This window comes from Variovorax sp. 350MFTsu5.1 (assembly GCF_048302515.1).
In the GTDB taxonomy this organism is placed as follows: domain Bacteria; phylum Pseudomonadota; class Gammaproteobacteria; order Burkholderiales; family Burkholderiaceae_C; genus Variovorax; species Variovorax guangxiensis.
The window spans coordinates 6314532-6368152 of record NZ_CP157620.1; the positions used below are offsets into that span (position 1 = coordinate 6314532).

The following is a 53621-nucleotide window of genomic DNA, read 5'->3' on the forward strand; positions in this document are numbered from 1 at the left end:
GCTGCCGGCGGCCTCGGGCCAGCGGCTCACGGCAACGATCACCGCGCGCAGCAAGCTGCGCACCGCCGCGCAGTTCCGCGAGGTGATCGTCAAGTCCGACTCCAGCGGCGCCATCGTGCGGCTGGGCGACGTGGCGCGCGTCGAGCTCGGCAGCGAGAGCTACACCATCGCCAGCCGCTTCGACGGCAAGCCCTCTGCCGCCATGGGCGTGAAGCTGGCCACCGGCGCCAACGCGCTCACGGTGTCGAACGCGGTGAAGGCCAAGCTCGCGGAGCTGGGGCCCTTCTTCCCCAACCAGATGAAGGCCGTGGTGGGCTACGACACCACGCCCTTCGTGCGCATCTCCATCGAGGAGGTGGCCAAGACGCTGGTGGAGGCGATGGTGCTGGTCGTGCTGATCATGTACCTCTTCCTGCAGAACCTGCGCGCCACGCTGGTGCCCGCCATCGCGGTGCCGGTGGTGCTGCTGGGCACCTTCGGCGTGCTGGCGCTGATGGGCTACTCGATCAACACGCTCACCATGTTCGGCATGGTGCTGGCCATCGGCCTCTTGGTGGACGACGCCATCGTGGTGGTGGAGAACGTCGAGCGGCTGATGACCGAGGAAGGCCTCTCGCCGAAGGAGGCCACGCGCAAGTCGATGCGCGAGATCACCGGCGCGCTGGTGGGCATCGCGCTGGTGCTGTCGGCGGTGTTCATCCCGATGGCCTTCTTCGGCGGCTCGACGGGCGTGATCTACCGGCAGTTCTCGGTGACCATCGTGGCGTCGATGCTGCTGTCGGTGCTGGTGGCGCTCACGCTGTCGCCGGCGCTGTGCGCCACGCTGCTCAAGCCGGTGGAGGCCGGCCATCACCAGGAAAAGCGCGGCTTCTTCGGCTGGTTCAACCGCAACTTCGAGCGCAATGCCGACCGCTACCGCTCGGGCGTGGGCGGCCTGCTGCATCGCGGCAAGCGCAGCCTGCTGGTGTATGCGCTGCTGGTGGCCGTGCTGGGCGTGGTCTTCATGCGCCTGCCCACATCCTTCCTGCCTGATGAAGACCAGGGCACGCTGATGGCGCAGGTGAAGCTGCCCGCCAGCGCCACCGATGAGCAGCTGCAGCAGACCATGAAGAGCTTCGAGGCCTACCTGGGCTCGCAGAAGGAAGTGGCCCACTTCATCACGCTCACCGGCCTGAGCGGCGACCAAGCCACGGGCAACGCCTTCATCACGCTGAAGGACTGGAGCGAGCGCGGCGGCAAGGCGCAGGACGCCGCATCGCTGGCGCGCCGCTTCACCATGGACATGGCCGCTCGCACCAGCAACGCCAACGTGTTCGTGATGCTGCCGCCGGCCGTGCGCGGCCTGGGCTCCAATGCCGGCTTCGACGTGCAGCTGCAGGACCTGGGCGGCATCGGCCACGAGGCGCTGGTGCAGGCGCGCGAGCAGTTCCTCTCGCTGGCGCGCAAGAGCCCGGCGCTGAGCCAAGTGCGCAGCAACAACCTGGACGACACGCCGCAGTTCGCCATCGACATCGACGACCGCAAGGCCGCGGCGCTGAGCCTGTCGACCTCGGACATCAACGACACGCTTTCCAGCGCGATGGGCGGCAGCTACGTGAACGACTTCATCAACAACGGCCGTGTGAAGAAGGTCTACGTGCAGGCCGACGCGCCCTTCCGCATGCAGCCCGACAGCATCGACAGCTGGTACGTGCGCAACGGCAACAGCGAGATGGTGCCCTTCTCGGCCTTCGCCAGCAGCCGCTGGACCTATGGCTCGCCGCAGCTGTCGCGCTACAACGGCATGTCGTCCTTCGAACTCATCGGCGACCCGGCCGCGGGCGTGAGCTCGGGCACTGCGATGAACGCGGTGGAAGGGATCATGAAGCAGCTGCCACAGGGCATCGGCTACGAGTGGGCGGGCAGCTCCTACCAGGAGCGCCTGTCGGGCTCGCAGGCGCCGCTGCTTTATGCGGTGTCGATCCTGTTCGTGTTCCTGTGCCTGGCTGCCCTCTACGAGAGCTGGTCGGTGCCGTTCTCGGTGATGCTGGTGGTGCCGCTGGGCGTGCTGGGCGCGGTGCTGGCGACCAGGCTGGCGGGGCTGTCGAACGACGTGTACTTCCAGGTGGGGCTGCTAACCACCGTGGGGCTGGCGGCGAAGAACGCGATCCTGATCGTGGAATTCGCCAAGCAGCTGCAGGACGAGGGCATGGCGCTGGTCGAGGCCACGCTGCAGGCGGTGCGCCTGCGGCTGCGGCCCATTCTGATGACCTCGCTGGCCTTCATGTTCGGCGTGCTGCCGCTGGCGCTGAGCACAGGCGCCGGCTCGGGCAGCCGCCGCGCCATCGGCGTGGGCGTGCTCGGCGGCGTGGCGACGGCCACCGCGCTGGGCATCTTCTTCGTGCCGCTGTTCTTCGTCGTGATCAGGCGCTTCTTCGCGCCCAAGAAAAAACCCGGGGCGGCACCCACGCTGACCGCGCAGCCCGAGGCATGAAAGCCATGAACTCCCTTCGTTCCAGACTCTCCTCGCTCGCCCTCGCCGCGCTGCTGGCCGGCTGCGTCAATCTCGCGCCCACCTACTCGCGGCCCGAGGCGCCCATTCCCTCGGAGTGGCCGGCCGCCGGAGCGAAGGCGGACGACGCATCCGTTTCCGCCGGCACCGGCCGGCAGGGCTTCATCACCGACGAGCGCCTGCGCCGCACTATCGAGCTCGCGCTGGCCAACAACCGCGACCTGCGCGTGGCGCTGCAGAACATCGAGAAGGCGCGCGCGCAGTACGGCGTGCAGCGAGCAGAGCTGTTCCCCAGCGTCGCGGCCACCGCGGGCGGCACACGCCAGCGCACCTCGGCGTCCACGAGCAGCAGCGGTGAATCGTCCGTCGGCAGCACCTACACCTCCGCGCTGGGCTTCAGCAGCTACGAGCTCGACCTGTTCGGCCGCGTGCGCAACCTCAACGAGGCCGCGCTGCAGAGTTACCTGTCGACCGAGGCCACGACCCGCAGCACGCGCATCAGCCTCGTGGCCGAGGTCGCCTCGGCCTGGCTCACGCTGGCCGCCGACAACGAGCGGCTGAAGCTCGCGCAGAGCACGCTCGCGAGCCAGCAGCGCTCCTACGAGCTCACCAGCCGCATGAAGGCGCTGGGCGCCAGCACCGCGCTGGCGCTGGCCCAGTCGCAGACCACGGTGGATTCGGCGCGCGTGGACGTGGCCAGCTACACCGCGCAGGTGGCACAGGACCGCAACGCGCTCGACCTGCTGGCCGGCGCCACCGTGCCCGACGAACTGCTGCCGCCTGAAGGCATGGCCACGGCCAGCGCGCTGGTCGACGTGCCCGCCGGCCTGCCATCGACGCTGCTGCAGCAGCGCCCCGACGTGCTGGCCGCCGAGCACACGCTGCAGGGCTCGAACGCCGACATCGGCGCGGCGCGCGCGGCCTTCTTCCCGACGATTTCGCTCACGGCAAGCGCGGGCTCGTCGAGCACGGCGCTATCGGGCCTCTTCAAGGGCGGCAACAGCACCTGGAGCTTCGCGCCCTCGATCAGCCTGCCGATCTTCAACGCCGGCAGCAACCGTGCCAGCCTAGATTCGGCCAAGGCGCAGCGCGAGATCGACCTCGCGACCTACGAGAAGACCGTGCAGACCGCGTTCAAGGAAGTGGCCGACGCGCTGGCCGTGCGCGGTTCGCTGGGCGAGCAACTGGCGGCACAACAGTCGCTGGTGGACGCGACGCAGAAGAGCCTCACGCTGTCGCAGGCGCTCTATCGCAACGGCAGCTACAGCTACCTGGAGGTGCTGGACGCGCAGCGCTCGCTGTACACCGCGCAGCAGACGCTCATCACGCTGCGCCTGTCGGAGCAGAGCAACCGCATCACGCTCTACAAGGTGATGGGCGGCGGAGATAACGCTTCCGCGGGCTGATCAGCCGCGCGTGGCGTTCTCCTTCATCTTCGCCAGCGCTATGGCGATGGCTGCGCCGCCCAGCGTCTTGATGAGCCCGGAGTGCTGCGCGTAGAACCTGCTTACCTCGTCGATCACGCCGGCGTGCTGCTGCTCGGCATGCGCGGCGATCTCGGTCACCTGCGCGGGCGAGAGCTGCGAGGCCTGGTCGGGCGTGATCTGCGTCTGGCCGGGCTGCAGCATGCGTCCGAGCACGCCGCCGGCCAGCGCCGAGGCGGCTGCCGGCCCGAGCGTGGCCAGTATCTGGTTGAGCACGCCGGCCTGCTGCGAGGGAGACGACTGTCCGAAGAGCTGGCCCACGGTGTCGCCGAAAGGTGGCGTCTGGTCCGAGCGCATCGCGGCCGCGAGCCCCGCGCCCAGTTCGCCGGCGGAGGCGTGCTGCGCGACCTGGTCGAGTTGGGCTTCGGCATCGTTGTTGCCGATGGCCTGCTGGAGGATGTCGAGTAAGCCCATGGAAAACTCCTTGATGAAGGGATCCGGCTGCCTCAGCGGCTCACGAGGTGCCAGGCCCCGAGCAGCACCGCCGCACCCACCACCGAGGCGATGAAGCCTGCGCCCGCGCCCGCCGCATACCAACCCATGGCCTGCCCGGCATAGGTGGCGACCAGCGAGCCGGCGATGCCGAGCACCGCCGTGAGGATGAACCCCATCGAGTTGTTGCCCGGCAGCACCGCGCGGGCCAGGAGCCCGGCGATGAAGCCGATCAGAATCGTCCAGATGATGTGCACGGAAACCCCCTGTCGTTGGTGACAACAAGCGCCGCCGCCGCTTGGCGTGCAGCGCCCGGGGATCGTGTTCCCGTCTTCCTGAGCGCCAACTGACGGCGCGCCGTCCTGCGACCGCCCGGTCGCCAAGGCGCTGGCAGGAAGCGGGAGCATTTCGCTATCCTGCCGTTTGGCCAAGAGTCCGGCCAAGAAGAAGGAAGACGACTTTGCAAACTCACCCCGCCGTCCAAGCCGCCATGGAACGCAGTTTCGGCGCCATTGCCGATCTGGTCCGCCTCCACGCGCAACACACGCCCGACCATGCCGCCCTGTCGGACGCAATCCGCACGCTGGACTACCGCGCCCTCGACGCGCTGATGGACCGCGTCGCGGCCAGCCTGCAGCGCGACGGGCTCAAGGCCGGCGACGCCATCGCCATCTGCGCCTCGTCGTCTGTGAACTATGCTGCCGTGTTCCTGGGCGCGCTGCGCGCGGGCGTCGCGGTGGCACCCCTGGCGCCCGGCTCCACGCCCGCCAGCCTGGCGCGCATGATCGAGGACGCCGACGCGCGCATCCTGTTCAGCGACGCATCGGCCGCCGAGGTCATCGGCCCCGCGAAGGAAGGGGGCATTCCGCGCGTGGCGCTCGACGGCTCGCAGATCGGGCGCGGCATCGAGGAATGGCTGGCGCCTGACGGCGCGCGGCCCGAGGCGGTCGAGGTGCAGCCGGGCTGGGCCTTCAACATCATCTATTCGTCGGGCACCACGGGCGAGCCCAAGGGCATCGTGCAGGGCCACGGCATGCGCTGGGCCCATGTGCAGCGCGGCGCCAAGTACGAGTACGGGCCCGACACGGTCACGCTGCTTTCGACGCCGCTCTACTCCAACACCACGCTGGTGGTGTTCTTCCCCACGCTGGCCTTCGGCGGCTGCGTGGTGCTGATGCCCAAGTTCGACGCGCTGGGCTACCTGCAGCTCGCGCAGCAGCGCCGCGTGACGCACACCATGCTCGTGCCGGTGCAGTACCAGCGGCTGATGGCGCATCCGCGCTTCGACGAGCACGACCTGTCTTCCTACCGGCACAAGTTCAGCACCAGCGCACCCTTCGGCGCCGCGCTGAAGGCCGACGTGCTCAAGCGCTGGCCCGGCGGGCTGGTCGAGTTCTACGGCATGACCGAGGGCGGCGGCACCTGCATCCTGGAAGCGCACCTGAATCCGACCAAGCTGCACACGGTGGGCCGGCCCGCCGAGGGCAGCGACATCCGCCTGATCGACGAGGACGGCAACGAGCTTCCGAGCGGCAACACCGAGGTGGCCGGCGAGGTGGTAGGCCACTCGGCCGGCATGATGACCGGCTACCACCGCCAGCCCGCGAAGACACGCGAGGCCGAGTGGTTCGACGCCACCGGCAAGCGCTTCATCCGCACCGGCGACGTGGGCCGCTTCGACGCCGACGGCTTCCTCACGCTGTTCGACCGCAAGAAGGACATGATCATCAGCGGCGGCTTCAACATCTACCCGAGCGACCTGGAGGCCGTGCTGCGCGGCCATGCAGCGGTGGCCGACGTGGCGGTGGTGGGCGTGCCCTCCGAGCAATGGGGCGAGACGCCCGCCGCCTTCGTGGTTCGCCGCGAGGGCGACGCCACCAGCGAGGACGAACTGCTGCAGTGGACCAACGCCCAGCTCGGCAAGACACAGCGCCTGGCGCGCCTGGCCTTCATCGACGAGCTGCCGCGCAGCGCGATCGGCAAGGTGCTCAAGCGCGAGCTGCGTGAGCTCGCCGGCCGTTGACAGCGCCGGGACAGGCGCGCCGTGACACGAAGACAGGGCAAGATCGCGGCGCATGAAATCCCTGCGTGGTCAACTGATCTTTTTCTGGATGCTGCTGTTCGCCATGTGCGCCGCGCTGGCGGTGGTGATGCTCACGCTCTACCGCAGCAGCGCGGGCGTGCAGGTGTCGGCGGCGCGCGCCGCCACCGAGCAGTCCTGCCGGGCGATCGCGGCGCGCTATGCCAAGTCGGCCACGCCGTCGTCGTCCTCGCTTACCCCTGCGCGGCCGCAGGTCGACCTGCTGCAGGTGCTGCTGCAGCTGGTGCTGATCGAGGCGCCGCATGTCGAGGGCGGCGTGTGGCAGGCCGGCGGCGGCCACCTGGCTTATGCCTACCCCACCTATGAAGGCGGCGGCGTCAAGCGCGACGTGCCCGCGGCCGAGCAGCCGCTGATCGCCGAGGTGGCGCAGCTGGCCGCCCGCACGCAGCAGCTGCAGACCGATGTGGTGCGCGGCAGCCGCGAGGCGCTGATCGTCGCGGCCTGCCCGCTGGCGGCGCCGGGCGACGACCTCGCAGCCTGGACCATGACCCGCACCACCGGCGGCGCGCTGGCCGCGCAGGACAGCCTGCGCACCGGCCTTGGTGTGCTGCTGTTGCTGGTGCTGGCTTCGGGCCTGTGGCTGGGCTTCATCCTGCTGCGCGGGTTGCGCCACGTGCAGCGGCTGGAAGACCGGCTGGCCCGCAGCGATGCCGACGGCGGCGCCATGCCCGAGCTGCCCCGCACCGGCGTGCGCGAGCTCGACCGCATCGTCGACGGCTTCAATCACTACCGTGTGCGTTTCGAGGAAGCACGCGCGCGCCTTCGCGAAGCGGCCCAGCAGCGCAGCCGCGACCAGCGCCTGGCCGCGCTGGGCCGCATGACCGGGGGCATCGCGCATGAGATCCGCAACCCCATCGCCACCATGCGGCTGAAGGCCGAGAACGCGCTGGCCGCCACGCCCGGGAAGCAGGGCGACGCGCTGCGCGTGATCGTCGGGCAGATCGACCGGCTCGACGGCCTGGTGCAGAGCCTGCTGGCACTGGTGCAGCCGGTGACGCTGGCGCCGGTGCAGGTCGACCTGCATCGCTGGCTCGAGGAGCGCATCGTGGCCGTGAGCGGCAGGGCCGGCGCGGCGGAGGTACGCCTGGTGCTGCAGCACGACGAGCCGCCGCAGGCCGTGTTCGACCCCGTACATCTGGCGCGCGCTGTCGACAACCTGCTCGACAACGCGGTGCGCCATGCGCCGCGCGGCGGGCTCGTCACGCTCTCGGCCTCGGCGAACGAGGCGCGCACGCTCTTCATCCGGGTGGACGACGACGGCGGCGGCGTGCCCGAAGCCTTGCAGGCCAGCCTCTTCGAGCCCTTCGCCACGGGCCGCGCCGATGGCACCGGCCTGGGCCTCGCCCTGGCGCGCGAAGTGGCGCTGGCACACGGCGGCGACCTGCGCCATGCGGCGCTCGAACCCGGCACGCGATTCGAACTGGAGCTTCCATGGCGCGCTTCCTGATCGTCGACGACGACGACGCTTTCCGCGACACGCTGGCCGAGACGCTGCAGGGCCTGGGCCACGAGGCGCAGAACGTCGCGAGCGGCACCGAGGCGCTCGATGCGATGGCGCGCACGCGCTTCGACGCCGTGTTCCTCGACCACCGCATGCCCGGCATGGACGGCCTGCAGACGCTGGAGGCGATGCACGCCCGGCTCGCGCGCGTGCCGCCGGTGATCGTGCTCACCGCCTTCGCGAGCGCGGGCAACACCATCGAGGCGATGCGGCTCGGCGCCTTCGACCACATCACCAAGCCGATCAGCCGCGAGGCCGTGCGCGAGGTGCTCGGGCGGGTGCTGCAACAGCAGCAACAAGGCGTGGCGGCGGCGACCGCCGTGGCGGAAGACGACGACGGCGACCTCGTCGGCCTGAGCCAGGCGATGCGCGAGGTGCAGAAGCGCATCGGCCTCGCGTCGGCCAGCCAGGCGCCCGTGCTCGTGCTGGGCGAGACGGGCACCGGCAAGGAAATGGTGGCGCGCGCGCTGCACCGGTATTCGTCGCGCGCGGACAAGCCCTTCGTGGCGGTCAACTGCGCGGCCATTCCGAAGGAGCTGCTCGAAAGCGAGCTCTTCGGCCATGTGCGCGGCGCGTTCACGGGTGCGACCGGCGAGCGCGCGGGATGCTTTCGCGCGGCCGACGGCGGCGTGCTGCTGCTCGACGAGATCGGCGACATGGCGCTTTCGGTGCAGGCGAAGATCCTGCGCGTGCTGCAGGAAGGCGAGGTCACGCCGCTGGGCAGCCACAAGCCGGTGAAGGTCGACGTGCGCATCGTCGCAGCCACCCACCGCGACCTGGCTGCGGCGGTCGGCGAGGGACGCTTTCGCGAAGACCTGATGTACCGGCTCGACGTGCTGTCGATACGCCTGCCGCCGCTGCGCGAGAGGCTGGCCGACGTGATCCCGCTGGCCGAGCACTTCCTGCGGCGCGCGGCACTGCCCGATGCGCCCAAGGCGCTCTCCGCGGAGGCCGCGCAGTTGCTGCTGAGCCGGCCCTGGCCCGGCAACGTGCGGGAGCTGCGCAACGTGATGGAGCGCTGCCAGGCGCTGGTGCGGCATCGCGTGATCGGCAGCGCCGACCTGGGGCTGGCGATGGGCGAGGCGCGGCCCGCGCAATCGGCACCGTCCGTCGGGATGCTGCCGGCCGAGTGGCTGGAGGGAGACCTGCCCGGCGCGGTGGAACGGCTCGAACGGCTGCTCATCGAGCACGCGCTCGCGCAGGCGCAGGGCAACCGCACCGAGGCCGCGCGGCGGCTGGGCATTCACCGCCAGCTGCTGTACCGGAAGCTGGCGCAGTACGGCATCGAGCAGTAGACAAGGCGATTAAGGCGATGAAGCGACAAGGCGTCCGGGGGTGTCCGCAAAGCGGACGCCTCCTGTCCCCGTACCGGACGACTGCCGCCGTTCGGCACGCGCAAGTCGTTGATTTCAAAGGAAATGCGGGTTGGCACGTTGTGTGAGATGTCCATGGGGCATTCATCCACAAGGAGTCACCATGACACACCGCATCGCGTCCATCGCCACCGCCGTCTGCCTGCTCGCGGGCAGCACCGCTTTCACTCCGGCCTTCGCCCATCTTCCGCCGCCGCCGCCCGTTGCCGTCGCACCGGAGGCGGACACCGTCGCCTCCGGCCGCGTGCAGCAATGGCTGCTCAACCCGAACGGCGAGGCCGACGGCCTGCTGCTGGCTGACGGAACGCAGGTCGCGTTCCCGCCGCACCTTTCGGCCGCGGTGATGCAGGCGCTCAGGCCCGGCGACACCGTGCAGGTCCGCGGCTGGCGCGCGCCGCAGGTGCCGGTGGTGCGCATGCAGTCGCTCAGCGCCAACGGCCGCAGCGTGATCGACGAGCCGCCTGTTCCCGGCATGTTCCCGCCGCGGCGCGCCCACGATCCGGCCGCGCTGAGCGCCATGACGGCGGACGGGCGCATCGAGCGCCTTCTGTACAACGACCTCGGCGACGTGCACGGCGCGCTGCTGGCCGACAGGACCATCGTGCGCTTCCCGCCGCACATCGGCGCCATGTACGGCGCGCAGCTGCAGCCCGGCGCGCAGCTTTACGCGCGCGGCTGGGGCACGCGCGGTGCGCTGGGCACGGCGCTGGAGGCCACGAGCATGGGCTCGACCGCGTCCACGGCGCGCGAAGTGTTCGAGGGCCCGCACCGGGGGCCCGGACGTGGCCCGGTGGCGCCGCGTCCGCCGGTGCCGGCGTTCTGATCGGCGAGCCCCTGCGATGACCGCCCCGTCCTCCGCGCCCTCCCACCGCAGCCTGCGCTCGCTGGACGCGCTGGCTTTCCTTGCGCCAGACATCCAGGGCGGCGTCGGCCCGTTCCTGATCGTCTTCATGGCCGGCACGCTGGCCTGGGACCCGCAGCGCATCGGCACCGTGATGTTCGTCTCGGCGCTGGTGGGGCTGGCGGTGCAGGCGCCGGCCGGCGCGCTGATCGACAGCGTGCGGCACAAGCCGCGCTGGATCGCGGGGGCCATCGCGCTCATCGCGGTGTGCCTCGTGGTCATGGCGAACTGGCCGGGCTACGGTGTGATCCTGGCGGGCCAGTCGCTCATCGGCGCGGCGGGCACGCTGGTGGCGCCCGCCATCGCGGCCATCAGCCTCGGCATGGTCGGCCGCGCCGGGCTGGATGCCCGCATCGGCCGCAACGCCGCGATCACCGCGGGCGGCACGGTGCTGTGGGCGCTGGGCACGGGCTGGGTGGGCCACGCGTTCGGCCCGCACGCCATGTTCTTCTACGCGGTGGCGATGGCGCTGCCGACCATGGCGGCGGCCATGCTGATCCGCCAGCGCGACGTCGATCCGCTCCTGGCGCGCGGCGCCGACACCGGCCACGAGCCCGATGCCGCGCCGTCCGCGCGCTGGTACGACCGCCGCCTGCTTGTGCTGCTGGCCTGCGCCTTCCTGTTCCACCTGGCCAATGCCGCCATGCTCACGCTCGTGGCGCAGAAGGTCGGCACGCAGGCCGGCACCTCGGCAACGCTGTGGCTGTCGGGCGGCGTGATCGTCACGCAGCTGGTCACCGTTCCGATCGCCCTGGCGGTCGGCCGCTGGGCACCGCGGCTGGCGCGCAAGCCCATCTTCCTGGTCGGCTTCGCGGTGCTGCCGGTGCGAGGGCTGCTCTACCTGCTGGCCGACAGCCCCGCCGCGCTGCTGTCGCTTCAGGTGCTGGACGGCATCGGCGCGGGCATCTTCGGCGTGATGCTGACCTTGATGATCGGCGACATCACGCGCGGCAGCGGCCATTTCAACTTCGCACTGGGCATCGGCGCGGCCTGCGTGGGGCTGGGCGCGGCGCTGAGCAATCTGGCAGCCGGTGCGGTCGCGCACCTGGCCGGCTACGACGCGGCCTTCGTGATGCTGGCCGCCGTCGCGCTGGCCGGGCTCGCTCTCTTTGCCTTCGCGATGCCCGAAACCCGCTATCGTCCGCGTTCGATGCCGGACGCGCTTGCCGCCCGCGCACCGACCACTTCCGCTCCATGACCAAAGATTCCGTGTCCGCGCCTTCTTCCGCGACTTCCGATTCCGACGCTTCCTCGCCGCACGAAGGCGGCGGCAACGGCCTGCTGTGGGTGCTGGTCGCCGTCGCAGTGCTGTTCGCTTTCCTGCGCCCGCGTGCGCCGATGGACTGGCTGCGGCTGGTCGACTGGCAGACCGTGGGCGCGCTCGCCGGGCTGCTGGCCATCACGCAGGGCGTGGAGCGCAGCGGCATGCTGCAGGCCGCCGCGCAGCGCCTGCTGGCGCGCACGCACGACCAGCGCAGCCTGGCGATGCTGCTGACGGCCAGCGCGGCCTTTCTCTCGGCGCTGGTCACCAACGACGTGAGCCTGTTCCTGCTGGTGCCGCTGACGCGCGTGCTCGCCACGCAGGCGCACCTGCCGCTGGCTCGGCTGGTGGTGCTGCAGGCGCTGGCGGTGAACGCGGGCTCTGCCCTCACGCCGATCGGCAATCCGCAGAACCTTTATCTGTGGCATCGCTCGGGCGAGGGCTTCGTCGCCTTCATGGGAATGATGGGGCCGACGGTGGCGGTGATGCTGTTCTGGCTCTTCGTCGCGGTGTGGCTGCTGGTGCCGCGCACACCCATCGAGCTCAAGCCCGAGGCCGAGGCCGCGCCGGTGCAGCCGCGCATGCTGGCGCTGTCGGGGGTGTTGTTCGTCGGCTTCGTGGTCGCGCTGGACAGGCACTGGCTGCTGGCCGGGCTGGGCGTGGTGTTCGGCGTGTTCCTGGTGGCGTATCCGCGCGTGCTGCGCGGCATCGACTGGGCGCTGCTGGCGATCATCGCGCTGATGTTCGTGGACCTGCGGCAGCTCGCGGAGCTGCCCGCGGTGGTGGCGCTGCTGGGCCACTGGCCGATCACCGAGGGCTGGCGCGCCTACCTCGCGGCCATCGTGACCTCGCAGTTCATCAGCAACGTGCCGGCGGCCATCCTGCTGGATGGCCACGTGCGCGACCTGCCCGCGCTCGCGGCGGGGGTGAGCGTGGGCGGCTTCGGCTGCGTGCTGGGCTCGCTGGCCAACCTGATCGCGCTGCGGCTGGCGAAGCTGCCGAAGGGGCTGCGCGAGTTCCACCGCATCAGCATTCCCTTCCTGCTGGTGTGCGCGACCTCGGCGCTGCTGCTGCGGCTCGGCTGATCGCCCTTTCAACAACCGATCTCGAAAGGACATTCCATGCCAAGTCATCATGAATCCCACGGCACCCTCGACGTCTGGTCCGTCGAAGGCCGCTTCCAGCAACTGATCTACAGCCCCAGGGGCAGCATCGAGGGCGTGCTGATCGACACCGACGGCGTGCCCACGCAGTTCGTGTTCGACCGCCACGACGAAGACGCCGCGCGCGCCTTCGAGAGCCTGAAGGTGGGCCAGGCGCTGGTGATCGAGGGCATCGAAGCGGGCCCCTCGCCCAAGGCGGAGAGCGAACACACGGTTTACCGCTTCGAGCGGCTGGCCTCGGTCGACGGCGAACCGCCCCGGCATGCGCGGGCCGATGAACGCATCGAAGGCATCGTGGTGCGCTTCAACTATGCGCGCCACGGAGAGGCCAACGGCGTGGTGCTGGACACCGGCGACTTCATCCACACGAAGCCCGACGGCCATGCGCGGCTGGCGCTGAAGGTCGGAGACAGGGTGTGGGCCGAGGGCCGCACGCAGCCGCTGGCGACAGGCCAGGGGCGTGTGGTCGAGGCCGTGCGGGTCAACGCTCAGGCGCTGCGGGACGCCGACGGAAGCTGATGCCGCTTGTGGCATTGCGGGAGCTGCGCGGACAATCCTCGACTGCCCATGCCTGTTTTCGGTTCATCCCTGCCGCCTCGCCATGAACTCGCCCTGCGCGACTACGGCCACTCGCACGGCAGCCATGCGCACGACCATTTCCAGGTGCTGATCGGTCTCGACGGCGTGCTCGATATCGAGGTGGAAGGCCGGGGCGCCGGCATCGCCGCGGGCGAAGCGCAGGTGGTCGCACCGGGCGACCGGCACGATTTCAGCGCGCGCAGGCATGGCGCGGTGTGCCTGGTGCTCGACACCACGCAGCCGGCATGGGCCCGCTGCGCCGAACGCGCGCCGCCCGATTCGGCACAACTGCACGCGTTGGCGCGTTACCTGGCGCAATGCATGAAGCAGCCGCGAACCTCGGCCCTGGCCTTGCAGCACGGGCCGGCGCTGCTCCTGGAGGCCTGGAGCCCCGCACCGGCATCGTCGTCGGCGTCGCGCCGCCGCATCGACTGGTCCTTGCTCGCCGACTGGGCCCGTGCCCGCTGGCACGAGCCCTTGAGCGTGGCCGACCTGGCCCAGGTCGCCTGCCTGAGCCCCAGCCAGTTCGCGCAGCGCTGCCGCGACGAGCAGGGCATGGGCGCGATGCAATGGCTGCGCTCGCTGCGGTTGGCGCATGCGCGCGAGCTGAGGCTGGGCGGCATGAGCGTGGCGGAGACAGCGCGGCGCACGGGCTACCGCTCGCCTTCCGCCCTTACGGCCGCCTTGCGGCGCTGAGTCCCTTTTCCTGATCGAAAGACCGTCGTTTCTCGACGACGGACCGTCATTGCGCGACGACCGCATCGCGTAGCCTCGCCATCCATGCCATCGACCGCCTACGCACTGATCGCCATCGCCCTGTGGACCACGCTCGCCTCGCTGGGCACGGCCCTGTCGCACCTGCCGCCTTTTCTGCTCACGGGCCTCGCGCTCATCATCGGCAGCGTACCGAGCTGGCCGCTGGTGCTGCGCGACCGCACTGCCTGGAAAGTGCCGCCGCGCACGCTGGCGCTGGGCATCTACGGGCTCTTCGGCTATCACTTCCTGCTGTTCATCGCGCTGCGCTACGCGCCGCCGGTCGAGGCCAACCTGGTCAATTACCTCTGGCCGCTGCTGATGGTGGTGCTGGCGCCGGTGCTGCTGCCGGGCGTGTCGCTGCGGCCGCTGCACCTGGTGGCGGGGCTGCTGGGTTTTGGCGGCGCGGCGGCGGCGATCCTGGGCGCGGGCGGTGGCGGCGCCGCTTCCGCCGCGGGGTACTGGGGCTTCGTGCCGGCGCTGGCCTCGGCCTTCGTCTGGGCGAGCTATTCGCTGTGGACGAAGCGCGTGCCGGCCTTCCCGACCTCGGCGATCGGCCTCTTCGGGCTGGTTTCGGGGGCGCTCGCGCTGGCCTGCCATGCGGTGCTGGAGCCCTCGGTGTCGCTGACGGCCCGTGACTGGCTGCTGCTCGCGCTGTGCGGCCTCGGCCCGCTGGGCGCGGCCTTCTTCGTGTGGGACATGGCGCTCAAGCGCGGCGACGCGCGACAGATCGGCATCCTGAGCTACATCACCCCGCTGGGCTCGACGGCGCTGCTGCTGCTGGTGACGGGCCGGCCGCTGACCTGGACCATCGCGCTGGCGGCCTGGCTGATCATCTCGGCGGCGATCATGGGCACGCGCGCACGCTGATCGCGGTGATCACGGTGATGCCTGCGTGCTGAATCAGGCTGTATCCGACGGCGCGCCTTCATCTTTTCTGGCTAGAGTGGAGGCTCAGGAAAAAGGAGCCAACCCACATGGACGACAAGAACAGGGATTTCGAGATCACGCCAAAGCTGGTGTTCGACCTGAACCTGGCGCTGTACCTCGACCTGGTGGCCGCGCTGGAGGGCGCGGGCGCCGTCACCTACCGCCAGATGGCGGCCCGGGTGCTCAACATCAGCATGGATGCGCGCAGCGACGGCGAAGCCGGCCTGTCGACGGTGCTCGAGGGCATCGCCCGGGGCTTCGCGGGCCATGGCGACGGCCTGTCGATCGAGTTGCTGAAGGCCGCGCGCGGCCTGCGCGAGGACGACGCGCTGGGCGACATCCCGATGCGTCCCGACCTGGGCTGAGCCGCGGCGGCCCTCCGGCGGCCCGCCCCGCGCCTAGTCTTCGGCGACCTGCAGCACCAGCTTGCCGAAGTTCTCGCCCGCGAAGAGCTTGTTGAGCGACTCGGGGAAGGTATCGAGGCCCTTCACGACGTCTTCCTTGCTCTTCATGCGCCCATCTTTCAGGTAACCGGCCATCTCGGCGATGGCGATGTGGTACCTGTCGGCGTAGTCGAATACCACGATGCCTTCCATGCGGGCACGATTCACCAGCAGGCTCAGGTAGTTCTTCGGGCCAGCCGAGGGCATGCTGTTGGCGTTGTTGTACTGGCTGATGGCGCCACAGATGATGATGCGGGCCTTGCGCGCGAGCCGCGCCAGCACCATGTCGAGGATCTCGCCGCCGACGTTGTCGAAGTAGATGTCCACGCCCTTCGGGCAGTGCGTCTTCAGGCCCTCGCGCACCGCGGCGGCGCCGGCCTTGTAGTCGATGCAGGCGTCGAAGCCGAGCTCCTTCACAACCCAGTCGCACTTGGCCTGGCCGCCGGCGATGCCGACCACGCGGCAGCCCTTGATCTTGGCCAGCTGGCCCACCGTCTGGCCGACGGCGCCGGCCGCGCCGGAAACCACCACCGTCTCGCCTGGCTTGGGCATGCCCACGTCCATCAGGCCGAAGTAGCCGGTCATGCCGGGCATGCCCAGCACGTTGAGCCACTGGGTGATGGTGCCCACGCGCAGGTCGATCTTCACCAAGCCGTTGCGCTTGATCTGGTCTTCGGGGATGAGGATGTATTCCTGCACGCCCAGCGTACCGTAGACGGTGTCGCCCACGGCGAACTGCGGGTTCTTCGAGGCGATGACGCGGCCGACGCCGCCGGCGCGCATCACTTCGTCGATGCCCACGGGCGGGATGTAGCTCTTGGCGTCGTTGAGCCAGCCGCGCATGGCGGGGTCGAGCGACAGCGACAGCGTCTTGACGAGCACGCCGCCCTCGGCCGGTTCGCCGACGGGCTCGGTGGTGAACTTCCAGTTCTCGCGGGTGGCCGTGCCCTCGGGGCGCTTGGCGAGGCGGACCTGATGGTTGGTGAGTGGGGTGCTCATGGCGTCTGTCTCCTTGACCTTGAATGAGGGGGCGCTGGCGCGCAGGCGCATCGTAGCGGCGCCCCCGGGGCGGGCAGGTAGCGCAGGCGACAGCGCGCCTTTCGCCCCCGGCTAGGGCCTGTTCACACTATTTCCGGGGTCGCGAAGGGCAGCCAGGGCGGGCCAATCAAGGCGCGTGACGACGCGTGTGCATGCGCACACGCTAGGAGCGCAACGCCGAGTGGCCCGCCCTGGCTGCCCTTCCCGCAGGGTTGGCGCTCCAAGGGGCCGTCTGCGGCGTTGCCCGCGCTTGCGAGGCGAAAGCCTTGCTGCGCACGGGCGCCTTGCAGCCAGCCCCTTGGAGCGCCAACGCGACCCCGGAAATAGTGTGAACAGGCCCTAGGCCAGCCTGACGACGATCCGCAACCCCGGCTGCGCGTTGCGCACCGTGAGCTTGCCGCCGTGCGCCTCGGCGATCAGCCGGCACAGGTACATGCCCAGGCCCACGCCGCCGGTGGCGCGCGCCCGGGCGCCGTCGGTGCGGTAGAAGGGCTCTGTCAGGCGCTCGAGCTGCTCGTCGTCCACGCCGGGGCCGTGGTCGCGCACCTCGATCTCGGCGCCCTGGCTGCTGCCGTCGAGCACCGCGCGCAGCGACACGCAGGGCGGCCGGGGCGCGTCGGCGCTGTAGCGCAGCGCGTTGTCCAGCAGGTTGCGCACCAGCAGCCGGATGCGCATGCGGTCCACCGCGTGCGGCGGCAGGCCCTCGGCCAGGTCGAGATGCACATGCTCCGCTCCTGGCATCTCGGCCACGATCTCGCGGATCAGCGCCGCCAGGTCGACCGGTTCGCGCTGCAGCGCCACGTGCGGGCTGGCGAGGCGCTCGCTTTCGAGCAGGTCGCTGATGAGGTCGCGCATCTCGTTAAGGTCGCGCAGCAGCGCGTCGCGCTCGGCCTGCCCCTCGGGCGTGGTCGGCAGCAGCTCGGCGTTCAGGCGCGCGCGCGTGAGCGGCGAGCGCAGTTCGTGGCTCAGCGCCAGCAGCAGCCCGCGCTTGGCGTCGAGCATGGCCTGGATGTCCTCGGCCATGGTGTTGATGCGCTCGGCAAGGTCGCCGAGGTCGTCGTTGCGGCGGATCGGAATGGGCTGCGTGAACTCGCCGCGGCCGAAGCGCTGCGCGCCCTCGCGGATGTCGATCAGCGGGCGCAGCAGACGGCTCACGTAGGCGTAGCCCAGCAGCACGCAAGACAGCAGCAGGCCCAGCGTGGCCCAGCCGATGACGCGCGGCGCGAGCTGCCAGAGCTTGGGCGACCAGCCGAAGATCACGCGGTGGCCGTCGGCCGTGGGGCGGATGAACCACTTGTCGCCGCCGAAGACGTCTTCGCGGTCGTGCATCCAGCCGCCGGGGCTGCTGGCGCCGCCGGGGTTGGAGTCCCAGTTGACCTTGGGGCCCACGATGCGGATGGTGATCGGCAGCCGCGCCACCAGCGCCTGCGCGCGCGCCACGTCGGGCGGCGTGCCGATCTCGGCGACCAGGCGGTCGGCGTAGTCGGTCAGCATCGGCTTGGCGGCCTCGGCCCAGCCGGTGGAGAACGACTTCTTCATGCCGCCCATGAAGACGGCCGCCATCACCAGCGCGAGCAGCACGAACATCAGCACCAGCCGCACGCGCAGCGAACGCCGCCAGCGGCGCTTGCCCTGCACCTTCTCGTTCCAGCGCGCGTGCCACTTGGCGTGCCAGTCGCCGCGCGTCATCTCGTCGCGGCATTCCTCGCCGCGCCACCGCATCCTGCGGGACTCCCTGCTTCGGCCGAAATTCATGCAGGTTCGCTGCGGGCGACGGCCAGCGCGTAGCCCGCGTTGCGCAGCGTCTTGATGCAATCCAGCGGCTCGAGCTTCTTGCGCAGGCGGCTCACCACGATGTCGACCGCGCGCGTGTAGAGCTCGGCCTCGTGCCCGCGCAGGCGGTTGAGGATGTCGTCTCGGCTGAACACCTTGCCCGGCTCGGCCGCCAGCAGCGCGAGCAGCTCGAACTCGGTGCCGGTGAGCTCCACGCGCTCGCCGTGGCGCAGCACCTGGCGCCGGTCGAGGTCGATCGACAGGCCGTCGAACACGCGGTACTGCGTGCCGCTGGCTGACGCCTGCGGCGTGCTGCGCTGGCGGCGCAGGATGGTCTGCACGCGCGCCACCAGTTCGCGCGGCTCGAAGGGCTTGGGCACGTAGTCGTCGGCGCCGAGCTCCAGCCCGACCACGCGGTCCATCACTTCGCCGCGGGCGGTGAGCATCACGATGGGAATGTCGCTTTCCTTGCGGATCTCGCGGCACAGCGCGAAGCCGTCCATCTCGGGCAGCATCACGTCGAGGATGGCCGCGTCGTAGGTGCCCGCGCGCAGCCTGGCCAGCCCTTCGCTCGGGCGCACGGCGCTTTCGAGCGTGCAGCCGAAGCGTGCGAAGTAGGTGGTCAGCGGCGCGGCGAGATGCTCGTCGTCGTCGATCAGCAGGATGCGCGGCATGGCGGGATTGTGCCTCCGGACGAGAAAGTGGCGAATGACCTCGCTGACCATCAGACCCGCCGGCATCGCACCGCCCAGGTCAGGCCCGTCACGAGGATGGAAAGCAGCAGCGCGTGGTAGACCACGTCGGGCACCGTGCGCGGGCCGATGCCCGCGATGATGGTGCCGAGGCCGACCAACGTGCCCAGCAGCGCGAAGCCCTGACCGAAGATGGCCGCGCGGCGCGCATGGTGCGGGCGCAGCCAGGTCTCCACCGAAGCCAGCACCAGCACGGTGGCGATCACCGCCTCTGCCGTGCGCGCCGCCGGGTGCGCATAGCCGGGCACGAGCAGCCCGGCGTGCACCATCGATGCGAGGCCCAGCGTGAGCGCCTCGGTCAGCATCCATGCGCGCGCGGCCGGCGCGTGCACGGCATGCGAAGCCGTGGGATCGCCGCTCACCATGGGTCGGCCTTGCCGATGCGGCCCAGGTGCGTGGCGGCGAAGCCGCTCGCGTACTTGAGCCCGTAGCCCAGCGCGTGGTCCATGCCGATGTGGGCCAGCCAGATCAGGCTGCCGGCCACCGCCCACGGCATGCCCGCAAGCACGCCGAGCGCCAGCAGCAGCACCGGGCCGACGTACGAGTGCGCCGCGTTGTAGAGCGCCGCACCCGTGCGCGGGCCCGCGAGGTAGCCCAGCAGCGAGAGATCGGGCGCGAGCAGCCAGAGCGCGAACACGCCCCAGCCTGCGCCGAACTGCGCGTAGGCGGCGAGCGCCACGCCGAGCACCACGGCGCCTTCGAGGCGCAGCAGGGTGCGCACGCCGCCTGCCGCCGCTACGCCCCCTTCGGGAGACGCCGTGGAACCGGCTTCGCCGGGCCACTGGTGTCGCCCCCGGAGAGGGGGGAGGCGTAACGACACGAAGTGCGCGAAGCCTGGGGGTGAGCCCGGTTCAGCCACGGTGGCTCCAGCGGTGGCCGCCTCGTTCCATGAAATCGCGCACCTTCTGCTGCTGCGCGGCGTTCAGGCTGTCGAAGAAGTCCGCTGCGGCGGCGATGATCTCGGGGCTGCCGTTGCGCACGGCCGTGGTCTTCTCGTCGATCAGTCGGGCAGCACCGGCCTGGTCGAGCTTGTTGCCCGCGAACAGCGCCTTGAACTGCGAGCGCGGCTCGCCAGAGCCGCCCGCGCCGCGCATGGCTTCACGCTGCGCCTGCAGCTTCTCGGCCAGCACGGTGAGCTTCTGCTTCTGGCTCGCGTCGAGTTCGAGCTTGCTGCCCACGCGCTCGACCATCTTCGTGCGGAACTCGGCGCTGTCGCCGCCCCAGCCGTGGCGGTAGCTGCTGCAGCCGGCAATGCTCCCCGCGACCATGGCGGCGCCGGCGAAGCCAAAAAGAGTGCGTTTGATCCAGTGTTTCATGGCGATTCCTTGTGTTCCTGGTGTTGTGTTGAGGAGGAAGCTCCATGGTGCGGATTGCACCGGGCCAAGTCCTCTCGCTGCGGTTGCGGCGTGTTTCGTTTTATGGCGACAGGCGTGGCGACAAGCTGGCCTGCTTAGAGGCGGCTGCTCTTGGCGTTGGCAGCCGAGGCGCGTGCGTCGACGGGGTTGGGCATGGTCGAGATGACCTGACTGTTCACGCGCGAGCTCGCCGACACGTTCTGGTCAGGCGCGGCGGCAGCGCGCACGGCTTCGGCGACGATGCGCCCGCGTTCGGTCGAGACGGCCATGGTCTCGGCACCGCGCGAGCCGCGCACCACGTTCTGGTCGGGCGCCGATGCGGTGCGCATGGCTTCGGCGTTGACCTCGGCACGGCTCTTGGCCGACACGGCGGGCTGCACGCCCTCGTAGCTTTCGGCCTTCGCGCCGGCTGCGGCGAGCATGGCGAAGGATGCGACGGCGACGATCTGGGTAAAGGAGATGGAGTTCATTTCAGGCCTTTCTTTCAGTGGTTGAAGAGAAGGCCTGATCGTGCTTGCGGGCCCCCCGCAAGTCCTTTCGCCGCAGTTTCGGCGTGTTTCGTTTCTTTTCACTCACCCGCGGGGTGAGTGAAAAGTACGCTCGTGGCGTCAGCCGGTCAGCCAGCCATTGCGGCGGCGGGGTCGTCGGAGTCGAGCACGCTCTTTGCCCATGCCTCGAGCTTGCCGGTGTCGGCGCGCAGCACCTCCTGCTTGACCGCGAGGATGCGCGAGGGATGCATCGAGAAGCTGCGCAGGCCCAGGCCCAGCAGCAGGCGCGTGAAGGCCACGTCGCCCGCCATTTCGCCGCACACGGCCACGCCCTTGCCTTGTCGGCGGCACTCGGCGATGGTGTCGGCCACCAGGCGCAGCACGGCCGGATGCGCCGGGTCGTAGAGGTGCGCCACCGATTCGTCGGCGCGGTCGATGGCCAGCGTGTACTGGATCAGGTCGTTGGTGCCGATCGACAGGAAGTCGAAGTGCTTGAGGAAGATGCGCAGCGTGAGCGCGGCCGCCGGGATCTCGATCATGGCGCCGAGCTTCACGTGGCCGTACACCGCGCCGCGGTTGTCGAGTTCGGCGCGCGCGAAGTCGATCAGCGAGAGCGTCTGCCTGATTTCGCTCGCGTGCGCGAGCATCGGGATGAGCAGATGGATTTCGCCATGCGCCGCCGCGCGCAGGATGGCGCGCAGCTGCGTGAGGAACATCGCCGGATCGGCCAGGCTCCAGCGGATGGCGCGCAGGCCCAGCGCCGGGTTCAGGTGCTCCTGCTTGTTGGCCGACTTGCTGTCCAGCGGCTTGTCGGCGCCCACGTCGATGGTGCGGATGGTGACCGGCATGCCCTGCATGCCCTCGACCGCGCGCCTGTAGGCCTGGTACTGCTCCTCCTCGTCGGGCAGCCGGGTCTGGGGCGAGCCCGTGTCGCGGCCCATGAAGAGGAATTCGCTGCGAAAGAGGCCCACACCCACCGCGCCGGCCTTGACCGCGCCCACGGTGTCTTCCGGCATCTCGATGTTGGCCAGCAGCTCCACGCGCTGGCCGTCGAGCGTGACGGCGGGCTTGTGGCGCAGCCGCGCGAGCCGGCCGCGTTCGAGGTCGCCCTGGCGCTGCTTGAAGCCGTACTCGGCCAGGATGATCGGCGACGGATCGACGATCACCACGCCGGCGTCGCCGTCGATGATGACCCAGTCGTCCTGCCGCACCAGCTGGCTCGCAGTGCGCGCGCCGACCACGGCCGGGATGTCCATGCTGCGCGCCACGATGGCGGTGTGCGAGGTGCGCCCGCCCACGTCGGTGACGAAGCCGGCGAACACGCTCTTCTTGAACTGCAGCATGTCGGCCGGCGAAAGATCGTGCGCGATCAGCACCAGCGGCACGTCGATGCCGTCGCCTGCGGTGGGGTCGTCGTTGTCATCGTCAGCGGAGGCCGCGCGCTTGCGGCGCGGCGGGCTCGGCGCCAGCACGGCGGCCGTGCCTTTCATTCGATGCAGCAGGCGCTCGACCACCTGCTCGAGGTCGGCCTTGCGCTCGCGCAGGTACGGGTCCTCCATCTCGTCGAACTGGCGCGCGATGATCTCCAGCTGCGTGGTCAGCGCCCACTCGGCGTTGTAGAGCCGCTCGCTGATCCAGTGCTTGACGCCACCGCTCAGGGCTTCGTCCTGCAGCAGCATCTGGTGCACCTCCAGCAGCGCCGCAAGCTCGTGCGGCGCGTCGTTCGGGCCCATCTGCGCGACGTTGGCCTGCAGCTTGGCCAGCTCGTCGGCCACCGCGTTGCGCGCGGTGCGCACGCGGTCGATCTCGGTCTCGATCTCTTCGGGCTTGATGAAGTAGTGGGCGACGTCGATGCGGCTCGACACCACCAGCACGGCGCGCCCGATGGCAATGCCACGGGCAACGGGGAGGCCGTGGACTGCGAAGGTCATGGGACGGTCCTTATTCGCCTTCGCCGAACTTGTCGTCCATGAGCTGGACGATGGCGTTCATCGCTTCGTCTTCCTGCGGCCCGTTGGTTTCGAGCTCGACGGTGGAGCCCAGGCCGGCAGCCAGCATCATCACGCCCATGATGCTCTTCGCGTTGATGCGGCGGTCGCCGCGGGAGAGCCACACCTCGCAGGGAAAGCTGCCTGCGAGCTTGGTCAGCTTGGCCGATGCGCGTGCATGCAGGCCCAGCTTATTGCTGATGGTCACGGATTTCTTGATCACTGTGCTTTCTTTTCGCCTGGTTCTGGGGAGCCGCCACCGCCACCTGCATCACGCCCGCGGTGCCGCCCGCGAGGGCGCGCTGCACCAGCGTCTCCAGGGGTTCGTGCCGGTAGGTGACGGCACGCAGCAGCATCGGAAGATTGACCCCCGCCACCAGCCGCGACCGGACGCCGTCCACCAGCTTCTGCGCCACGTTGCAGGGCGTGGCGCCGAACACGTCGGCCAGCACCAGCACCTGCGAGCGCGGCGCGTGCAGCTGCTGCGCGAGGGTGATGCGCGCAGCCGCCAGCGTTTCTTCGGGCGACACGTTGGGCAGCACGTCGAGCGCGGCGATGGCCTGTTCGCAGTCGGGAAACACATGCAGCGCGCACTGCCGCATCGCATGGGCGAACGGAGCGTGGGCGATGATGAGGATGCTGTTCATGCAAAAGGGAGGACGACGCGTCGATTATGCGGGGGCGCCCAGGGGAAGTAGATATGCGACATAACGCGGCAGCCCCGGAAAACGGACAGGACCGTGCGGACGGTCTGGCCACAGCAGCTATCGGAACCATAGCGGGCGAGCCCGCCGCTCATGGAAGCCTGAGGCCCTCGAAGAAGGTCTTCGACGCCTCGGCCGAGGAAGGCTGGCCGAGCACCGTGGCCTGGTAGAGCGCCACCGAACCGTCTTTCTGCGACTGGGCGAACCAGAGCACCTGCAGGGGCGTGGCCGTACCTTTTTGCGGCGGCTGTGTTTCCAGGCGCAGCGGCGCAGGTACTGCCGTTGCGCGCAGCACGCTGGCGGCGGATTCCGTCACCTGCGCCTCGCCAAGTTGCCCGCGCGTGGCGGTGTGCCAGGCGCGCAGCCAGGCTTCGGCCTGCTCGGGGCCGTTCGCGGAGGCATGCGCGATGGCGAATGTCGCGCCGCCGGCTTCGCAGCCCGTCATGTCGACCTGCACCGATTCGGTGCCCAGCGGCAGCGCGCGGGTCGCGCGGTCGGCCTTGCAGGGCAGCATCGCGACCAGGCCAGCCCCGGCGATCGGCACCTCGCGCCAGTTGAAGGCGGGGCTGCAGGCTGCGAGCAGGACTGCCGCGGCCAGCACTGTGAGCCTGGAGCGGGGAATGGCGGGGGACGGCGACGGCATGGGGCAGCGATTATCGAACCGCGCACGCCGGTCGGGATGTCGCCAGCACGATCGGGCACGCGGAACTAAAATCGCGCCGCCCTTCTCTTGCACCAAGCCATGAAAAAATACCTCGCCGCAGCAGCTGTCGTCGTCGCATTGGCCACCGGCGTGGGCGTGTACCTCGGCTCCGGCGCCACTGCCGCTCCCGCCTCCACCTTCGTGCTGCTGGACGGCTCGCAGAAGAGCACGGCGGACCTGAAGGGCAAGGTCACCCTGGTCAACTTCTGGGCCACCAGCTGCGTGACCTGCGTGGGCGAGATGCCCAAGGTCATCGCCACCTACGACAAGTACAAGGCCCAGGGCTACGACACGCTGGCGGTGGCCATGAGCTACGACCCGCCGAGCTACGTCGTCAATTTCGCCCAGACACGCAAGCTGCCGTTCAAGGTGGCGATCGACAACACCGGCAGCGTGGCGCAGGCCTGGGGCGACGTGAAGCTCACGCCGACCACCTATCTGGTCAACAAGCGCGGCGAGATCGTGAAGCGCTATGTGGGCGAGCCGGACTTCGCCGAGCTGCACAAGCTCATCGAAAAACTCCTGGCCGAAGCCTGAGCTCTCGCCAGCCCTAACGAAAAAGGCGCCCCGAAAGGGCGCCTTTTGCTTTTGTCCTGTCGCGATCCGCTGCTTACTGCGCGCGGAAGCTGTCGTGGCAGGCCTTGCAGCTCGCGGCGGTCGGGCCGAACTGGGCCTTGAGGGCATCGAGATTGCCGGCCTTGGCGGCGGTCACCAGCTTGCCGGTTTCCTCGACCAGCTTCTGCTGGCGTTCCTTGAACTTGGCGTCTTCCTTCCAGATGTCGGGCTTGGCCTTGCCGCCCTCGGCACCGGCGGAGAAGCCTGCCCAGGGCAGCTTCGCCATGTCGGCGACCACTTCGGCATTGGCCGCGGCGGCGGCTGCGTCGTAAGGCGCGCGGCCGTTGGCCATGGCGCCGAGGCGGCCGAAGTGCTGGCTCATCACGAACAGCGAGCTCTGGCGGTACTTGATGGCGTCTTCGGGCTTGGCGAACTGGGCGGCCGCGGGAAGGGACATGGCCGCGCAGGCGGCTGCGACGGCCAGGGAGGCGAATCGTTTCATGGGTGATCCTCGTGTGGGGAAAAAACGCCATCGTGCGCGGCGCTGCGGGCGAGTGTAGGGGCGGGCCGTACCGGCCGCATAGCAACAACCCGAAGCGGCCTGGGGCCCGGACTTTGCTAATCTGCGCCTTCCGCAGCACCGCGCCCCCCAGCGCCTTCCTCGATGACCGACACCTCCGTGGCCGCCTTTCGCGCGGCCTCCGGCCCCGGCGCCCGCACCCGGGTCTGGGACCTGCCGACGCGCCTTTTCCACTGGGCGCTGGCCATCGCCGTCGTCGGCATGATCGGCACCGGCCTGAACGGGGCCATGGAGTGGCACTTCCGCATCGGCTACACGGTCCTGGCGCTGCTGCTTTTCAGGCTGCTCTGGGGCTTCATGGGTGGACGCTGGTCGCGCTTCGGGGCTTTCGTCTACGGGCCGGGCTCGCTGGCGGCCTACCTGCGCGGCCGGGCGCATCCGGACCACCTGATCGGGCACACGCCGCTGGGCGCGCTGTCGGTGTTCGCGGTGCTGGCCATCCTGGTGCTGCAAGTCGCTACCGGGCTGATGGCGGACGACGAGATCTCGGCCTCGGGGCCGCTCACCCGCTTCGTCTCCGGCGAAATCGTTGGCATGGCCACCGGCTGGCACAAGGCGCAGGGCAAGTGGATCGTGATCGCCCTTGCGAGCCTGCATGTGCTGGCCGTGCTGTTCTACGTGCTCATCAAGCGGCACCGCCTGGTGCGGCCGATGGTATCGGGCGACAAGCTGGTCCCTTCCGAAAGCGGCCAGGTGGCGCCCAGCCGCGACGATGCGGCCTCGCGCTGGCTGGCGCTGGGGCTGTTCGCGCTGTGCGCGGGCGTGGCCTGGTGGATTTCCTCGTTGCGCGTATGAGCTTCTCTGTTTCACGCCCCCTGCCGCTGTCGGCCATGCCGGCGGTGGTGCTGCTCACCCCCGAAGAGGCCCACGAGATCGAGGCGACACGCACGATCTTCCGTGACTACGCGGCTTCGCTGGGCATCGACCTGGATTTCCAGGATTTCGACGGCGAACTGGCGCAGTTGCCCGGCGAATACGCCGAGCCGCGAGGCACGCTGCTGCTTGCGCTGGTCGATCCGGCGAACGTCAAGGAAGACGCCGGACGCCGGGCTCCGACGCTGCAGCGCGCCGACGGCACGCTGGCCCATGTGGCGGGGTGCTGCGCGCTGCGTCCGCTGGACAACGCGGACTACGCGAACGCGGCGGAAATGAAGCGCCTGTACGTGCGCCCCGGCTTCCGCGGCCTCGGGCTGGGCCGCCAGCTGGCCGAGGCGATCCTCGATGCCGCACGCAGCGCGGGTTACGGCTGCGTGCTGCTGGACACCCTCGACGACATGGAATCGGCCCGGGCGCTCTACGAAGACCTGGGTTTCGTGGAGGTACCGCCCTACTATCACAACCCCGTCGCCGGGGCTCACTACTTGAAAGTAGATCTCTGACCCGCCGGCCTCAGCCGCGGGCCTGGGCCAGCAGCGTGCCGGCGTCGCTCACTTCGAACTTGCCCGGTGCCTCGACGTTCAGCGTCGCGACCTTGCCGTCCTTCACCAGCATCGAGTAGCGGTTGCTGCGCAGGCCCATGCCGCGCCCGGTCAGGTCGAGCGTGAGGCCGGTGGCCTTCGCGAAGTCGGCGCTGCCGTCGGCCAGCATGCGAACCTTGGCGCCGGTCTTCTGGTCGCGCGCCCAGGCGCCCATCACGAAGGCGTCGTTCACGCTGACGCACCAGATCTCGTCCACGCCAGCGGCCTTGAAGTCGTCGAAGTGCTGAACATAGCCCGGCACGTGCTTGGCCGAACAGGTGGGGGTGAAGGCGCCGGGCAGCGCGAACAGCGCGATGGTCTTGCCAGCCGTCGCCTTGGCCACGTCCACGGGGTTCGGGCCGATGCTGCAGCCTTCGCCCTCGACTTCGGAGTATTCCTGCAGGGTGGCCGAGGGAAGGGTGTCGCCGACTTTGATCATTGAATGTGCTCCTGAAAAAGAAAAACGGCCCACATTGTGGGCCGTTTCCGGATCGGATGCCCCTGGGGGACTCCAATGATTGATCAGACCAGGACGGCCTTCTCGACCAGACGGGTCACGACCCAGTTCTTGGTCTTCGAGATCGGACGGCTTTCCGTGATCTCGATGGTGTCGCCCAGCTTGTACTCGCCCTTTTCGTCATGGGCGTGGTACTTGCTCGTCTTGGCCACGATCTTGCCGTAGAGCTCGTGCTTCACGCGACGCTCGACCAGCACCGTCACGGTCTTCGCGCGCTTGTCGCTGACCACCTTGCCGATCAAGGTGCGCTTGAGGGATTTTTTAGCTTCCGTCATGTTCACTCCTTACTTGGCGGCTTGGGCTTCTTGCTGCTTCTGGGCAAGAATGGTCTTGGCGCGCGCGATGTCGCGGCGGGTCACGCGCAGCGTCGAGGTGTTCGACAGCTGTTGCGTGGCCTTCTGCATGCGCAGGCCGAAGTGGGCCTTCTGCAGATCCTTGATTTCGGCTTGCAGGCCTGCGACGTCCTTCGTGCGCAGGGTTGCGGCCTTCGTCACCTTGGCCGGAGCCGCGGTTTCCTTCTTCTTACGTGTTGCCATGGATGTTCTCCTCTCAGGCGCCGAGCTGGCGAGCGACGAACGTCGTGCGCAGCGGCAGCTTGGCGGCAGCCAGGCGGAACGCTTCGCGGGCGAGCTCTTCGGGCACGCCGACGATCTCGAACACGATCTTGCCGGGCTGGATTTCGGCGACGTAGTACTCGGGGTTGCCCTTGCCGTTACCCATCCGCACTTCTGCGGGCTTGGTCGAGATCGGCTTGTCGGGGAACACGCGGATCCAGATACGGCCACCGCGCTTCACGTGACGCGAAATCGCGCGGCGAGCGGCTTCGATCTGGCGCGCCGTCAGGCGGCCGCGGTCGGTGCATTTGAGACCGAAGTCACCGAACGCAACCGAGTTACCCGTGGTTGCGATGCCGGTGTTGCGGCCCTTTTGTTCCTTGCGGAACTTTCTGCGTGCAGGTTGCAGCATGTTTTGTTACTCCGTGAGGGCCCCAGGCGCTTGCGCGCCCGGGAGCGACCGATTACTCGGCCTTGGCACCGTCCGCTGCTGCAGCGGGCGCGGCTTTGCGGACGCGCTTAACGGCGGGTTTCGAGTCTGCACCGGCACCGCCGGTTGCTTCTGCGGGCTTGTCGCTGCCATCGGCCGGAGCGGTGTTGCCACCGATCGGGCCGCGGGCACCGGCGCGCGGGCCGGGGCCACGGCGGTCGCTGCCCGGACGGTCGCCACCGGGGCGGCCATCGCGGCGGGGACCACGCGGGCGACGTTCTTCTTCAGGACGCGGCGTCTCGACGGCGGGCAGGTCGTTGCGACCCAGTGTGTCGCCCTTGTAGACCCACACCTTCACGCCGATGACGCCGTAGGTCGTCTTGGCTTCGGAGGTGCCGTAGTCGATGTCGGCGCGCAGGGTGTGCAGCGGCACGCGGCCTTCGCGATACCACTCGGTACGAGCGATTTCGATGCCGTTCAGGCGGCCAGCCGACATGATCTTGATGCCCAGGGCACCCAGACGCATGGCGTTCTGCATGGCGCGCTTCATGGCGCGGCGGAACATGATCCGCTTCTCGAGCTGCTGCGTGATGCTGTCGGCGATCAGCTGCGCATCGATTTCGGGCTTGCGCACTTCTTCGATGTTGACCGCAACCGGCACACCGAGCTGCTTGCCCAGTTCGCGCTTGAGGTTCTCGATGTCTTCGCCCTTCTTGCCGATCACGACGCCCGGACGAGCCGAGAAGATCGTGATGCGTGCGTTCTTGGCGGGACGCTCGATCATGACGCGCGAGACCGAAGCGTTCTTCAGCTTCTTCTTCAGGTACTCGCGAACCTTGATGTCTTCGGCCAGCATGCCCGCGAAATCGCGGTCGCTTGCGTACCAGCGGCTGGACCAATTACGGGTAACCGCCAGGCGGAAGCCGGTTGGGTGGATTTTCTGTCCCATATTTCTTCCAGGCTTAGTTGCCAACCGTCACGTACACATGGCACGTGGGCTTGCTGATGCGATTGCCGCGACCCTTGGCGCGCGCCGTGAAGCGCTTGAGCGTGGCGCCTTGCTCGACGTAGATGGTCTTGACCTTCAGTTCGTCGATGTCGGCACCGTCGTTGTGCTCGGCGTTGGCGATAGCCGATTCGAGCACCTTCTTCACGATCACAGCGGCCTTCTTCTGCGTGAATTGCAGGATGTTGAGCGCTTGATCGACCTTCTTGCCGCGGATGAGGTCAGCGACCAGACGGCCCTTGTCGACCGACAGGCGGACACCGCGGAGGACTGCACGTGTTTCAGACATGGTCGTTCCTTACTTCTTCTGGACTTTCTTGTCCGCGGGGTGCCCCTTGAACGTGCGGGTGAGCGCAAATTCGCCGAGCTTGTGGCCGACCATCTGGTCGGTGATGTACACAGGCACGTGTTGCTTGCCGTTGTGCACGGCGATGGTCAGGCCGATGAACTCGGGCAGAACCATCGAGCGGCGCGACCAGGTCTTGATCGGCTTCTTGTCCTTGGTCGTCACGGCCTTGTCGGCCTTGGCCACGAGGTGGTGGTCGACGAACGGACCCTTCTTGAGAGAGCGAGTCATTGGCTATCCCTTACTTCTTGCGACGCGACACGATGAATACCTGCGTGCGCTTGTTGTTGCGGGTCCGATAACCCTTGGTCAGATTGCCCCACGGGTCGACCGGATGACGGCCTTCGCCGGTACGGCCTTCACCACCACCGTGCGGGTGGTCGATCGGGTTCATCACCACGCCGCGGACGGTCGGGCGGATACCCATGTGACGCTTCACACCGGCCTTGCCGAGCTGGCGCAGGCTGTGCTCTTCGTTCGCCACTTCACCGATGGTCGCGCGGCACTCGATGTGAATGCGGCGGACTTCGCCCGAACGCATGCGGACCTGGGCGTAGACGCCTTCACGGGCCAGCAGCGTGGCCGAGGTACCGGCCGAGCGGGCGATCTGCGCGCCCTTGCCGGGCTGCAGTTCGATGCAGTGGATCGTCGAACCCACCGGAATGTTGCGGATCGGCAGGGTGTTGCCGGCGCGGATCGGGGCTTCGGCGCCCGACAGCAGCGTTGCACCGGCTTCCAGACCGCGCGGGGCGATGATGTAGCGGCGCTCGCCATCGGCGTAGCAGACCAGAGCGATGTGGGCGGTACGGTTCGGGTCGTATTCGATGCGTTCGACCTTGGCCGGGATGCCGTCCTTGTTGCGCACGAAGTCGACGACGCGGTAGTGGTGCTTGGCACCGCCGCCACGATGACGGATCGTGATGTGGCCGTTGTTGTTGCGGCCGGCCTTCTGGAACTGGGGTTCCAGCAGGGGGGCGTGAGGAGCACCCTTGAACAGGTGGTCACGCGAGATCTTCACCGCGCCGCGTTGGCCCGGCGAAGTGGGTTTCATCTTGATGACGGCCATGATTAAGCGCCTTCCCCGACGAGGTTGAGCTCTTGACCGGCCTTCAGGGTCACATAGGCCTTGCGAACGTTGTCGCGGCGGCCGACGGACTTGCCGAAGCGCTTGGTCTTGCCCTTGGTGTTGAGCACCGACACGCCCTTGACTTCGACCTTGAACATCAGTTCGACGGCGGCCTTGATTTCGGGCTTGGTGGCGTCTTGCAACACCTTGAAAGTGACAGCGTTCGACTTCTCGCCGACCATCGTGGCCTTTTCGGACACGATCGGGGCGACCAGCACCGACATCAGTCGGCCTTCGTCGAACGTACGTTCAGCGGCGGTGGGGTTCACGCGGCTCATGCGAACATCTCCTTGAGCTTGTCGACGGCACCCTTGGTGACCAGCACCTTCTTGTAGTGAACCAGCGACACCGGGTCGGCGTAACGGGGTTCGACCACGAGAACGTTGACCAGATTGCGCGAGGCAAGGTACAGGTTTTCGTCGACTTCTTCGGCGATCACGAGCACGGACTCGAGATTCATCGCCTTGAAACGGGCTGCCAGCGGCTTGGTCTTGGGCGAGTCGACCTTGATCGAGTCGACCACGGCCAGACGGCCTTCGCGAGCGAGCTGCGAGAAGATGGACGCCATGCCGGCGCGGTACATCTTCTTGTTGATCTTCTGCGAGAAGTTTTCGTCAGGCATGTTCGGGAAGATCCGGCCGCCCCCGCGCCACAGCGGCGAGGAAGTCATACCGGCACGGGCGCGGCCCGTTCCCTTTTGCTTGAAAGGCTTCTTGGTCGAGTGCTTGACCTGCTCGCGGTCCTTCTGGGCGCGAGTGCCTTGGCGTGCGTTGGCCTGGAACGCAACGACGATCTGGTGGACCAGGTCTTCGTTGTAGTCACGGCCGAACACGGTCTCGGGGGCGTCGTACTTCGACGCGGCCTGGCCTTGTTCGTTCAGGAGTTCGAGTTCCATTACTTCGCTCCTTGGGCAGCCTGCGGCTTGGCCTTGATGGCGGGACGCACGGTGACGAAGCCACCCTTGGCACCCGGAATCGCGCCCTTGATGAGCAGCAGTTGACGTGCTTCGTCGATACGGAAGACGTCGAGGTTTTGCGTGGTGCGGGTGACGTCGCCGAGGTGGCCCGTCATGCGCTTGCCGGGGAACACGCGACCGGGGTCTTGCGCCATACCGATCGAGCCGGGCACGTTGTGCGAACGGCTGTTACCGTGCGACGCGCGCTGCGAGCTCATGTTGTGACGCTTGATCGTGCCAGCGTAGCCCTTGCCGATGGAAGTGCCCTGCACGTCCACCTTCTGGCCCACGGAGAAGACGCTTGCCACCGGGATCACGCCGCCAGCCTTGTGCTGACCAGCGGTATCGGCGGTAACGCGGAATTCCTGGATGATCTCACCGGCTTCGACACCCGCCTTGGCGAGGTGGCCGGCTTCGGGCTTGGTCACGCGCGATGCCTTGCGCGAACCGAACGTCACCTGCAGGGCGACGTAGCCATCGTTCTCTTGGGACTTGATCTGGGTCACGCGGTTGTTGGACACATCCACCACCGTGACGGGAACTGCGTCCCCGTCATCGGTGAAGAGACGCATCATCCCCACCTTGCGGCCCAGCAACCCGAGGGAGTTGCTCAGACTCATTTGTTTTCTCCAAAAATGGAAGCTTCCTTCGCCGCTGCCACTTCAATTGGCGACAGCGTTTGTCGGGCTTCCCCGAACTGCGGAAGAAGGTTGATAAATCTCTGCTCGCATAGCGCCCATGCGGGCGCAACAAGGGCAGAGCCAGCGATTATAGCCCGCGCTGCGGGCCTGGTGCAAGTGCCGCCATTGCGGCGCTTTCAGGCCTCGGAGGCCTGTTTTCGGGGCGTTTTCGAGCCTATTTCGGCTCTTTGGCCGGCATCGAGATGATCTTCTCGCCCTCCGCCGACGATTTCATCTCGCCCGCAGCCTTCATGGCGGGCGCAGCGGCCCCGGTCTGGATGGGGATGGCGACGATGCTCATGGCACCGTTCTGCGTGACGAAGACGTTCAGGTAGGCAAGGCCTTCCCGGTCGACGGTGACACGCGCGGTGGCCGTAGTACTCTGGCCTGCCGGCAAGGCAAGGCTGCTGCTCGTCGCCAGGGAAAGGCCCGCATCGGTCGTCAAACGTGCGGTAGCGCCGGCAGGATCGCTCACGCCATCGAACTGGAGAACGACGGCGACAGAGCGCCCGACCTGCGCCTCGCCCTCGACCCTGTACTGGATCGCCACGCCGGAATCATTGGGCTTGCGAGCCGCAGCCGTCATGGGTGCTGCATTGCGGGAAGCGGCGGCCTGACTGGCCGCGCGCTGCCCGGGGGCACCGTCTGCGCACGCCGAGGCGGCAGCGAGCGCCAGAAGTGCAGCGGCGGTGGCAATCATCGGACTGGAACGGAGGTTCATGGTGGACTTCCTCGCTGCTGCTTATTGGATCAGCACGCCGAAGCAGGTGTTTGCGCCGGAGTTGTTGACATCATTGACGACCAGAACATGGTCGCCGGCCGACAGGTTGACCGAATTGGTGTTCCGGCTCACCACCCCGCCCCTGTAGATCACGAAATTGGGGCTGGCGCCCGCAGGCGGGGTGATCGCGAACTGGTAGCTGCGGCTCGCGGGTGCCGTGAAGCGCAGGTAGGAGAAGCTGCCGAGCTTGTTTCCGTCGCGCTGGGGATCTTCTGCGTTCGTCACGCAAGCCGAGGTGCTCGCACCGACCGTCGCCTGGTTGTACATCGGCAACACGTAGTTCACGGTCGGCGACCCGCCACCGTTGGTTTCCTGCGTGCCGTAGGCATCGTTGGAGGCGGCGTTGATGCTCTGGCCCGCCAGCAGCGTCGCCAAAGCCGGAGCATTGCCCGACGCCACCACGTTGAAAGCAGCAGTGAACGGGTGAATCGAGGTAACCGGCGCGCCGCCCCTGAACAGCGCGCTCGTCATCGTGTCGTGGATCGGCTTGAACCCGACCTGCTGGTTCAGGTTCCAGAAGATCGACTGGATCGAGGATTCGCGGAACCAGCCCGGATTGGTCGTCGGCCCTCTCGTCAGATCGAGATTGCCGCCCTGCGCCTGGCCGGGCCCGCCCGAATCGACATAGTTGCTGCGCCCCAGCGCAATTCCCGACCAGCCGTTGCCCCACCCTTCGGAGAAGGCCAGCCGGCGATCGACGCGCTCGCTCGTGGAGTGCGCGCCGCCAGTCGAGTCGTCGCGGCTGAAGGAGGCCTGGTAATAGTGGCCCCACTCGTGGGCAATCACCGGCGCATCGAATTCGTCGGTATCCACGTTCTCCTTGCCGAGCACGTAGATCTCGGCGCCCGAACTCCTGCCCACGAAGAAGGTGGTGCCGATCTGCCCCAGCGCGATGCTGCCGCCGGAGTTGGTGTTGTTGACGCTCCAGAACACCTTCAGCGAAGGGAATGCCGTCGCCGGAGCGGCCGTCATCACCTTCTGCATCGCGGTATAGACCGTGTCCATGATGGCGAACGGCCCCGACACGCGCTGACCGGTGTAGCTCGACCCGCCCCAGCCGCTGGCGGCGCGCAGGTCACGGGTGAGCGCAGCGCTGCCCGTGGAGAACACCGAGGACTGCATGGAATAGATCGCGCTCGACTGCGTGTTGTCCCGGACGGTGACGTCCCAGGTCGGGAGCGCGCCGGTACGGGTCAGCTGGGCCCGCACACGCACGATGACGTTCGTGTTGCCCTGGACATTCACCGAATAGGCCCCGTTCTCGTCGGTGGCCGTCGTGGCAAGCTGGTTGCCGCTGGCGGCATCGAGCACTTCGACAAAAGCACCGCGCACCGGTTTGACCGTGGTGTCGGCGTACACGAGGCGGCCGCTGGGGTTGGGCACCGACTCGTAGGTGGCCGTACCGCTCAGCGCAACCGGTGTCGTCGGGATCAAAGGGAGCAAGGGGATGCCACCGCCGCCCCCTCCTCCTCCGCCACCGCAAGCAGTCAGAAGCGCTGCCGCGACACAGGCAACCAGGCCCGACGAAAAAGAGATGCGTTGTCCCATAGTTGTGCTGCCCTCGCTTCAGCTACCCGACACCTCGGAAATTGGCGGGCGTCGGCACGGGAGGATGCCACATTCGTGAGACATAAAGCACAAAACCCGCCTGCATTTCTGCAGGCGGGTTTTGCAGCACTTGCGGCGCGAAGCCGAATGGATTACTGCAGCTTGATTTCGACGTCCACGCCAGCCGGCAGGTCGAGCTTCATCAGCGCGTCCACGGTCTTGTCGGTCGGGTCGACGATGTCCATCAGGCGCTGGTGCGTACGGATTTCCAGCTGGTCGCGCGACGTCTTGTTGACGTGCGGCGAACGCAGGATGTCGAAGCGCTTCATGCGGGTCGGCAGGGGCACGGGGCCCTTGACGATCGCGCCGGTGCGCTTTGCGGTGTCCACGATTTCAGCGGCCGACTGGTCGATCAGCTTGTAGTCGAATGCCTTCAGGCGGATGCGGATCTTTTGCTTGGTAGCCATGGTGATTCCTTTGCTCCCGTCTTGATTACAGGTCGAGGATCTTCGCCACGACGCCCGAACCCACGGTGCGGCCGCCTTCGCGGATGGCGAAGCGCAGGCCTTCCTCCATGGCGATCGGAGCGATCAGCTTCACGGTGATGCTGACGTTGTCGCCGGGCATGACCATTTCCTTGTCCTTGGGCAGCTCGATCGCGCCGGTCACGTCCGTCGTGCGGAAGTAGAACTGCGGACGGTAGTTGTTGAAGAACGGCGTGTGACGGCCGCCTTCGTCCTTCGACAGAACGTACACCTCGGCGGTGAAGTGCGTGTGCGGCTTGATCGAGCCGGGCTTGCACAGCACCTGGCCGCGCTCGACTTCTTCGCGCTTCGTGCCGCGCAGCAGCACGCCCACGTTGTCGCCGGCTTGACCCTGGTCCAGCAGCTTGCGGAACATTTCCACGCCGGTGCAGGTGGTCTTGACCGTCGGGCGGATGCCCACGATTTCGATTTCTTCACCGACCTTGATCACGCCGCGCTCGACGGCGCCGGTCACCACCGTGCCGCGACCCGAGATCGAGAACACGTCTTCCACGGGCATCAGGAACGTGCCGTCCACGGCGCGCTCGGGCGTCGGGATGTACGTGTCCAGGGCTTCGGCCAGCTTCATGATCGAGCCTTCGCCGAGTTCGCCCTTGTCGCCTTCCAGGGCCAGCTTGGCCGAGCCGTGGATGATGGGGGTGTCGTCGCCGGGGAATTCGTACTTGTCGAGGAGTTCGCGGACTTCCATCTCGACCAGCTCGAGCAGTTCCTTGTCGTCGACCATGTCGCACTTGTTCAGGAACACGATGATGTAGCCCACGCCCACCTGGCGAGCCAGCAGGATGTGTTCACGGGTCTGGGGCATCGGGCCGTCGGCGGCCGAGCACACCAGGATCGCGCCGTCCATCTGGGCGGCGCCGGTGATCATGTTCTTCACGTAGTCGGCGTGGCCGGGGCAGTCGACGTGTGCGTAGTGGCGGTTGGCCGTTTCGTACTCGACGTGCGCGGTGTTGATCGTGATGCCGCGTGCCTTTTCTTCAGGCGCAGCGTCGATCTGGTCGTAGGCCTTGGCTTCGCCGCCGAACTTCGACGACAGCACCGTTGCGATCGCAGCCGTCAGCGTGGTCTTGCCGTGGTCGACGTGACCGATCGTGCCCACATTCACGTGCGGCTTGGTGCGGGTGAATTTACCTTTTGCCATTTTTCAATCCTTGAAAGAGCAGTCCCGTGTATTGGTTTTATGTCTGCATCCGGTTGCTGGTTCGCCCCGCACGGGAACAGGGCGGCACCGGATCGCAGACAAGAAGGGCCATGCACTGCATGACCCGACGTTCTTGAAAAGCTTACTTGGCGCGAGCGGCCACGATGGCTTCGGCAACGTTGCGCGGAGCTTCGGCATAGTGCTTGAACTCCATCGTGTACGTTGCACGGCCTTGCGACATCGAGCGCAGCGTGGTCGAGTAGCCGAACATTTCCGACAGCGGCACTTCTGCCTTGATGGCCTTGCCGCCACCGACCATGTCGTCCATGCCCTGCACCATGCCGCGGCGGGACGACAGGTCGCCCATCACGTTGCCGGCGTAGTCTTCGGGCGTTTCCACTTCCACGGCCATCATCGGCTCGAGGATCACGGGGTTGGCCTTGCGGGCACCTTCCTTGAAGCCGAAGATCGCGGCCATCTTGAACGCCATTTCGTTCGAGTCCACGTCGTGGTACGAACCGAAGTGCAGCGTGACCTTGACGTCCACGACGGGGTAGCCCGCCAGCACGCCCTGGCCCAGCGCTTCCACGATGCCCTTCTCGACCGCGGGGATGTATTCGCGAGGAACCACACCGCCCTTGATGGCGTCGACGAACTCGAAGCCCTTGCCGGCTTCCTGGGGTTCGATCTTCAGCACCACGTGGCCGTACTGGCCCTTGCCGCCCGACTGGCGAACGAACTTGCCTTCGGCTTCCTCGACGGTCTTGCGGATCGTTTCGCGGTAGGCCACCTGCGGCTTGCCCACGTTGGCTTCCACGCCGAATTCGCGCTTCATGCGGTCCACGATGATTTCGAGGTGGAGCTCGCCCATGCCGCCGATGATGGTCTGGCCGGATTCTTCGTCGGTGTTGACGCGGAACGAGGGGTCTTCCTGCGCCAGGCGGCCCAGTGCGATACCCATCTTTTCCTGGTCGGCCTTGCTCTTCGGCTCCACGGCCTGGCGGATCACCGGCTCGGGGAAGTGCATGCGCTCGAGGGTCACGACGGCTTCCGGATCGCACAGCGTCTCGCCGGTGGTCACGTCCTTCAGGCCCACGCAGGCGGCGATGTCGCCGGCGCGGATTTCGCTGACTTCTTCACGGTTGTTGGCGTGCATCTGCACGATACGGCCGATACGTTCCTTCTTGCCGCGCACCGGGTTGTAGACGCTGTCGCCCTTCGAGAGCACGCCCGAGTAGACGCGCACGAAGGTCAGCTGGCCCACGAACGGGTCGGTCATCAGCTTGAATGCCAGGGCCGAGAACTTCTCGTTGTCGTCCGCCTTGCGGGTCGTGGGCGTTTCGTCTTCCGACACGCCAGCCACCGGCGGGATGTCCAGCGGCGAGGGCATGTACTCGACGACAGCGTCGAGCATGGCCTGCACGCCCTTGTTCTTGAAGGCCGAGCCGCACAGCATCGGCTGGATTTCGCCTGCGATGGTGCGCTGGCGCAGAGCCTTCTTGATCTCTTCCTCGCTCAGCTCGCCGCCTTCGAGGTACTTGTTCATCAGGTCTTCGCTGGCTTCGGCAGCCGCTTCGACGAGCTTTTCGCGGTATTCGTTGCAGACGTCGACCAGGTTGGCGGGAATGTCGCCGTACTGGAAGGTCACGCCCTTGTCCTCGTCCCAGATGATCGCCTTCATCTTCACGAGGTCGACGATGCCCTGGAAGTGCTCCTCGGCGCCGATCGGGATCTGGATCACGACGGGGTTGGCCTTAAGGCGGTCGATCATCATCTGACGAACGCGCAGGAAGTCGGCACCGGTACGGTCCATCTTGTTGACGAACGCGAGACGCGGAACCTTGTACTTGTTGGCCTGACGCCAGACGGTTTCCGACTGGGGCTGCACGCCGCCGACGGCGTCGTACACCATCACGGCGCCGTCCAGCACGCGCATCGAGCGCTCGACTTCAATGGTGAAGTCCACGTGGCCGGGGGTGTCGATGATGTTGATGCGGTGTTCGTCGAACTTGCCGGCCATGCCCTTCCAGAAGCAGGTGGTGGCAGCCGAGGTGATGGTGATGCCGCGCTCTTGCTCTTGCTCCATCCAGTCCATCGTGGCGGCGCCGTCGTGCACTTCACCGATCTTGTGGTTCACACCGGTGTAGAACAGGATGCGTTCGGTCGTCGTGGTCTTGCCAGCGTCGATGTGCGCGGAGATGCCGATGTTGCGGTAGCGCTCGATGGGGGTCTTGCGGGACATGATTTACTTTCGGGTTAAATGCGTTGAGCGCTGGGCCTCGAGAACGGGCCTTGCACCCGTCACCCGACACCCAACGCCCAAGCGAAGTTTGGTTTTTAGAAGCGGAAGTGGCTGAATGCGCGATTGGCTTCTGCCATGCGGTGCACTTCGTCGCGCTTCTTCATTGCGCCGCCACGGCCTTCCGTGGCTTCCATCAGTTCGTTGGCCAGACGCAGGGCCATCGACTTCTCGCCGCGCTTGCGGGCGGCTTCCTTGATCCAGCGCATCGACAGGGCGAGGCGACGGACGGGGCGGACTTCAACCGGCACCTGGTAGTTCGCACCGCCGACGCGGCGCGACTTCACTTCGACCATCGGCTTCACGTTGTTGATGGCAACGGTGAACGCTTCGAGGGGGTCCTTGTCCGGGTTCTTCTTCTCGATGAAGTCGAGCGCGCCGTAGATGATGCGCTCGGCAACAGCCTTCTTGCCGCCTTCCATGATCACGTTCATGAATTTGGACAGCTCGACATTGCCGTACTTGGGATCCGGCAGGATTTCACGTTTGGGGACTTCGCGACGACGTGGCATTTTTCTAACCTCTTTGCTTCAGTTGGCACCGTTTCCGGCACCGCGAGAGCCAGTCAGGACTCTCACTTACTCGACCCGACAGTGGGTCACTTCGTTCGATGTACCCGCCAAGGTAACCGAACACCGTTTGTTTTTGACGACAGGAAGACCTATCAGGCCTTCTTGGGACGCTTCGCGCCGTACTTGGAACGCGACTGCTTGCGGTCTTTCACGCCTTGCAGGTCGAGCGAACCGCGAACGATGTGGTAGCGAACACCGGGCAAGTCCTTCACACGACCGCCGCGGACCAGCACGACGCTGTGTTCCTGGAGGTTGTGGCCTTCGCCGCCGATGTAGGAAATGACTTCGAAGCCGTTGGTCAGGCGGACCTTGGCGACTTTACGCAGAGCCGAGTTCGGCTTCTTCGGCGTCGTGGTGTAGACGCGGGTGCAGACGCCGCGACGTTGCGGCGAGTTCTGCATGGCAGGGCTCTTCGAATTGATCTTTTCGACCGTTCGACCCTGACGCACCAGTTGATTGATGGTTGGCATGAATTAAAAAGTCCCCAAAACGAGAAACGCCCGGCCCTGGCTGTGAAGCCACCCTTGTCGTGACTCAAGGAGGCCGGGAATGACGAAAACGTGAAACCCTTCGGAAAATTCCGAAAAGCCCACGAGTATAGCAAAGGAGCCCCGAAACGGCAAAGTCGGCTGCCGCGGATGCCCGCCAGCAGCCCTTGCTTGGCTCTTTTCCCTCCCCTGGCTTACTTGATCCAGAGGCGCAGGGCGTCCCAGGCGCGGCCGAACACGCCGGCCTGCTCGACCGGCTCCAGGGCCACCAGCGGCACGTCGGCCAGGGGCTGGTCGTCCAGCGTGACCTTGAGCGAGCCGACCGCCTGGTATTTGGTGAACGGCGCCACGAGCGGGTCGGGGCGCGACACCTGGGTCTTGATCTTGTTGGCCGAGCCCGTCGGCACGGCCACCACGATCGGCTCGGGGCGACCCAGCTTCAGGACGTTGGCCTTGCCCTTCCACACCGCCGGCGTGGCCGCCGGCTGGCCGCCGTCGAACAGGCGGACGGCGTCATAGGCCGTGTAGCCCCAGTTCAGAAGCTTCTGCGACTCGTTGGCGCGCACGGTCTCGCCCGTGGTGCCCAGCACGATCGACAGCAGGCGGCGTCCGCCCGTCAGGTTGGGAAAGTCGCGCTTTGCGGTGGCGATCATGCAGTAGCCGGCCGCTTCGGTATGGCCGGTCTTCAGGCCGTCGACGGTCGGATCGCGGAACAGCAGCAGGTTGCGGTTGGTGTCGTTGGTCGAGGGGGTGCCCGGGTAGCGGTACTTCTTGATGGCGTAGTACTTGGCTTCCTCGGGAAAATCGCGCACCAGGCGGGTCGCCAGGATGCTCAGGTCGCGGGCCGTGGTGGTGTGGCCGGGCGCCGTCAGGCCTTCGGGGTTCTTGTAGGTGGTGTTCTTCATGCCTAGCGCCTTGGCCTGGGCGTTCATCATTTCGACGAAATGCTCCACCGTGCCGCCCACGCCTTCGGCCAGCGCGACCGTGGCGTCGTTGCCCGACTGCACGATCAGCCCCTTGATCAGGTCTTCCACCGGCACCTGCATCTTGGGGTCGATGAACATGCGAGAGCCGGGCATCTTCCAGGCGCGGGGACTGACCGGCAGGGTCTGGGTCAGCGTGATCTTCTTGGCCCGCAGCGCGTCGAACACCACGTAGGCGGACATCAGCTTGGTGAGCGAGGCCGGCTCGACCGGGCTGTCGATGTCCTTCTGGGCCAGGATCTGGTTCGCGGTCACGTCCAGCAGCAGATAGCTGCGCGCGGCGATTTCAGGCGGCGCCGGCATCTGGGCGGCGGCGATCAGGCTGAAGGAGGCGGCGGCGGTAAAGACCAGCGTGCGGAGCACGCCAAGAAAACGGTTCATTGGGAGTTCGGAAAGAGACGAAAACAAGCCGAAGAGGCTTTCAAGCGATGTCCGCGCGCAGATGGCGGACGACCAGACCCTTGAGCAGCGGCAATTGTCCGTGAAAGAAATGACCGCCCCCGGGGATGACTGTGACAGGAAGTGACTGCGGCCGCGCCCAGTCCATCACGGCGGACAGCGCCACCGTGTCGTCGGCCTCGCCATGGACCACCAGCGTGCGCTCGTGCGCCTCCAAGGGCAGCGCCGCCACGTTGTTGCGCGCGGCGGCCGTGCCCACCAGCACGATCTGCCGGATCTCACGCCCGGCCCACAGCTTCGCGACGGCGCCGCTCGCGACGAAGGCGCCGAAGGAGAAGCCGGCGATCGCCACCGGTCCCTCGGGCGCGAGCTGGCCGACGACATTCAGCATGTCCTCCAGTTCGCCGCGCCCCTCGTCGTGCACGCCTTCGCTGGCACCCACGCCGCGGAAATTGAAGCGCACCGTGGTCCATCCGCTGGCGACGAAGGCACGCGCGAGCGTCTGCACCACCTTGTTGTCCATGGTGCCGCCGAACAGCGGATGCGGATGCGCGATGACCGCGATCCCGCGCGGGGTTCCGGCGGGCTGGTCGCGCTGCACCTCGATCGCGCCGGCGGCGCCCTGGAGGCTGATCTTTTCGGTCTGGGAATTCATTGGCGCAGGTACGAGCAGGGGGCCGGCGTAAAAGTTCAGCGTCCGACGTTCGGGGGCAGCAGCAGCCGCTCGACGACCTTGCCGTTCTTCAGGTGCGACTCGACGATCTCGTCGATGTCCTCGCTGTCGACGAAGGTGTACCAGACGGCCTCGGGGTACACCACGGCCACCGGCCCGCCCGCGCAGCGGTCGAGGCAGCCTGCCTTGTTGACGCGCACCTTGCCGGGCCCCGATAGCCCCTCCTCCTTGACCTTCGCCTTGCAGCGGTCGAAGCCTTCCTGAGCGTTGTGCATGGCGCAGGAGTCCTCGCCGTTCTTGCGCTCGTTCAGGCAGAAGAAGATGTGGCGGCCGTAGTAGCCGGACGGTGCGGCAGGGGTGGAGCTGGGCATCGGCGGATTTTAGTGACCACCCTCGCTACCCTCGCTCCGGCCGAGCAATCCGCACACACTCAGCTCGTCGGAGCCGCTCCGGACCGCCCGCGGCGCGACAGGGCCGCCACCACGTAGACCATCACCGCATAGGGCCACACCCAGCCCAGCCACTGCGCCAGCCCGTGGAAGCGGATGAAGCGCCCCTGCTCCCACGTGGCCAGCGTCTGCGCGAAGTACGCGCTCTCGGGAGCCTGGTTCAGCAGGCTCAGCTGCAGCACCAGCCCCATCAGCAGCAGCGCCGCGCACAGGCGGCGCGGCGCGAACAGCAGCAGCACGCCGGCGAAGAGCGCCGCCGCCATCCCGACCTGCACCGGCAGCCCCAGCCAGGCCCAGGCATGCTCGGGCCCGTAGCTCAGCGCCGCCGACAGCGCCGAGGCCGCAATGCCCGACAGCAGCGTCAGCGGCAGCAGCACCGCCCGCTGCACCACCGAGCGCGCCACCAGATAGCCCAGCAGGCAGGGCACCAGCGCGCCCAGCATCACGCACAGCAGCTCGACCGCCGGCACCAGCGGCTCGAGCTCGAACTGGCGCAGCGGCAGCCAGTCGATGAAGGGCGTGTCGAGCAGCCATTCGGAAATCGCAACCTCGAGCCGCTCGAACACCTGTCCCAGCCCGAAGGTGACGGCCGCCGGAAAGAGCAGCGCGAAGGGCCACAGCGCAAGCAGCACCAGCGCGCCGCGCGAATCCTCGGCGAACCACTGCGAGCGCGCGCGGCTCCAGTGCGCCACCGCACCCAGCCGCTCGAGCCCCGCCGCCAGCACGGCGCCGACGATCGCGCCCGCGGTGTTGAGCCCCAGGTCCACATTGGAAGGAATGCGCGCCGGCAGGTAGCTCTGCAGCGTCTCCATGGCGAAGGAAACCGCCGCTCCCGCCACGGTGGCGCGCAGCACCGCAGGCCATACCCCGGCGGCGCGCCCCGTGCGCAGCACCGCCAGGGCGCACAGGAAGCCGAAGGGCACGTAGCCCGCGACGTTGACCGCGAAGTCGAAGCCGGTCCAATATTTCGGCCAGGGCGCCGAGAGATACGCCCAGGGCGCGATTCCCTGGTCGCGCCAGTCGGTGAACGGATAAAGGCTGGCGTAGACGATCAGCGCCCCGTAGGCGAGCGCCAGCGGGAGCGCGGCTGACTTGTGCTGCGGCCGATCCACCGTGGGCATCGGTGCGCGGCTCAGAACGGCTTGACGACCACCAGGATCACGATGCCCAGCAGCAGCAGCACCGGAAGCTCGTTGAACCAGCGGAACCAGCGGTCGTTGCGCCGGTTCTCGCCGGCCGCGAAGCGGCGAAGCAGTACCGCGCAGCCGTGGTGGTAGCCGATCACCACCAGCACCAGCGCCAGCTTGGCGTGCATCCAGCCGTTGCCCGGGCCGCGCCCGATGCCATAGCCCAGCCAGAGCCACAGGCCGAAACCGATCGCGGGAACCGCCAGGAAGGTCGTGAACCTCAGGAGCTTGCGCGCCATGAGCAGCAGGCGCTCGCGCTCGGCCACCGATTCGGGCGGAACCATCGCCAGGTTCACGAAGATCCGCGGCAGGTAGAACAGCCCCGCGAACCAGCTTGCAATGAAGACGATGTGTAGAGATTTGACCCAGAGCATGGCGGCAGTTTAGTGGCGCCCTCTCCGCGGCAAAGCCCTGTTTTGGGGCAGCCTACTCGTACGACAGGCAAAAAAAAAGCCCGACGTCTTCACGTCGGGCTGGGAAGCCCTTTTGCTGTCACACATCAAGGCACCCGCTCAGGGAGGAAAAGCGGGGGGCGGCAAGCCGCCCGCGTCAGAATTTAACAAAGACGAAACAAGGTTTCAAGCGACTGCGCCACTTTCTTTGACATTTAAAGCAAAAAACTGAAAACCTTGGTTCTACTAATTTCCGTAGTTGTAGGACAACCGAACGCCCGTGCCGAGGAGTCGTAAACAGTCGCTTCAGGCACAATTTTGGATATATGACGTCATCATCTTCCCCCCTGGCCATGTTCCCCGCCGGGCGGCCGCGGCGCCTGCGCCGCGACGCTTTCACCCGCAACCTGGTGCGAGAGCACGCACTGACGGTCGACGATCTGATCTACCCGGTGTTCGTCCAGGAAGGCGAGAAGCGCCGTGATGCCGTCCCCTCGATGCCCGGCGTCGACCGCCTGAGCCTCGACCTGCTGCTGCCCGTGGCCGAGCAATGCGTGGCCGCCGGCATTCCGGTGATGGCGCTCTTCCCGGTGATCGACGCCAGCCTCAAGACGCCCGACGGCCGCGAGGCCTTCAATCCCGACGGGCTGATCCCCCGCGTGGTGGCCGCCCTGAAGGCGCGCTTTCCCGAACTGGGCGTGATGACCGACGTCGCCCTCGACCCCTACACCAGCCACGGCCAGGACGGCCTGCTCGACGACACCGGCTACATCCTCAACGACGCGACCGTCGAGGTGCTGGTGAAGCAGGCGCTCGCGCAGTCGCAAGCCGGCGTGGACATCGTGGCGCCCAGCGACATGATGGACGGCCGTATTGGCGCCATCCGCAACGCCCTCGAGGCCCGCGGCGACATCCACACCCGCATCATGGCCTACAGCGCCAAGTACGCCAGCGCCTTCTACGGCCCCTTCCGCGACGCGGTCGGCTCGGCCACCACGCTCGGCAAGAGCAACAAGAAGGTCTACCAGATGGACCCGGGCAATAGCGACGAGGCCCTGCGCGAAGTCGCCATCGACATCGCCGAGGGCGCCGACATGGTGATGGTGAAGCCCGGCATGCCCTACCTGGACATCGTGCGCCGTGTGAAGGACCAGTTTCGCGTGCCCACCTTCGCTTACCAGGTGAGCGGGGAGTACGCGATGCTCAAGGCCGCCGCCCAGAACGGCTGGCTCGACCACGACGCCGTGGTGCTCGAAAGCCTGCTGGCCTTCAAGCGCGCCGGCGCCGATGGCGTGCTGACCTATTTCGCGCTCGACGCCGCGCGCCTGCTGCAGAAGTAACGGCGCGCCGGCAACCGGGCATGCGCATCTTCGAAATCAACCGGTCACAGGTCAGCGAGCACGCCGCGCTGGCACCGCTGGCCGTGCCGGGCGCCTGCGGCGCCAGCGGCTACCTCTGGATCTCGCTCACGCGGGACGAATTCCGGGCCTCGCTGGCCGAGGTCCAGCAGATCCTGCAGACGCTGTGCCTCACGCAGTTGGTCGACCTGCATGTGGCCGACCTGCTCAACGACCAGTTGCCCTCGCACTACGACTACACCTCGCTGTACGACGTGCTGGTGTTCCGGCGGCTGGCCAACGGCCAGGGCCAGGCGGCGCTGGGAAACGGCAAAGGCAATGGCAACGAGGCGCCGCCTGCCCCGGTCTCAGCCACCGCGCCGCGCCAGCCCCGCAGCGGCCCGCCCGTGCTGCGCCGCGTCGACACCCGGCCGGTGGGCTTCGCCGTGTTCGACCGCGTCCTGCTGTCGGTGCACCCCGAGGATGGCGCGGTGCGCGACGCCTTCGCCGCCCGGCTGCTGGCCGCGGCCTCGGCCGACGGCGCCACCCCGGCGCTCGACGTGCGCGCCACCTCGGCCCGCCTGCCGACCAGCCCGTCGGACCTGATGCTGCGCGTGATCAACCAGATCGTCGACGGCTACCTCGACCTGCGGCGCGAGCTCACCAAGCAGCTCGACCACTGGCAGACCGAACTGATCGACCCGCGCAGCCGCTTCACCAACTGGGGCGCGCTGATGGAGGCGCGCCAGTCGCTGCACCACCTGGACGAGATCTGCGAGGACCAGCGCGCCGCCATGCAGGACTGGATCGACTCGCTCGAAACGCTGCCCGTGCCCAAGGGCGAGACGGAGCAGCGCGAGCGGGAACTCATCATGATCCGCAGCCGGGACGTGCTCGAGCACATCGAGCGCGTGGTGCATCACGTGCACCGGCTGGAGCAGAACGCCGAGACGGCCGTGCAGATGCACTTCAGCGTCCAGGGCCACCGCGCCAACGACATCATGCGGGTGCTGACGGTGCTCACCGCCGTGTTCCTGCCGCTGAACCTCATCGCCGGCATCTTCGGCATGAACTTCGAATTCATCCCGCTGGTGCACAAGGCCGACGGCTTCTGGATCGCGATGACATCCATGCTGGTCATCGCCGTGCTGCTGGTCGTGATCTTCTGGCGCAAGCGCTACCTCGCCCGCACGCGCTGACACGCCGACGCTCCGGATCTGTCGCGCCAAAGAAAAGGGCCACGCTTTCGCGTGGCCCTTTTCGATTTCGACGACCCCAGCGGGGCCGCTTCTATTACTTGGCGACGGCGCCCGAACCTTGCTGTGCCTGAACGCGAGCGTCCATCGGGTGCTGCATGGTCGAGATGACCTTGCTGTTCACGCGCGAACCGGAGGTCACGTTCTGGTCGGGAGCGTAGGCGGTGCGAACGGCTTCGGCTTCCACGATCGAGCGGTCCTTCGACACGGCAACCGTTTCCGCGCCGCGCGAACCGCGCACGACGTTCTGGTTCGGAGCAGCGGCGGTGCGCACGGCTTCGGCGTTGACTTCGTCGCGGCTCTTGGTCGAGACGGCGGTGTTCACGCCTTGGTAGGTTTCAGCCTGGGCGCCGGTGGCGGCGAGCAGGGCGAGGGCGGCGGCTGCGAGGATTTGCGAGGTCTTCATGGTCATTTCTCCTAGGGTGTTCTCTGGATGGTTCGTCCACCAGGCCTGCTGGTTCGCGAGCCTGTGCGGCGAGTTTCCGGGGGAACGGCGTTGCCAGAACACCCGGTTCAGAGACACCGTGTTTCCTCTATTGAAACAATGGCGACATGAAGGCATGCAAAACAAAAAGCCGGGCCCGGTTTTGCACCGGCCCGGCCTTGCCCGAGAGGAGAAACTTCCGGCCTAGCGCCTGGCGCCCTGGAATTGCGGCGGCACTTCGCTGTTGACGAAGGCGCGGCGGTCGAGGTTCTGGTTCGGCGCGTGGGCGGCGGCCACGGCCTCGGCGCGAATCGATGCCCGGTCGAGCGAACTGGGCCGCGAGGTCAGGGGCGCGGCGACCACGTCGCCGTAGACATTCCCGTCCCGCGCCGCGGCGTCGGCACCGGCGGCCACATCGCTGGGGCTGGTGACGGCCTTGAGCGGCTGCACCGGCTCGAAGCCCTGCGCCAGCGCGCCGGAGGCGGCAAAGAGCGACAAAAGGGCGGCAGCGACGATGTTCGGGGTCTTCATTTCAGTTCCTTCCAACGACCCAGCCAGGCTGGCGACGTCGGCGTGTAACGCAAGTGTCGCCCAAGCCAGCTAGGAAAAACCCGGGAGAATCGAACCATCGCGTTCCCAAAACGGAAACAATGGACCCATCCACATGGACAGTCTCGATCTGATCAGAACCTTTCGGGAGGTCGCCTCGCACGGCAGCTTCTCCCAGGCAGCCAAGAGGCTGGATATGTCGAAGGCCACCGTCAGCAAGTATGTGGCCGAGCTGGAAACCCGCTTCGGGGTGCGTCTTCTGAACCGCTCCACCCGCTCCGTGAGCCTCACCGACGCCGGCCAGCTGCTGCTGGAGCGCAGCACCCCGGTGCTGGAGATGGTCGAACTCACCCAGGCGGAACTGCAGGAGCGCGCCAGCCAGCCCGGCGGCCGGCTGCGCATCTCGGCGCCGCACGGCATGGGCAACGGCGAGTTCCCGAACCTGCTGGCCGACTTCATGCGCTACTACCCCGACGTGAGCATCAGCCTGCAGCTGACCAACCGCACCGTCGACCTCGCCGAGGAAGGCATCGACGTCGACATCCGCAGTGGCCCCGTGGAAGACGCCAATCTCATCGTGCGCAAGCTCCGGCTCATGGAAATGGTGGTTTGCGCCTCGCCCATCTACTGGAAGAAGCACGGCAAGCCCGAACACCCGCGCGACCTGGCCAGCCACGAGGCCCTTACCCACTCGCTGCTCGGCGCGCAGCCGGTATGGCGCTTCGACGACGGCGGCCAGCCGCTGGACGTGCACGTCAAGAGCCGCATGGACTGCACCGAGGGCGCGCCGCTGATCCGCGTTGCGATGCGCGGATTCGGCGTGATCTACCTACCCTCCATCCTCGTGCAGTCGCACATCGAGCACGGGGAACTGGTGCCGGTGCTGCAGGGCTACACGCGTAAGGACATGTGGCTTTCGGCCGCGTACCTGCAGCGGCGCCACAACAGCGCCGCGCTGCGCGCGCTGCTCGATTTCCTGCAGACCCGCGTGGGCGACGGGCCCGGCCTGAAGCGCAAACCGGCGTCCTGACAATGAAAGAAGCCCGGCATGCACCGGGCTTCCTCATTCGCGAGAAGGCCTCAGCCGAGGTGCTTCGCAAAGAAGGCCAGCGTGCGCTCGCGCGCCAGCTTGGCCGCGTCGGCGTCGTACGAACCGCGCTGGTCGCAGTTGAAGCCGTGGCCCACCGGGTAGACGTGCACTTCCACTTCGGGATGCGCCTTCCTGAACGCCTCGACGGTGTCCAGCGGAATCCAGTGGTCCTGGTTGCCGAAGTGGGCCAGTACCGGCACCTTGGGCTGGCGTGCCGTTTCCTCCGGCGAGGTCATGCCTCCGCCGTAGTAGGGCACCGCCGCCGACAGGCCCGGCAGCAGCGCGGCAGCGCGCCAGGTCAGCAGGCCGCCCCAGCAGTAGCCGACGATGCCTACCTTGCCCGCCTTCGACGCATAGGCGATGGCAGCTTCGATGTCCTGCAGCACGCCCGGTGCCGGCAACGCCTCGACCGCCGTCTTCAGGCCGAAGCCGTTCTTCATGTCGTCTTCCGAGTAGCCCAGCTCCACGCCCGGCTTCACGCGCTGGAAGGTCGAAGGCGCCACGGCGAGGTAGCCCTCGGCCGCGTAGCCGTCGGCCACCGAGCGGATGTGCGAGTTCACGCCGAAGATTTCCTGCACCACGACCACTGCGCCGCGCGGCTTGCCCGACGGCTCGGCCACGTAGGCGGGAAAGCTCAGGCCGTCCTTTGCCTTGAGATCGATGAATTGACCCATGTTGTCTTGCTCCTTGATGGCATCCGAAGAAAAGAAGGGATGCCGGGGTTACGGGCGCAGCGCGCGCTCGACGAAGTCGAGACGGTCCTGCCCCCAGAAAATCTCGCCGTCGATCACGTAGCTGGGCGCACCGAACACCTGGATGTCGATGGCCTCCTGCGTATAGGCCTCGTAGCGCTCCTGCACCGCCTGGCTCTGCGACTGCTCGCCGCGCTTGGGCGACAGCCCGCATTCGACCACCAGCGAGTCGAGCACCTTCGGGTCGCCGATGTTGCGCTCCTGCACCCACACGGCCTGGAACACCGCCGCGCACATGCGCATGGCGGCCTCGGTGCCGTCGTGCATGTCGACCGCGATGATGACGCGCGCCGCGTCGTCGCTGGCCACCGGGAAGAACTTCGGCTTGACGTTCAGCGGCAGCCCCAGGTGTTTCGAGTAGCGCGCCAGGTCGACCAGCCGGTAGGCTTGCCGCTGCGGCGCCCGCTTGCCCAGCGGCAGCCCGCCCGACACCGGGAACACGCTGCCCATGTCGATGGGCCGTACCCGTACCGTGGCGCCCGCGGCCGCGGCGATCGCCTCGAAGCGGGAATGCCCCAAGTAGGTCCACGGGCTCTGGGGTGCAAAGTAGTAGTCGATGGTCTTGCCGGTGCTCATGTGCATGCCCCGATGATGTAATCCAAGCCAGTCGTTTTAACTGACACGCAGTTTCTCTGCAGGAGGTAGGTTTTGGACCAGGTGCTATTGATCACGGGCGGCGGCCGCGGTATTGGCGCGGCCACTGCCCTGCTCGCCGCCAGCCGCGGCTACGCGGTGGCCGTCAACTACGCCACCAATTCACTGGCCGCCGACGAGGTGGTGCGCACCATCCGCGACGGCGGCGGCAACGCCATGGCCGTGCAGGCCGACGTGGGCGACGAGGCGCAGGTCATCGCCATGTTCCAGAAGGTCGACGCGCGCTTCGGCCGCCTCACCGCGCTGGTCAACAACGCAGGCGTGGTCGACCAGATGGCGCGCGTCGACGAGATGAGCGTCGCCCGGCTGGAGCGCATGTTCCGCATCAACGTGATCGGCAGCTTCGTCTGCGCGCGCGAGGCGGTGCGGCGCATGAGCACGCGCTATGGCGGCTCGGGCGGCGCCATCGTCAACATCTCCAGCGGCGCCGCGCGGCTGGGCTCGCCGGGCCAGTACGTCGACTACGCCGCGAGCAAGGGCGCCATCGACACCTTCACCATCGGCCTGGCCAAGGAAGTGGCGGAGGAAGGCATCCGCGTCAACGCGGTGCGCCCCGGCCTGATAGATACCGAGATCCACGCCTCCGGCGGCCTGCCAGACCGCGCCTTCGAGCTCGCGCCCACGGTGCCGATGAAGCGCACCGGCACCGCCGAGGAGATCGCCGGCGCCATCCTGTGGCTGCTGTCGCCCGAGGCGAGCTACACCACCACGGCCTTGCTCGACGTCACCGGAGGCCGTTGAGCATGAGCACGTCGATGGACCTGATCAAGCCGCTGGTCACGCTGGTGGCCATCGTCAACCCGCTGGCCATCGTGCCCTTCTTCATCCACTACACGCAGGGCTACAGCGACGCGCAGCGCCGCCACACGGTGCGCATGTCGGCCTTCAGCGCCTTCGTGGTCATCGCGGTGAGCGCGCTGCTGGGGCTGCAGCTGCTGTCCTTCTTCGGCATTTCCATCGCGAGCTTCCAGGTCGGCGGCGGGCTGCTGCTGCTCATGAGTTCGCTGTCGATGCTCAACGCCAAGCCGGCCGAGAGCAAGACCAACGTGGAGGAGCTGCGCGCCACCGAGGTGAAGGCGTCGATGGGCGCGTCGATCGCGGTGGTGCCGCTCACCATTCCGCTGCTCACCGGGCCGGCCACCATCTCCACCGTGGTGATCTACGCCGACAAGGCGCAGCACCTGTGGGAGCTCGCGATCCTGGTCGGCTACGGCGTGGTGGTGGCGCTGGCCACCGCCCTGGCCTTCTCGCTCGCGCAGCCGATCGCGCGCGTGCTGGGCAAGACCGGCATCAACATCATGACGCGGTTGATGGGCCTGATCCTCGCCGCGCTCGCGGTCGAGGTGATGGCCGACGGGCTCGGCAAGCTGTTCCCGATCCTGAACAAGCTCGGCTGAAAAGCCTGCGGCCGGTTCAGGCCAGCATCTTCTCGATGATCTTCCACTGCGCCGGCTCCACAGGCGTGATCGACAGCCGGTTGCCCTTGCGCAGCACGATCAGGTCGGCCAGCTCGGGCCTGGCGCGCAACTCGGGCAGCGCCAGCAGGCGCGTCTTGCGAAGCGCCTGCACGTCCACCAGCAGCCAGCGCGGATCGTCCTTCTTCGACGCCGCGTCGTAGTACGGCGACTTCGCGTCGAACTGCGTCGGATCGGGCTTGATGCCCGAGGCCACCCGCGCGATGCCGGCGATGCCCGGCTCCGGGCAGCTCGAGTGATAGAACAGCACGCCGTCGCCGACCTTCATGCCGTCGCGCATGAAGTTGCGAGCCTGATAGTTGCGCACGCCGGTCCAGGCCACGGTGGCATCGGGCGCGGCGAGCGCATCGTCGATCGAGACCTCGTCGGGCTCGGATTTCATCAACCAGTACTGGGGCATTGCGGGCTCTTCAGCGTAGAAGTTCGCCGCGAATATAAACCTCGACCAACCTGCATGCCTTCATCGCGGAACACCGCGGAACCGGCTTTGCCGGGCCGCAGGTGTTGCCCCCGGCGAGGGGGTGTGCGCAGCGACACGAAGTGCGCGAAGCATGGGGGAGTGCCGGATTACGGTGTCACATAGTCCGAAACCACGACCCATTTCCCGTCTTTGATCTGCGAGAGGCGGGACTGATCGTTCCCGAGGCGCTTGGTGGCCGTGTACGTGCTCTTCGGGCTGCCGAACATGTCGGGCTCGAAGGTCATGCTGTCCATGGCCTTGATGAAGCTGTCGGTCGTGAGGTTCGGGCCGGCCTTGGTGGCGGCCTTGATGAACGAGTCGATGATCACGTAGCCGTACACCGAGAACACTGTCGGGTCCTCGTTGAACTTGGTCTTGTACTTGTTGGCCCAGAAGCGCAGCGGCTGCGACTGCTCGTCGGTGTAGGGGTTCTGCACCGTCATGGTGGCGTAGACGCCGTCCATCGCCTTGCCGCCGAGCTTGTGGATCAGGTCGGTATAGGCCGCGCTGGAGCCCAGGAAGGTCGGGTTGAAGCCGGTCTTGCGTGCCTCGCCCACGGTGCCGATGGTCTCGCGGATGATGGTGCCGAGCACCACGAGGTCGCAGTTGGCGGCCTTCATCTTCGCGACCTGCGAGCTGAAGTCGGTGGCGCCGCGCTTGAACGATGTCTTCTCGGCCAGCTCCATGCCCGCCGCCTTCAGGCCCGCCTCGGCGCCGCGCTGCACCTCCAGGCCGAACTCGTCGTCCTGGTAGATGGTGCAGACTTTCTTGGCGCCCTTGTCCTTGATCATCTTCGGCAGCGCCAGCCGGATCTGGTCGTAGTAGGTGGCGGCGAACGAATACTTCAGGCGGTTGAGCGGCTCGTACATCTCGCGCGCCGCGGTGATGGGCATGTAGTTGATGACGTTCTTGTCGAACTGCACCGGCATCGCCGCCATGTTCTGCGCCGTGCCGATGTGGCCGGCCATGATGAAGATCTTCTCCTGGTTCACCAGCTTCTGCGCCGCCAGCACCGCCTTCTTCGGGTCGTAGCCCGAGTCCTCCACGAAGAGCTTGAGCTTGCGGCCGTTGACGTTGCCCTGCTCGTTGAGCTCGTCGACGCGCAGCTGCATCCCGTTGCGCGCCTGCTTGCCGAAGCCCGCGAGCGGACCCGACAGGTCCTGGATGGTGCCGATGCGGATCTCGTCCTTGCTCACGCCCTGCTGCTGCGCGGACGCGAGCGTCGCGGTCAGTCCCAGCACGGCCAGCGTCGTCAGTGTCTTGAGCTTCATGCGGTTGTCTCCTCGGGTTGGCGAAAAAAACGGATCTGCAATGCCGGTCAGCGGTACATGGCCTCGATGCGCTGCTCGTATTTCGTTTGCACCAGCTTGCGCTTGAGCTTCATCGTCGGCGTCAGCTCCTCGTCCTCGGCGCTGAGCTGCGTCTCCAGCAGGAAAAATTTCTTGATCTGCTCCACGCGCGCGAACTTGGCGTTGACGCGGTCGATCTCTCCCTGGATCAGGTCCTGCACTTCCTTGGCGCGCGTCAGGCTCTCGTAGTTGCTGAACGGCACGTCGTTGTCCTGCGCGAATTTCTCGACGTTCTCCTGGTCGATCATGACGATCACCGTGAGGTAGGGCCTCCTGTCGCCGATGACCACCGCATCGGTGATGTAGAGGCTGAACTTGAGTTCGTTCTCCAGCTCGCTGGGCGTCACGTTCTTCCCGCCCGCGGTGATGATGATGTCTTTCATGCGGTCGGTGATGCGG

Annotated in this window: 64 protein-coding genes (2 of these 64 cut by a window edge); 20 read left to right on the plus strand and 44 right to left on the minus strand. The window is 67.4% G+C overall.

Features of this window, described 5'->3' with window-relative positions:
* Together ABL843_RS28710 and ABL843_RS28715 are read left to right on the plus strand one after the other, a co-directional pair.
* Positions 1–2473, plus strand: partial view of an efflux RND transporter permease subunit gene (locus ABL843_RS28710; RefSeq protein WP_418118199.1) — the 3' portion only. It extends 662 nt beyond the left edge of the window; only the last 2473 of its 3135 coding nucleotides appear in the window; the start codon falls outside the window, past its left edge; its stop codon occupies positions 2471–2473.
* Between the two features lie 5 nt (positions 2474–2478).
* A complete protein-coding gene (locus ABL843_RS28715) occupies positions 2479–3897 on the plus strand; it encodes an efflux transporter outer membrane subunit (RefSeq protein WP_418118201.1) in 1419 nt (472 codons plus the stop codon).
* On the opposite strand, the gene ABL843_RS28720 is transcribed toward ABL843_RS28715, so the two are convergent.
* Entirely contained in the window at positions 3898–4389 is a 492-nt protein-coding gene (locus tag ABL843_RS28720; protein WP_418118202.1) for a hypothetical protein, read from the minus strand.
* A gap of 32 nt (positions 4390–4421) precedes the next feature.
* Positions 4422–4664 (minus strand): GlsB/YeaQ/YmgE family stress response membrane protein, encoded by a 243-nt coding sequence (locus tag ABL843_RS28725; protein ID WP_126025380.1) that lies wholly within the window; start codon positions 4662–4664, stop codon positions 4422–4424.
* 233 nt (positions 4665–4897) lie between these two features.
* Here ABL843_RS28725 and ABL843_RS28730 point away from each other — a divergent pair, with 233 nt between their 5' ends.
* The 10 genes from ABL843_RS28730 to ABL843_RS28775 all read left to right on the plus strand — a co-directional run bounded on the left by ABL843_RS28730 (position 4898) and on the right by ABL843_RS28775 (position 15334).
* Complete coding sequence (locus ABL843_RS28730) at positions 4898–6430, plus strand: class I adenylate-forming enzyme family protein (RefSeq protein WP_418118203.1); 1533 nt, start codon at positions 4898–4900, stop codon at positions 6428–6430.
* Positions 6431–6482: 52 nt separating this feature from the next.
* The gene (locus ABL843_RS28735; protein ID WP_418118204.1) at positions 6483–7955 is read left to right on the plus strand and encodes a sensor histidine kinase; all 1473 of its coding nucleotides are present in this window, start codon (positions 6483–6485) and stop codon (positions 7953–7955) included.
* Positions 7940–9304 (plus strand): sigma-54-dependent transcriptional regulator, encoded by a 1365-nt coding sequence (locus tag ABL843_RS28740; protein ID WP_418118205.1) that lies wholly within the window; start codon positions 7940–7942, stop codon positions 9302–9304. The genes ABL843_RS28735 and ABL843_RS28740 overlap by 16 nt, the downstream gene beginning before the upstream one ends.
* Positions 9305–9485: 181 nt before the next feature.
* A complete protein-coding gene (locus ABL843_RS28745; protein ID WP_418118206.1) occupies positions 9486–10205 on the plus strand; it encodes a hypothetical protein in 720 nt (239 codons plus the stop codon).
* Between the two features lie 16 nt (positions 10206–10221).
* A complete protein-coding gene (locus ABL843_RS28750) occupies positions 10222–11481 on the plus strand; it encodes an MFS transporter (RefSeq protein WP_418118207.1) in 1260 nt (419 codons plus the stop codon).
* Positions 11478–12629 carry an SLC13 family permease gene (locus tag ABL843_RS28755; protein WP_418118208.1) on the plus strand — a complete coding sequence of 384 codons (1152 nt, stop codon included), beginning with the start codon at positions 11478–11480 and terminating at the stop codon, positions 12627–12629. The genes ABL843_RS28750 and ABL843_RS28755 overlap by 4 nt, the downstream gene beginning before the upstream one ends.
* Positions 12630–12665: 36 nt before the next feature.
* A complete protein-coding gene (locus ABL843_RS28760; RefSeq protein ID WP_418118209.1) occupies positions 12666–13226 on the plus strand; it encodes a hypothetical protein in 561 nt (186 codons plus the stop codon).
* A 48-nt stretch (positions 13227–13274) separates the two neighbouring features.
* A complete protein-coding gene (locus ABL843_RS28765) occupies positions 13275–13982 on the plus strand; it encodes a helix-turn-helix transcriptional regulator (RefSeq protein ID WP_184642130.1) in 708 nt (235 codons plus the stop codon).
* A gap of 84 nt (positions 13983–14066) precedes the next feature.
* A complete protein-coding gene (locus tag ABL843_RS28770) occupies positions 14067–14909 on the plus strand; it encodes a DMT family transporter (RefSeq protein ID WP_418118211.1) in 843 nt (280 codons plus the stop codon).
* A gap of 107 nt (positions 14910–15016) precedes the next feature.
* Entirely contained in the window at positions 15017–15334 is a 318-nt protein-coding gene (locus ABL843_RS28775) for a hypothetical protein (RefSeq protein ID WP_126025389.1), read from the plus strand.
* 33 nt (positions 15335–15367) lie between these two features.
* Here the strand turns inward: ABL843_RS28775 and ABL843_RS28780 are convergent, their stop codons facing one another.
* The 11 genes from ABL843_RS28780 to ABL843_RS28830 all read right to left on the minus strand — a co-directional run bounded on the left by ABL843_RS28780 (position 15368) and on the right by ABL843_RS28830 (position 24153).
* Positions 15368–16411: an NADP-dependent oxidoreductase gene (locus ABL843_RS28780; RefSeq protein WP_369660564.1), complete on the minus strand. Its 1044-nt coding sequence runs from the start codon at positions 16409–16411 to the stop codon at positions 15368–15370.
* 378 nt (positions 16412–16789) lie between these two features.
* Entirely contained in the window at positions 16790–18172 is a 1383-nt protein-coding gene (locus ABL843_RS28785) for a HAMP domain-containing sensor histidine kinase (protein WP_126025391.1), read from the minus strand.
* Between the two features lie 29 nt (positions 18173–18201).
* Positions 18202–18897: a response regulator transcription factor gene (locus ABL843_RS28790; protein ID WP_369660562.1), complete on the minus strand. Its 696-nt coding sequence runs from the start codon at positions 18895–18897 to the stop codon at positions 18202–18204.
* Positions 18898–18947: 50 nt separating this feature from the next.
* A complete protein-coding gene (locus ABL843_RS28795) occupies positions 18948–19340 on the minus strand; it encodes a hypothetical protein (RefSeq protein WP_418118212.1) in 393 nt (130 codons plus the stop codon).
* On the minus strand, positions 19334–19696 hold the full coding sequence (locus ABL843_RS28800) for a DUF4260 domain-containing protein (RefSeq protein WP_418118214.1): 363 nt from the start codon (positions 19694–19696) through the stop codon (positions 19334–19336). The genes ABL843_RS28795 and ABL843_RS28800 overlap by 7 nt, the downstream gene beginning before the upstream one ends.
* 130 nt (positions 19697–19826) lie before the next feature.
* Entirely contained in the window at positions 19827–20291 is a 465-nt protein-coding gene (locus ABL843_RS28805; RefSeq protein ID WP_418118216.1) for a Spy/CpxP family protein refolding chaperone, read from the minus strand.
* A gap of 134 nt (positions 20292–20425) precedes the next feature.
* Positions 20426–20800 carry a DUF4148 domain-containing protein gene (locus tag ABL843_RS28810; protein ID WP_369660558.1) on the minus strand — a complete coding sequence of 125 codons (375 nt, stop codon included), beginning with the start codon at positions 20798–20800 and terminating at the stop codon, positions 20426–20428.
* Positions 20801–20946: 146 nt separating this feature from the next.
* Complete coding sequence (ptsP, locus tag ABL843_RS28815) at positions 20947–22749, minus strand: phosphoenolpyruvate--protein phosphotransferase (protein ID WP_184642139.1); 1803 nt, start codon at positions 22747–22749, stop codon at positions 20947–20949.
* Between the two features lie 10 nt (positions 22750–22759).
* On the minus strand, positions 22760–23029 hold the full coding sequence (locus ABL843_RS28820; protein WP_184642140.1) for an HPr family phosphocarrier protein: 270 nt from the start codon (positions 23027–23029) through the stop codon (positions 22760–22762).
* A complete protein-coding gene (locus tag ABL843_RS28825) occupies positions 22998–23453 on the minus strand; it encodes a PTS sugar transporter subunit IIA (protein WP_126025398.1) in 456 nt (151 codons plus the stop codon). Before ABL843_RS28825 ends, ABL843_RS28820 begins: the two co-directional genes overlap by 32 nt.
* 148 nt (positions 23454–23601) lie before the next feature.
* Positions 23602–24153 (minus strand): hypothetical protein, encoded by a 552-nt coding sequence (locus tag ABL843_RS28830; protein ID WP_418118217.1) that lies wholly within the window; start codon positions 24151–24153, stop codon positions 23602–23604.
* Positions 24154–24252: 99 nt separating this feature from the next.
* On the opposite strand from ABL843_RS28830, the gene ABL843_RS28835 reads away from it, so the two are divergent.
* Positions 24253–24750 carry a TlpA disulfide reductase family protein gene (locus ABL843_RS28835; RefSeq protein ID WP_126025400.1) on the plus strand — a complete coding sequence of 166 codons (498 nt, stop codon included), beginning with the start codon at positions 24253–24255 and terminating at the stop codon, positions 24748–24750.
* Between the two features lie 73 nt (positions 24751–24823).
* Here the strand turns inward: ABL843_RS28835 and ABL843_RS28840 are convergent, their stop codons facing one another.
* A complete protein-coding gene (locus tag ABL843_RS28840; RefSeq protein ID WP_418118218.1) occupies positions 24824–25270 on the minus strand; it encodes a c-type cytochrome in 447 nt (148 codons plus the stop codon).
* A 162-nt stretch (positions 25271–25432) separates the two neighbouring features.
* On the opposite strand from ABL843_RS28840, the gene ABL843_RS28845 reads away from it, so the two are divergent.
* The gene (locus ABL843_RS28845) at positions 25433–26143 is read left to right on the plus strand and encodes a cytochrome b/b6 domain-containing protein (RefSeq protein WP_369660555.1); all 711 of its coding nucleotides are present in this window, start codon (positions 25433–25435) and stop codon (positions 26141–26143) included.
* Positions 26140–26727 (plus strand): GNAT family N-acetyltransferase, encoded by a 588-nt coding sequence (locus ABL843_RS28850; protein WP_126025403.1) that lies wholly within the window; start codon positions 26140–26142, stop codon positions 26725–26727. The genes ABL843_RS28845 and ABL843_RS28850 overlap by 4 nt, the downstream gene beginning before the upstream one ends.
* 10 nt (positions 26728–26737) lie before the next feature.
* On the opposite strand, the gene ABL843_RS28855 is transcribed toward ABL843_RS28850, so the two are convergent.
* The 23 genes from ABL843_RS28855 to ABL843_RS28965 form a co-directional block, all read right to left on the minus strand.
* Positions 26738–27244, minus strand: coding sequence for a peroxiredoxin (locus tag ABL843_RS28855; RefSeq protein ID WP_126025404.1), 507 nt, complete (start codon positions 27242–27244; stop codon positions 26738–26740).
* An 83-nt stretch (positions 27245–27327) separates the two neighbouring features.
* A complete protein-coding gene (gene rpsQ, locus ABL843_RS28860) occupies positions 27328–27597 on the minus strand; it encodes a 30S ribosomal protein S17 (RefSeq protein WP_015867662.1) in 270 nt (89 codons plus the stop codon).
* Positions 27598–27606: 9 nt separating this feature from the next.
* Positions 27607–27816 carry a 50S ribosomal protein L29 gene (gene rpmC / locus ABL843_RS28865; protein ID WP_026346743.1) on the minus strand — a complete coding sequence of 70 codons (210 nt, stop codon included), beginning with the start codon at positions 27814–27816 and terminating at the stop codon, positions 27607–27609.
* Between the two features lie 55 nt (positions 27817–27871).
* A complete protein-coding gene (gene rplP, locus ABL843_RS28870) occupies positions 27872–28288 on the minus strand; it encodes a 50S ribosomal protein L16 (RefSeq protein ID WP_007838137.1) in 417 nt (138 codons plus the stop codon).
* A 52-nt stretch (positions 28289–28340) separates the two neighbouring features.
* On the minus strand, positions 28341–29255 hold the full coding sequence (gene rpsC, locus ABL843_RS28875; protein WP_126025405.1) for a 30S ribosomal protein S3: 915 nt from the start codon (positions 29253–29255) through the stop codon (positions 28341–28343).
* 13 nt (positions 29256–29268) lie between these two features.
* On the minus strand, positions 29269–29601 hold the full coding sequence (gene rplV / locus ABL843_RS28880; RefSeq protein ID WP_019657678.1) for a 50S ribosomal protein L22: 333 nt from the start codon (positions 29599–29601) through the stop codon (positions 29269–29271).
* A gap of 9 nt (positions 29602–29610) precedes the next feature.
* Positions 29611–29889 carry a 30S ribosomal protein S19 gene (rpsS, locus tag ABL843_RS28885; RefSeq protein WP_007838132.1) on the minus strand — a complete coding sequence of 93 codons (279 nt, stop codon included), beginning with the start codon at positions 29887–29889 and terminating at the stop codon, positions 29611–29613.
* A 10-nt stretch (positions 29890–29899) separates the two neighbouring features.
* The gene (gene rplB / locus ABL843_RS28890; RefSeq protein ID WP_126025406.1) at positions 29900–30724 is read right to left on the minus strand and encodes a 50S ribosomal protein L2; all 825 of its coding nucleotides are present in this window, start codon (positions 30722–30724) and stop codon (positions 29900–29902) included.
* A gap of 2 nt (positions 30725–30726) precedes the next feature.
* Complete coding sequence (gene rplW / locus ABL843_RS28895; protein WP_126025407.1) at positions 30727–31062, minus strand: 50S ribosomal protein L23; 336 nt, start codon at positions 31060–31062, stop codon at positions 30727–30729.
* Positions 31059–31679 (minus strand): 50S ribosomal protein L4, encoded by a 621-nt coding sequence (rplD, locus tag ABL843_RS28900; protein ID WP_019657681.1) that lies wholly within the window; start codon positions 31677–31679, stop codon positions 31059–31061. Before rplD ends, rplW begins: the two co-directional genes overlap by 4 nt.
* The gene (gene rplC / locus ABL843_RS28905) at positions 31679–32359 is read right to left on the minus strand and encodes a 50S ribosomal protein L3 (protein ID WP_126025408.1); all 681 of its coding nucleotides are present in this window, start codon (positions 32357–32359) and stop codon (positions 31679–31681) included. Before rplC ends, rplD begins: the two co-directional genes overlap by 1 nt.
* A gap of 235 nt (positions 32360–32594) precedes the next feature.
* Positions 32595–33140 carry a hypothetical protein gene (locus ABL843_RS28910; RefSeq protein WP_418118219.1) on the minus strand — a complete coding sequence of 182 codons (546 nt, stop codon included), beginning with the start codon at positions 33138–33140 and terminating at the stop codon, positions 32595–32597.
* A 21-nt stretch (positions 33141–33161) separates the two neighbouring features.
* Entirely contained in the window at positions 33162–34559 is a 1398-nt protein-coding gene (locus ABL843_RS28915; RefSeq protein ID WP_418118220.1) for a hypothetical protein, read from the minus strand.
* A gap of 341 nt (positions 34560–34900) precedes the next feature.
* A complete protein-coding gene (gene rpsJ, locus ABL843_RS28920) occupies positions 34901–35215 on the minus strand; it encodes a 30S ribosomal protein S10 (RefSeq protein WP_007838118.1) in 315 nt (104 codons plus the stop codon).
* Between the two features lie 25 nt (positions 35216–35240).
* Positions 35241–36434, minus strand: coding sequence for an elongation factor Tu (gene tuf / locus ABL843_RS28925; protein WP_093210122.1), 1194 nt, complete (start codon positions 36432–36434; stop codon positions 35241–35243).
* Between the two features lie 142 nt (positions 36435–36576).
* Positions 36577–38676 (minus strand): elongation factor G, encoded by a 2100-nt coding sequence (gene fusA / locus ABL843_RS28930; protein ID WP_126025518.1) that lies wholly within the window; start codon positions 38674–38676, stop codon positions 36577–36579.
* A gap of 95 nt (positions 38677–38771) precedes the next feature.
* Complete coding sequence (gene rpsG, locus ABL843_RS28935; RefSeq protein ID WP_007829591.1) at positions 38772–39245, minus strand: 30S ribosomal protein S7; 474 nt, start codon at positions 39243–39245, stop codon at positions 38772–38774.
* A 152-nt stretch (positions 39246–39397) separates the two neighbouring features.
* Positions 39398–39775 carry a 30S ribosomal protein S12 gene (gene rpsL / locus ABL843_RS28940; protein ID WP_013543948.1) on the minus strand — a complete coding sequence of 126 codons (378 nt, stop codon included), beginning with the start codon at positions 39773–39775 and terminating at the stop codon, positions 39398–39400.
* Positions 39776–39987: 212 nt separating this feature from the next.
* Positions 39988–41157, minus strand: coding sequence for a D-alanyl-D-alanine carboxypeptidase family protein (locus ABL843_RS28945; RefSeq protein ID WP_418118221.1), 1170 nt, complete (start codon positions 41155–41157; stop codon positions 39988–39990).
* A gap of 40 nt (positions 41158–41197) precedes the next feature.
* On the minus strand, positions 41198–41830 hold the full coding sequence (locus ABL843_RS28950) for an alpha/beta hydrolase (RefSeq protein ID WP_418118222.1): 633 nt from the start codon (positions 41828–41830) through the stop codon (positions 41198–41200).
* A gap of 35 nt (positions 41831–41865) precedes the next feature.
* On the minus strand, positions 41866–42219 hold the full coding sequence (locus ABL843_RS28955; RefSeq protein WP_126025515.1) for a (2Fe-2S) ferredoxin domain-containing protein: 354 nt from the start codon (positions 42217–42219) through the stop codon (positions 41866–41868).
* 59 nt (positions 42220–42278) lie between these two features.
* Positions 42279–43418, minus strand: coding sequence for a VanZ family protein (locus ABL843_RS28960; protein WP_418118224.1), 1140 nt, complete (start codon positions 43416–43418; stop codon positions 42279–42281).
* An 11-nt stretch (positions 43419–43429) separates the two neighbouring features.
* A complete protein-coding gene (locus tag ABL843_RS28965) occupies positions 43430–43858 on the minus strand; it encodes a CopD family protein (RefSeq protein WP_176664998.1) in 429 nt (142 codons plus the stop codon).
* A gap of 344 nt (positions 43859–44202) precedes the next feature.
* On the opposite strand from ABL843_RS28965, the gene hemB reads away from it, so the two are divergent.
* Both hemB and ABL843_RS28975 read left to right on the plus strand, forming a co-directional pair.
* Positions 44203–45216, plus strand: coding sequence for a porphobilinogen synthase (gene hemB / locus ABL843_RS28970; protein ID WP_418118225.1), 1014 nt, complete (start codon positions 44203–44205; stop codon positions 45214–45216).
* Positions 45217–45236: 20 nt separating this feature from the next.
* Positions 45237–46412 (plus strand): magnesium transporter CorA family protein, encoded by a 1176-nt coding sequence (locus ABL843_RS28975; RefSeq protein ID WP_126025512.1) that lies wholly within the window; start codon positions 45237–45239, stop codon positions 46410–46412.
* A 94-nt stretch (positions 46413–46506) separates the two neighbouring features.
* Here the strand turns inward: ABL843_RS28975 and ABL843_RS28980 are convergent, their stop codons facing one another.
* Together ABL843_RS28980 and ABL843_RS28985 are read right to left on the minus strand one after the other, a co-directional pair.
* Positions 46507–46875 carry a DUF4148 domain-containing protein gene (locus tag ABL843_RS28980; RefSeq protein WP_184639778.1) on the minus strand — a complete coding sequence of 123 codons (369 nt, stop codon included), beginning with the start codon at positions 46873–46875 and terminating at the stop codon, positions 46507–46509.
* A 222-nt stretch (positions 46876–47097) separates the two neighbouring features.
* On the minus strand, positions 47098–47424 hold the full coding sequence (locus ABL843_RS28985) for an alpha/beta hydrolase (protein ID WP_184639776.1): 327 nt from the start codon (positions 47422–47424) through the stop codon (positions 47098–47100).
* Positions 47425–47557: 133 nt separating this feature from the next.
* Here ABL843_RS28985 and ABL843_RS28990 point away from each other — a divergent pair, with 133 nt between their 5' ends.
* Positions 47558–48472: a LysR family transcriptional regulator gene (locus ABL843_RS28990; protein ID WP_369660552.1), complete on the plus strand. Its 915-nt coding sequence runs from the start codon at positions 47558–47560 to the stop codon at positions 48470–48472.
* Positions 48473–48522: 50 nt separating this feature from the next.
* On the opposite strand, the gene ABL843_RS28995 is transcribed toward ABL843_RS28990, so the two are convergent.
* On the minus strand, positions 48523–49206 hold the full coding sequence (locus tag ABL843_RS28995) for a dienelactone hydrolase family protein (RefSeq protein ID WP_184639772.1): 684 nt from the start codon (positions 49204–49206) through the stop codon (positions 48523–48525).
* Positions 49207–49254: 48 nt separating this feature from the next.
* Positions 49255–49860 carry a 2-hydroxychromene-2-carboxylate isomerase gene (locus ABL843_RS29000; RefSeq protein ID WP_126025508.1) on the minus strand — a complete coding sequence of 202 codons (606 nt, stop codon included), beginning with the start codon at positions 49858–49860 and terminating at the stop codon, positions 49255–49257.
* Between the two features lie 72 nt (positions 49861–49932).
* On the opposite strand from ABL843_RS29000, the gene ABL843_RS29005 reads away from it, so the two are divergent.
* Together ABL843_RS29005 and ABL843_RS29010 are read left to right on the plus strand one after the other, a co-directional pair.
* The gene (locus ABL843_RS29005; protein ID WP_126025507.1) at positions 49933–50679 is read left to right on the plus strand and encodes an SDR family oxidoreductase; all 747 of its coding nucleotides are present in this window, start codon (positions 49933–49935) and stop codon (positions 50677–50679) included.
* Positions 50680–50681: 2 nt separating this feature from the next.
* A complete protein-coding gene (locus tag ABL843_RS29010) occupies positions 50682–51335 on the plus strand; it encodes a MarC family protein (protein WP_019657800.1) in 654 nt (217 codons plus the stop codon).
* 16 nt (positions 51336–51351) lie between these two features.
* On the opposite strand, the gene ABL843_RS29015 is transcribed toward ABL843_RS29010, so the two are convergent.
* The 3 genes from ABL843_RS29015 to ABL843_RS29025 all read right to left on the minus strand — a co-directional run.
* Positions 51352–51813, minus strand: a complete 462-nt coding sequence (locus ABL843_RS29015; RefSeq protein ID WP_418118227.1) for an EVE domain-containing protein — start codon at positions 51811–51813, stop codon at positions 51352–51354.
* A gap of 167 nt (positions 51814–51980) precedes the next feature.
* Complete coding sequence (locus tag ABL843_RS29020) at positions 51981–53144, minus strand: ABC transporter substrate-binding protein (protein ID WP_418118228.1); 1164 nt, start codon at positions 53142–53144, stop codon at positions 51981–51983.
* A gap of 47 nt (positions 53145–53191) precedes the next feature.
* Positions 53192–53621: the end of an AMP-dependent synthetase/ligase gene (locus ABL843_RS29025; RefSeq protein WP_418118229.1), read on the minus strand. It continues 1430 nt past the right edge of the window; 430 of the gene's 1860 nt are visible here — the last part of the coding sequence; its start codon lies beyond the right edge, outside the window — the gene reads right to left on this strand; its stop codon occupies positions 53192–53194.

What these genes read in the sequence shown, in the direction of transcription:
- ABL843_RS28715 (WP_418118201.1), top strand. Translation starts at nt 2,479, where the DNA reads ATGAACTCCCTTCGTTCCAGACTCTCCTCGCTCGCCCTCGCCGCGCTG.
- ABL843_RS28720 (WP_418118202.1), bottom strand. Translation starts at nt 4,389, where the DNA reads ATGGGCTTACTCGACATCCTCCAGCAGGCCATCGGCAACAACGATGCC.
- ABL843_RS28730 (WP_418118203.1), top strand. Translation starts at nt 4,898, where the DNA reads ATGGAACGCAGTTTCGGCGCCATTGCCGATCTGGTCCGCCTCCACGCG.
- ABL843_RS28735 (WP_418118204.1), top strand. Translation starts at nt 6,483, where the DNA reads ATGAAATCCCTGCGTGGTCAACTGATCTTTTTCTGGATGCTGCTGTTC.
- ABL843_RS28740 (WP_418118205.1), top strand. Translation starts at nt 7,940, where the DNA reads ATGGCGCGCTTCCTGATCGTCGACGACGACGACGCTTTCCGCGACACG.
- ABL843_RS28745 (WP_418118206.1), top strand. Translation starts at nt 9,486, where the DNA reads ATGACACACCGCATCGCGTCCATCGCCACCGCCGTCTGCCTGCTCGCG.
- ABL843_RS28750 (WP_418118207.1), top strand. Translation starts at nt 10,222, where the DNA reads ATGACCGCCCCGTCCTCCGCGCCCTCCCACCGCAGCCTGCGCTCGCTG.
- ABL843_RS28755 (WP_418118208.1), top strand. Translation starts at nt 11,478, where the DNA reads ATGACCAAAGATTCCGTGTCCGCGCCTTCTTCCGCGACTTCCGATTCC.
- ABL843_RS28760 (WP_418118209.1), top strand. Translation starts at nt 12,666, where the DNA reads ATGCCAAGTCATCATGAATCCCACGGCACCCTCGACGTCTGGTCCGTC.
- ABL843_RS28765 (WP_184642130.1), top strand. Translation starts at nt 13,275, where the DNA reads ATGCCTGTTTTCGGTTCATCCCTGCCGCCTCGCCATGAACTCGCCCTG.
- ABL843_RS28770 (WP_418118211.1), top strand. Translation starts at nt 14,067, where the DNA reads ATGCCATCGACCGCCTACGCACTGATCGCCATCGCCCTGTGGACCACG.
- ABL843_RS28775 (WP_126025389.1), top strand. Translation starts at nt 15,017, where the DNA reads ATGGACGACAAGAACAGGGATTTCGAGATCACGCCAAAGCTGGTGTTC.
- ABL843_RS28780 (WP_369660564.1), bottom strand. Translation starts at nt 16,411, where the DNA reads ATGAGCACCCCACTCACCAACCATCAGGTCCGCCTCGCCAAGCGCCCC.
- ABL843_RS28785 (WP_126025391.1), bottom strand. Translation starts at nt 18,172, where the DNA reads ATGCGGTGGCGCGGCGAGGAATGCCGCGACGAGATGACGCGCGGCGAC.
- ABL843_RS28790 (WP_369660562.1), bottom strand. Translation starts at nt 18,897, where the DNA reads ATGCCGCGCATCCTGCTGATCGACGACGACGAGCATCTCGCCGCGCCG.
- ABL843_RS28795 (WP_418118212.1), bottom strand. Translation starts at nt 19,340, where the DNA reads ATGGTGAGCGGCGATCCCACGGCTTCGCATGCCGTGCACGCGCCGGCC.
- ABL843_RS28805 (WP_418118216.1), bottom strand. Translation starts at nt 20,291, where the DNA reads ATGAAACACTGGATCAAACGCACTCTTTTTGGCTTCGCCGGCGCCGCC.
- ABL843_RS28810 (WP_369660558.1), bottom strand. Translation starts at nt 20,800, where the DNA reads ATGAACTCCATCTCCTTTACCCAGATCGTCGCCGTCGCATCCTTCGCC.
- ptsP (WP_184642139.1), bottom strand. Translation starts at nt 22,749, where the DNA reads ATGACCTTCGCAGTCCACGGCCTCCCCGTTGCCCGTGGCATTGCCATC.
- ABL843_RS28825 (WP_126025398.1), bottom strand. Translation starts at nt 23,453, where the DNA reads ATGAACAGCATCCTCATCATCGCCCACGCTCCGTTCGCCCATGCGATG.
- ABL843_RS28830 (WP_418118217.1), bottom strand. Translation starts at nt 24,153, where the DNA reads ATGCCGTCGCCGTCCCCCGCCATTCCCCGCTCCAGGCTCACAGTGCTG.
- ABL843_RS28835 (WP_126025400.1), top strand. Translation starts at nt 24,253, where the DNA reads ATGAAAAAATACCTCGCCGCAGCAGCTGTCGTCGTCGCATTGGCCACC.
- ABL843_RS28840 (WP_418118218.1), bottom strand. Translation starts at nt 25,270, where the DNA reads ATGAAACGATTCGCCTCCCTGGCCGTCGCAGCCGCCTGCGCGGCCATG.
- ABL843_RS28845 (WP_369660555.1), top strand. Translation starts at nt 25,433, where the DNA reads ATGACCGACACCTCCGTGGCCGCCTTTCGCGCGGCCTCCGGCCCCGGC.
- ABL843_RS28850 (WP_126025403.1), top strand. Translation starts at nt 26,140, where the DNA reads ATGAGCTTCTCTGTTTCACGCCCCCTGCCGCTGTCGGCCATGCCGGCG.
- ABL843_RS28855 (WP_126025404.1), bottom strand. Translation starts at nt 27,244, where the DNA reads ATGATCAAAGTCGGCGACACCCTTCCCTCGGCCACCCTGCAGGAATAC.
- rpsQ (WP_015867662.1), bottom strand. Translation starts at nt 27,597, where the DNA reads ATGACGGAAGCTAAAAAATCCCTCAAGCGCACCTTGATCGGCAAGGTG.
- rplP (WP_007838137.1), bottom strand. Translation starts at nt 28,288, where the DNA reads ATGCTGCAACCTGCACGCAGAAAGTTCCGCAAGGAACAAAAGGGCCGC.
- rpsC (WP_126025405.1), bottom strand. Translation starts at nt 29,255, where the DNA reads ATGGGACAGAAAATCCACCCAACCGGCTTCCGCCTGGCGGTTACCCGT.
- rplV (WP_019657678.1), bottom strand. Translation starts at nt 29,601, where the DNA reads ATGTCTGAAACACGTGCAGTCCTCCGCGGTGTCCGCCTGTCGGTCGAC.
- rpsS (WP_007838132.1), bottom strand. Translation starts at nt 29,889, where the DNA reads ATGACTCGCTCTCTCAAGAAGGGTCCGTTCGTCGACCACCACCTCGTG.
- rplB (WP_126025406.1), bottom strand. Translation starts at nt 30,724, where the DNA reads ATGGCCGTCATCAAGATGAAACCCACTTCGCCGGGCCAACGCGGCGCG.
- rplW (WP_126025407.1), bottom strand. Translation starts at nt 31,062, where the DNA reads ATGAGCCGCGTGAACCCCACCGCCGCTGAACGTACGTTCGACGAAGGC.
- rplD (WP_019657681.1), bottom strand. Translation starts at nt 31,679, where the DNA reads ATGGAACTCGAACTCCTGAACGAACAAGGCCAGGCCGCGTCGAAGTAC.
- rplC (WP_126025408.1), bottom strand. Translation starts at nt 32,359, where the DNA reads ATGAGTCTGAGCAACTCCCTCGGGTTGCTGGGCCGCAAGGTGGGGATG.
- ABL843_RS28910 (WP_418118219.1), bottom strand. Translation starts at nt 33,140, where the DNA reads ATGAACCTCCGTTCCAGTCCGATGATTGCCACCGCCGCTGCACTTCTG.
- rpsJ (WP_007838118.1), bottom strand. Translation starts at nt 35,215, where the DNA reads ATGGCTACCAAGCAAAAGATCCGCATCCGCCTGAAGGCATTCGACTAC.
- tuf (WP_093210122.1), bottom strand. Translation starts at nt 36,434, where the DNA reads ATGGCAAAAGGTAAATTCACCCGCACCAAGCCGCACGTGAATGTGGGC.
- fusA (WP_126025518.1), bottom strand. Translation starts at nt 38,676, where the DNA reads ATGTCCCGCAAGACCCCCATCGAGCGCTACCGCAACATCGGCATCTCC.
- rpsG (WP_007829591.1), bottom strand. Translation starts at nt 39,245, where the DNA reads ATGCCACGTCGTCGCGAAGTCCCCAAACGTGAAATCCTGCCGGATCCC.
- rpsL (WP_013543948.1), bottom strand. Translation starts at nt 39,775, where the DNA reads ATGCCAACCATCAATCAACTGGTGCGTCAGGGTCGAACGGTCGAAAAG.
- ABL843_RS28945 (WP_418118221.1), bottom strand. Translation starts at nt 41,157, where the DNA reads ATGAACCGTTTTCTTGGCGTGCTCCGCACGCTGGTCTTTACCGCCGCC.
- ABL843_RS28950 (WP_418118222.1), bottom strand. Translation starts at nt 41,830, where the DNA reads ATGAATTCCCAGACCGAAAAGATCAGCCTCCAGGGCGCCGCCGGCGCG.
- ABL843_RS28955 (WP_126025515.1), bottom strand. Translation starts at nt 42,219, where the DNA reads ATGCCCAGCTCCACCCCTGCCGCACCGTCCGGCTACTACGGCCGCCAC.
- ABL843_RS28960 (WP_418118224.1), bottom strand. Translation starts at nt 43,418, where the DNA reads ATGCCCACGGTGGATCGGCCGCAGCACAAGTCAGCCGCGCTCCCGCTG.
- ABL843_RS28965 (WP_176664998.1), bottom strand. Translation starts at nt 43,858, where the DNA reads ATGCTCTGGGTCAAATCTCTACACATCGTCTTCATTGCAAGCTGGTTC.
- hemB (WP_418118225.1), top strand. Translation starts at nt 44,203, where the DNA reads ATGACGTCATCATCTTCCCCCCTGGCCATGTTCCCCGCCGGGCGGCCG.
- ABL843_RS28975 (WP_126025512.1), top strand. Translation starts at nt 45,237, where the DNA reads ATGCGCATCTTCGAAATCAACCGGTCACAGGTCAGCGAGCACGCCGCG.
- ABL843_RS28980 (WP_184639778.1), bottom strand. Translation starts at nt 46,875, where the DNA reads ATGAAGACCTCGCAAATCCTCGCAGCCGCCGCCCTCGCCCTGCTCGCC.
- ABL843_RS28985 (WP_184639776.1), bottom strand. Translation starts at nt 47,424, where the DNA reads ATGAAGACCCCGAACATCGTCGCTGCCGCCCTTTTGTCGCTCTTTGCC.
- ABL843_RS28990 (WP_369660552.1), top strand. Translation starts at nt 47,558, where the DNA reads ATGGACAGTCTCGATCTGATCAGAACCTTTCGGGAGGTCGCCTCGCAC.
- ABL843_RS28995 (WP_184639772.1), bottom strand. Translation starts at nt 49,206, where the DNA reads ATGGGTCAATTCATCGATCTCAAGGCAAAGGACGGCCTGAGCTTTCCC.
- ABL843_RS29000 (WP_126025508.1), bottom strand. Translation starts at nt 49,860, where the DNA reads ATGAGCACCGGCAAGACCATCGACTACTACTTTGCACCCCAGAGCCCG.
- ABL843_RS29010 (WP_019657800.1), top strand. Translation starts at nt 50,682, where the DNA reads ATGAGCACGTCGATGGACCTGATCAAGCCGCTGGTCACGCTGGTGGCC.
- ABL843_RS29015 (WP_418118227.1), bottom strand. Translation starts at nt 51,813, where the DNA reads ATGCCCCAGTACTGGTTGATGAAATCCGAGCCCGACGAGGTCTCGATC.
- ABL843_RS29020 (WP_418118228.1), bottom strand. Translation starts at nt 53,144, where the DNA reads ATGAAGCTCAAGACACTGACGACGCTGGCCGTGCTGGGACTGACCGCG.